The following is a 57,153-nucleotide window of genomic DNA, read 5'->3' as shown; positions in this document are numbered from 1 at the left end:
TGTGATCCGAAAGACACTCCCCGAGCCGTCGGCGGGGCCGTTCGCGGCTTCTCACCGTAATCTCATCGAAAAGGTCCGGAATTCGGGGTCCAGCTGATTTCGCGCTTATCCGGCTGCCTTTAGATTCTCTTTCGTGAGTGAGCAGATCCCCGCCGGGTGGTACCCGGACCCGAAGGACATCACCAGCGACCCGCGACCCCAGCGCTGGTGGGACGGCAAGGGCTGGACGGCCAGCACCCGGCCCGCACCCTCGGACGCGCCGCCGCCGGAGGCTCCGGCGGCGGGTGCTCCGGGGCCGGAGGAGACCGCCGAGACCCGCGTACTGGAGGGGGAGGTGCTGGAGAGCGGTCCGTCGGTCCGCCATCCGGAGCCGCCGCCGTTCGGCACCGCCTACGGTTCGCCGCCGCCCCCGAAGCCGCGGCGCAAGCTCAAGCCGTCCAGGACGGTGATCGCGGCCGCGGTGGCGGCCGTGCTGGGTCTGGGCCTCGGCTCGGGCATCACCTACCTGGCGATGGACGACCACGGCGACCGGCACCACAGCGCCCGCCCGGCCGTACCGCCCGGCGGCAATGGCAATGGCAACGGCGGTCCGTGGCGCGGTCTGCCGGACTTCGGCGACCCGGGCGGCAACGGCGGCAACGGTGGCGGCCAGGGCAACGGCAACGGCCAGGGCAACGGCAACGGCCAGGGCAACGGCGGCCGGGGCAACGGGAACGGCAACGGCGGTGGCGGCCAGGGCAATGGCGGTCAGGGCAACAACGGCGGCAACGGCGGCCAGGGCAACGGGAACGGCGGCCGGGGCAACGGTGCCAACAGCACCCAGGCCATCGACGCGGTGAACCGGCTGGTCCTGTCCGTCCCCTCCGGCTGGGAGGGCGGCACCACCCGCGACGGCTTCGCCCTGATCACCATCGGCTCCTACGACTGCGAGGGCGGCGGCACCTGCTCGCTGGGCGGCGCCAACACCGGCCGGATCGACGGCGGCGGCACCGACGTCCAGGCGGCGGCCAAGGCCGACATCGACAAGGCCGTCAAGGACTCCTACAACGAGGTCGTCTCGCACGAGGAGCTCAAGTCCGAGGCGGTCAAGGTGGACGGCCGGGACGGCTACCTGGTCCGCTGGAAGGTGGACGCGGCCAAGGGCAACGACGGCTACGTGCAGACGGTGGTCTTCCCGGCCGCCGACGGCAAGTCGCTGGTCTCGGTGCACTTCGGTTTCGACATCGCCGACAAGGCGCCGGACGTCGCGCTGATGGACACCATCCTCAAGGGCATCACCGACTACAGCGGCAAGCTGCCCGGGATCCCGGGCTTCCCCGGCGGCCAGGACGGCGGCGGTACCGGCACCTCGACCACCTGACCCGGGCGGTCGTCCCGGGGCCCCCGACGCGGGCCCCGGGACGCACCCGGCGCGGGGTTCGGCTCACGCACGGCGGCGGCCCGCCCGGAACACTCCGGGCGGGCCGCCGCCGTGGCACTGCGGGTGGATCGGCCGGGGCAGGCGCCGAACGGGGGCTGGGAGGACGGCGCCGCCCCGGCTTCCGGCGGTCAGCCGTCGTGTCGAACAGCCTCGACCCGACGGCGCCGGAGCACCATGGCGGCCCAGCCGAGGCCGATCGCGGCGGCGCCGGTGAGCAGCATCGGCCCGGTGGCGGACCCGCCGCCGACGGCCGCGCTGTCCGCCGCGACGACCTTGCCGGCCGGCTCGTCGGCGTTGCCGCCGTGTCCGTGGTGGGCCACGGTGGACTTGGACTGGCCGGCGGCGATCTGCGCCTCGCTCGGGGCGGCCGGGGCCTGGGCGGTGAGCGCGGAGACGGCCTCGGTGAGCGAGGCGCCCTTGCCGAAGTCGACGTCCGAGCAGCTGTAGAACGCCTCGGGGCTGTCGGTGCGCTGCCACACCATGTAGAGCAGCTGGCGGCCGGTGCGCTGCGGCAGGGTGCCGCTGTAGTTGTAGTAGCCGTTGTCGGAGGTGCGCAGGGTCGGCACCTGGGCGACCGGCACCGCGTCGAGGTCGGACCACTTCAGCGGCTGGGTGGGGTTCCAGCTCTGCTTGGTGATGTAGATGGTCTGGTTGCCCTGGTGCGGGGCGGTGACCCGGAACTTGAAGTCGATCTTGCCGGCGGTGACCGCGGTGGCCGGCCAGTCGGCCCGCGGCAGGTCCAGGGCCTTGTACTTGTCGCGGCCGGCGGAGCAGAGCTTGCCGTCCGGGATCAGCGCCTGGTGGTTGCCGGCGGCGTTGGCGAGGTTGACCTCGTTCCAGTCGTACAGCGGCTGGGTGCCGCTGAGCGCGACGAGGTCCTTGCAGATCTGGGACTTGGGGGTCTCGGGGCCCTCGGCGTAGCAGGCCGCGATCCGGCTGACCGGATTGGTCACGGTGCCGTGGGCGCCGGCGGTGCCGATGCCTGCGGCCGAGACGGAGAGGAACGCGGCGCCGATGACGCCGACGGACAGGGCGGTGCGCTTCATGGACATGGGGTGGGGACTCCTTGACCGTGTACCGGGCCGAGGTTGTGGGGGAGTGCCGGGCACGTCTGCCCGAGGGGCCGGCCGACCCGGCGCGCCGGTCCCTGGGCTGAGCGTATGATTGGACTAGACCAGCTGGCAATAGTGCGCTGTGGGCCACTTTTTGACGGAATGTAGCCCGGCGAGCAGCGCAAAGGCCCGCTGGGGCGCCGGAGTTAGGCATCCCATCGGGCCCATTTAAGGTGCGGCCAAGGTTCCGCCGCGCGCGTCCGGTCCCGCGGCCGGGGCCGGCGGTCCCGGCGCGGCGCCGGTTCTGCCCCCGTTCAGCCCTCGGCGCGCCCGATCCACTGGTTCTCGACCGGGCCGGACTGGATCAGGATCCCGCCGTTCATCGTGCCGCCGCTGAAGGTGTTGTGCACCGAGACGCCCGCCGGTCCGGGCGGCTCCGGCGAGAACTCGGCCAGGACCGAACGGAGTTCGGCGGCCGCCTCGGGGTGCTGGCGCAACAGCCGGCGGAGCCGGTTGCGCAGCTCGGCGGCCTGGTCGCCGACCAGTTCGGCGTCGCCGTCCGCCCGGACCACCTCGACCCGGATCTCCTCCAGCTCGGCCGACACCTCCTCGGCGTCCCGGCCACGTCCCAGCAGTCCCGCCAGCCGGGACCTCAGCTGCGTCCAGGCTTCGGTGGCCATCAGCCCGACCACCGTCGTGGCCCCCGTCGTCACCAGCTGCGCGATCTCGGCCTCCACGGCCCCTCCTCCGTCGGCGCGGTTCCCCCCCCACGGTAGTGGAGCGGGGGTCCGGCGGGAACGGTGCCGACGGAGGGCGGCGCGCCCGTCGGGGAAGCCGGAGGACGGCGCGCCCTCAGAGGAAGGTGTGCCCCTCGCCGCGGTAGGTGGGCGCGGCGCGGACCACCCGGTCGCCCTCCACCAGGTGCAACTCCGGGAACCGCTCGCAGAGTTCTCCCGCCTTGGCGTGCCGGAACCAGACCCGGTCGCCGATCAGCAGATCGTCCGCGGCCGCGCCGAGCAGCGGCGTCTGCACCTCGCCGGCCCCCTCCATCGGGTCGTAGCGCAGCCCGGTCGGCAGGTACGGCACGGGGGAGCGGTCCGGACCGGCCGCGCCGGACGCCGGGTAGCCGCCGCCCAGCACCGTCACCACGCCGAGGCCGGGCCGACGGACCACCGGCTGGCCGAACAGCGCGGCCGGGCGGCCCCGGAACGCGCGGTAGTTGTCGAACAGTCGCGGCTGGTACAGCCCGGAGCCGGCCGCCACCTCGGTCACCGCGCGCTCGGCCACCGTCGACTCGACGCTGCCGGTGCCGCCGCCGTTGACGAACTCCAGCTCGGCCACCCGCCGCACCAGCCGGACCGTCGCCGCCCGGCGCTCTGCCAGCTCGGTCCTGGCCCGGGCCTGCATCAGCCGGATCAGCCCGGAGCGCACGGGCCGCCCGGGCACCGCGTCGCCCACGCCGGCGACATGTCCCTCGTAGGCCATCAGCCCGACCACCCGGAAGCCCCGGCGGCGCTGCACCAGCTCGGCGAAGGCCGCCACGTCCTCGGGGGTGCGCAGCGGCGAGCGGCGGGCGCCGACCCGGACCCGGCCGCCGAGCAGGTGCAGCGCGGTGTCCAGTTCCAGGCAGACCCGCACCTCGGCGGAGCCGGCCCGGGCCGCGTCGACCAGGTCCAGCTGGGCCGGATCGTCCAGGACCACGGTGACGGCGGCGGCGAGCTCCGGGTCGGCGGTCAGCGCGGCGAAGCCGGTCCGGTCGCTGGAGGGGTAGGCCAGCAGGATGTCGCGCAGGCCGCCGCGGGCCAGCCAGAGCGACTCGGCGAGGGTGAAGGACATCACCCCGGCGAAGCCCTCCACGGCCAGCGCCCGTTCCAGCAGGGCGCGGCAGCGCACCGACTTGCTGGCCACCCGGACCGGCTTGCCCCCGGCCCGGCGCACCAGGTCGGCGGCGTTGGCGTCGAAGGCCGCCAGGTCGACGATCGCGACCGGGCCGTCCAGATGGGCGGTGGCCCGGTCGTACCGGGCGCGGTCGGCGGCGGGGGAGGGCGCCGGCGCGGGGGTGGTCGAGGGGGCGGACGCGGTGCGGGCTGCGGCTTCGGGCGTGGCCATGGGCGCAGACTGCCACACCGGCTCTACCGGCGGGTAGGGGGCGGGCGGGGGACCTGCCGGACGGGGGACAGCGGGCGGACTCCTCCGGACGGGGACCCGCCGGACCGGGACTTTCGGTCCGCGCGGGGCGGCCGGGCGGTGGCATAGGGTCGGGCGGGTGGACCGCAACGACTTCCCGAACCCGGCCTTCGTCGGCAAGAGCATCCCCGACCCCGGCTTCTCCGGCGACGACGGCACCGCGGACCCGGCGCTGACCGCCGCGCTCGCCCGCTGGTCGCGGGAGCCCGCCGCCGAGCCGCAGGTGCTGGCGGCGCTGACGCCCACCCGTCTGATGGTGCCGATCGTGGCGATCCTCGGCGAGGTCGAGGTGGACGAGCACGGGCACAAGCACGACAAGAGCAGCGACATGGCCGTCCCGCTGGTGGAGGCCGCCGACGGCCGGCGCGCGCTGCCGGCCTTCACCTCGCTGGAGTCGCTGGCCCGCTGGCGCGCCGACGCCCGCCCGGCGCCGGTGGCCGCCCCGCAGGCCGCCATGGTCGCCTTCTCCGAGCGGGCGGACACCCTGCTGGTGGACCCGGCCGGGCCGGTGCCGTTCCCGCTGGCCGGGGCCCGGCTGCGCGCGCTGGCGGAGAACCGGCCCTACCTGGCCCCGGCCGCCGACCCCGAGGTGCGGGAGGCGGTCCGGGCGGTGCTGGCCGCCGAGCCGCAGGTGGTGCTCGGGGTGCTGGCACCGGCCGAGGACTCGGACGGGGTGCTCGCGGTGGTGCTGGACCCGGCACTGGACCTGGCCGGGATGCAGGAGGCCGCGCAGCGGCTGGGCCGGGCGGTCGCCACCGATCCCGTGCTGCGGGTGCGGCTGGACCGGGGCGTGGACCTGGCGGTCCTCCCGGCGGGCGCGGAGCTGCCGGGCGAGCCGCTCCACCGGCGCTGACGAACGGCGGGGACCATCGTCACGTGACGATGGTCCCCGCCGTCCGTCGTCGCGGGTGTCAGGAGTAGACGGGCCCGGTGAACTTCTCGCCCGGGCCCGAGCCGGGGGCGTCCGGGACGAGCGAGGACTCGCGGAAGGCCAGCTGCAGCGAGCGCAGGCCGTCCCGCAGCGGCGCCGCGTGGAAGTTGCTGATCTCCGGGGCGCCGGCGGTGACCAGCCCGGCCAGCGCGGTGATGAGCTTGCGGGCCTCGTCGAGGTCCTTGTCCTTCTCGCCGCCCTCGGCGAGACCGCACTTGACGGCCGCGGCGCTCATCAGGTGCACCGCGACGGTGGTGATCACCTCGACGGCCGGGACCTCGGCGATGTCCCGGGTGAGGTCGTCGAAGCCGATCGCCTCGTCGTCGGCGGCGGGGTTCTGGGTGGGCTCGCTGCTCAAGGGTGGCTCGTTCCGTCGTGCCGGTGTCCGTACACAGGGAGCGTACAAGCCGGGCCGGGCCGGGGCGGAATGGCGTTCGACCCCCCGGAGCTGTATGCTTCGAGACTGACCGGCCGGGCGTCCTCACGGAAGCCTGGCCAGCAAGAGGAGGCTCCACCCAGGAGGCCCGAGAGGGCAACCGCGAAAGTCTCCCACCCGATCGGCTTCACGGTCGACGGGTCCGGTCCGCGACGGGCGCCCAGCGCCGACAGTCGCCGCAGCGCCCCTCACCGGGTGCCGCCCCCGGTTGTGTGGAGCCCCGCTTGTACCGAGCGGGGCTTTTTTCGTGTCGCGGTGTGGGCGCAGGGATCCACAGCGCAGCACGAATGAAGCCCCGCCCAGTGGTCGAGTCCACTACGTGCGACCGCCGCCCGACGGCCGCATCGCAGAAGGTGCAACCGAGGAGGCCCCATCAGCACCGAGCCCCGCATCAACGACCGGATTCGCGTCCCCGAGGTGCGACTCGTCGGTCCCAGCGGCGAGCAGGTCGGCATCGTGCCGCTTGCCAAGGCGCTGGAGCTCGCGCAGGAGTACGACCTCGACCTGGTCGAGGTCGCGGCGACCGCCCGGCCGCCGGTGTGCAAGCTCATGGACTACGGCAAGTTCAAGTACGAGTCGGCCATGAAGGCCCGTGAGGCGCGCAAGAACCAGGCGCACACGGTCATCAAGGAGATGAAGCTCCGGCCGAAGATCGACCCGCACGACTATGACACCAAGAAGGGTCACGTCGTTCGGTTCCTCAAGCAGGGCGACAAGGTCAAGATCACGATCATGTTCCGCGGTCGTGAGCAGTCCCGCCCCGAGCTGGGCTTCCGTCTGCTTCAGCGGCTCGCCGACGACGTCCAGGACCTGGGCTTCATCGAGTCCTCGCCGAAGCAGGACGGCCGCAACATGATCATGGTTCTGGGCCCGCACAAGAAGAAGACCGAGGCGATGGCCGAGGCCCGCGCCATTGCGGACGCCCGCAAGGCCGAGCGCCAGGGCCGGACCACCGGCCCCGACGCCGAGGCCGATGACGACGCCGTCGAGACCGACGACCTTGCGGTCGAGGCCGACGTCGACGTCGAGGCGGACGACGACGCCGAGCCCGCCGAGCTCGCCGAGGTCCAGGACGCCGCCGCCGAGACGGAGGCCCCCGAGGCCGCCGCTCCGGTCGAGCAGCCGGCCGAAGCCTCCCAGGGCGCCTGACCCTCCCCGGTCAGGGCGGTCCGGGAGATCGGCCACCAAGGTGACGGGGCGCCCCGCCCGGTCACCGCAGATTCATCCTTCACGCCCGCGCGGCGCACACCGCGCGGGCGTGGACGGACCGACGAGGAGATACGGCGACATGCCGAAGCAGAAGACGCACAGTGGCGCCAGCAAGCGCTTCAAGATCAGTGGCTCTGGCAAGGTGCTGCGCGAGCGCGCCGGCCGCCGCCACCTCCTGGAGCACAAGCCGTCGACGCTGACCCGCAAGCTGGCCGGTACGGTCGAGCTCGCCCCCGCCGACGCCAAGAAGATCAAGAAGCTTCTCGGCAAGTGATCGCCCTCCCGCCCGGCGCCAGCCGTGTGCGGGCCAGCTGATCCTTCCCGACCCATTCGATTGACGGACCACGTGAAGTAGTCCGTGGTCCAACCCAAGGAGTAATCAAGTGGCACGCGTCAAGCGGGCAGTGAACGCCCACAAGAAGCGCCGGGTCATCCTGGAGCGCGCCAGCGGCTACCGCGGCCAGCGCTCGCGCCTGTACCGCAAGGCCAAGGAGCAGGTCACCCACTCGCTGGTCTACAACTTCAACGACCGCAAGAAGCGCAAGGGCGACTTCCGTCAGCTGTGGATCCAGCGCATCAACGCTGCGGCCCGTGCCAACGGCATCACCTACAACCGCTTCGTGCAGGGCCTGAAGGCCGCCAGCGTCGAGATCGACCGCAAGATGCTGGCCGACCTGGCCGTCAACGACCCGGGTGCGTTCGCCACGCTCGTCGAGGTCGCGCAGAAGGCGCTTCCGGCCGACGTCAACGCCCCGAAGGCCGCCGCCGACGCCGCCTGATCCTCGGATCAGTTGTGTTCGGCCGACCGGACCCGCAGGCTCGATCCTGCGGGTCCGGTTTTGCGTTCCCGCACAGACGCCAGTACAGAGACGAGACCATGCCGAGCACCGACATCCCCCTGCTCACCTCCCTGCGCTCGCCGCGCGTCGTCGCCGCCCGGAGGCTCGCCAAGCGCAGCCAGCGCGGCAAGGAGCGCCGCTTCCTGGTCGAGGGCCCGCAGGCCGTCCGCGAGGCCGTCGCGTACGGGCGGCTGCCGGGTTCCGGCGAGCACGCCGTGGTCGAGGTGTACGCCACGGTCGAGGCCGCCGAACGGCACGCCGGGATCGTCGAGGCCGCCCTGGCCGAGGGGCTGCCGGTGCTCACCGCCACGGACGAGGTGATCGCCGGGATCTGCGACACCGTGACCCCGCAGGGCATCGTCGCCCTCTGCCGCTTCATCGACACCCCGTTCGCCGACGTGCTGGCCGCCCGGCCGAAGCTGGTCGCCGTGCTCGCCCACGTCCGCGACCCCGGGAACGCCGGCACCGTGCTGCGCACCGCCGACGCGGCCGGGGCGGACGCCGTGGTGCTCACCGACGCCTCCGTGGACCTCTACAACCCGAAGGCCGTCCGGGCCTCGGTCGGCAGCCTGTTCCACCTCCCGGTCGCCGTCGGCGTCCCGGTCGAGGAGGCGATCGGGCGGCTGCGCGAGGCCGGCGTGCGGGTACTGGCCGCCGACGGCGCGGGGGAGCGCGACCTCGACCGGGAGCTCGACGAGGGCACCCTGGGCGCGCCCGGCGCCTGGGTGTTCGGCAACGAGGCGTGGGGGCTTCCGGAGGAGACCCGCGCGCTCACCGACGAGGTCGTGCGCGTCCCGATCCACGGGCACGCCGAGAGCCTCAACCTGGCCACGGCCGCCGCGGTCTGCCTGTACGCCTCGGCCCGCGCCCAGCGCTCGCCCGGCGGGTGCCGCGCCGCCGACCGGTAGCGCCCCCCGGTCCTGCCGCCGGCGCTCCCCGCCCGGCCGGGCACCGCGTCCGCCCCGGCCGCCGCGGGGGCCGGTCCCCGCGGCGGCGGCCCGGGAGCGGGCCGCCCGGGCGCGCCGGGAACTCGTCGTGGGCCCTATTACCCGAGGCCGGGAGACGCTAGGGTCTGCCTCGGTGGGGGGAAAGACACGGTGGGTAATCGGGGAGGACACCCATGGTCGGCAGCGGGCCAGAGCTCGACCCGGACGACCTGCCGGACGGCCTGGTGGTCGCCGACGCGCTGGGCCGGGTGGTCTGCTTCAACCGCGCCGCCGCCCGGCTGACCGGGGTCGACCCGGGGGCCGCCCTCGGCAGCGAGCTGGAGGACGTCCTCCCGCTGGAGGACCTCGACGGCCGCCGCTGGTGGCAGCTGACCGACCCGTACGGCGGCCTCGCCGTCCGCACCAGCCAGCCGGAGCGCAACCTGCTGCTGCCGGGCGGCCGCGAGGTGCTGGTCTCCGCCCGGTACGTGCGCGTCCGCCCCAAGGGTCCGGTGGAGAAGCTGGTGATCGCCCTGCGCGGCACCGAGGCCCGCCGTCGTACCGAGCGCAGCCACGCCGAACTGATCGCCACCGTCGCGCACGAGCTGCGCTCGCCGCTCACCAGTGTCAAGGGCTTCACGGCGACCCTGCTCGCCAAGTGGGAGCGGTTCACCGACGGCCAGAAGCGGCTGATGCTGGAGACCGTCGACGCCGACGCCGACCGGGTCACCCGGCTGATCGCCGAACTGCTGGACATCTCCCGGATCGACGCGGGCCGGCTGGAACTGCGCAAGCAGGTGGTCGACCTGGCCGCCGCCGTCCGCCGGCACGTCGAGCGCAAGGTCGCCACCGGCATTCCCGAGGACCGCTTCGACATCCGGATCGGCGAGCCGCTGACGGTGCTGTGGGCGGACCCGGACAAGGTCGACCAGGTACTCGCCAACCTGCTGGAAAATGCGGTGCGCCACGGTGAGGGGACTGTCACCATCGAGGTGGCACCGGCCAAGGAGGTCGTCGAGGCCCCCGTCTGGGAGCGCCCCGGCACTCCGCCCCGCATCGTGGAAGGCACAGCGGTCACCGTGAGCGACGAAGGCAGCGGTATCCCCGAAGAGGCGGTCCCACGCGTCTTCACCCGCTTCTGGCGCGGCTCCAAGCGCGGTGGCACCGGCCTCGGCCTCTACATCGTCAAGGGCATCGTCGAGGCCCACGGCGGCTCGATCCGGGTGGACCGCGCGCCCGGCGGCGGCGCCCGCTTCCGATTCGTCCTGCCCGCCGGGATCCCCGACTTCATGCTCTGAACGAGCAGCGGTGCCCCGCCCCGCGGGGCGCGGTCGGTCCACGGGCGGGCTTGACGGCGGTCGCGCTACGCGCTGCGACTACACTCGACCTTTGGCGTTGTGGAACGCCCTGCGCGGCCGTGCCGCGGACATCCCACCTCCCCCGTTCGGAGACCGGCTGCCCGTGCCCCGGCCACGCCGGGCGTGACGCGGTGGCCCCCTCCTGCCCGTCGGCGGGCCCGGAGGGCGCACGAGCCCCCTTACCTGAGCACGGACGAGCAGGAGCACGGGAAGATAGAGATGTCGGCACCCAACAAGTCTTACGACCCGGTCGAGGTCGAGGCCCTCAAGCCCGAGGTGGTGGAGGCGGCCCGGGACGAGGCGCTCGCCGCGTTCGCCGCCGCCACCAGCCTCGACGAGCTGAAGCAGGCCAAGGTCGCCCACACCGGCGACCGCTCCGCGCTCTCCCTCGCCAACCGCGAGATCGGCGCCCTGCCCCCGCACGCCAAGGCCGCCGCCGGCAAGCTGATCGGCCAGGCCCGGGGCGCCGTCAACCAGGCCCTCGGCAAGCGGCAGGCCGAACTGGAGGCCGAGCGCGACGCCCGGGTGCTGGTCGAGGAGGCGGTGGACGTCACCCTGCCCTACGACCGCACCCCGCGCGGCGCCCGGCACCCGCTGACCACGCTGGCGGAGCGCATCGAGGACACCTTCGTCGCGATGGGCTACCAGGTCGCCGAGGGCCCCGAGGTCGAGGCGGAGTGGCTGAACTTCGACGCCCTCAACCTCGGCCCGGACCACCCGGCCCGCTCCATGCAGGACACGTTCTTCGTCCGGGCCCCGGACGGCTCCGCCGACTCCGGCGTGGTGCTGCGCACCCAGACCTCCCCGGTCCAGGCCCGCACCCTGCTCGACCGCGAGCCCCCCGTCTACGTGGTCTGCCCCGGCCGGGTCTACCGCACGGACGAGCTGGACGCCACCCACACCCCGGTCTTCCGGCAGGTCGAGGGCCTGGCCGTGGACGAGGGCATCACCTTCGCGGACCTCAAGGGCACCATCGAGCAGCTGGTCTCGACCCTGATCGGCGACGGCCTGGAGCTGCGCTGGCGGCCCTCGTACTTCCCGTTCACCGAGCCGAGCGCCGAGATCGACCTGCAGTGCTTCGTGTGCCGCGGCGAGTCGGTCGGCAACCCGGACCGGCCCTGCCGCACCTGCGGCTCCGAGGGCTGGATCGAGCTCGGCGGCTGCGGTGTCGTCAACCCGCGGGTGCTGGTCGCCTGCGGCGTCGACCCCGACCGCTACAGCGGCTTCGCGTTCGGCCTGGGCCTGGAGCGAATCCTGATGAACCGTCACAACGTCGCCGACATGCGCGACATGGTCGAGGGTGACGTGCGCTTCACCCTCCCGTTCGGGATGGAGATCTGATGCGCGTCCCGCTTTCCTGGCTGCGCGAGTACGTCGACCTGCCGGCCGGCGAGACCGGCCGCGAGGTGGCCGAGCGCCTGGTCCGGGCCGGCCTGGAGGTCGAGACCGTCGAGCGGATCGGCGGCGACCTCAAGGGCCCGCTGGTGGTCGGCGAGGTGCTCTCCATCGAGGAGCTGACCGGCTTCAAGAAGCCGATCCGGCACTGCTGGGTCAACGTCGGCGACGCCAACGGCACCGGCGACCCGCAGGAGATCGTCTGCGGCGCGACCAACTTCGCCGTCGGCGACAAGGTCGTCGTGGTCCTCCCGGGCGCCGTGCTGCCCGGCCCGTTCCCGATCGCCGCCCGGCAGACCTACGGCCACACCTCGGCCGGCATGATCTGCTCGGCCCGCGAGCTGGGCATGGGCGACGACCACGACGGCATCATCGTGCTGCCGCCGGAGTACGAGCCCGGCACCGACGCGATCGAGCTGCTCCAGCTGGTCGACGAGGTGCTGGACATCGCCGTCACCCCGGACCGCGGCTACTGCCTGTCCATGCGCGGCGTGGCCCGCGAGGCCGCCGCCGCGTACGGGCTGCCGCTGGCCGACCCGGCGCTGCTCGACGTGCCGCCGGCCAACTCCTTCGGCTACCTGGTGAAGGTCAACGACCCGGCCGGCTGCGACCGCTTCGTGGCCCGCACCGTGGTCGGCATCGACCCGGCCGCCAAGTCCCCGATCTGGCTCCAGCGCCGACTGCAGAAGGCGGGCGTCCGCCCGATCTCGCTCGCCGTCGACATCACCAACTACGTGATGCTGGAGGTCGGCCAGCCGCTGCACGCCTACGACAAGCAGCGCGTGGACGGCCCGATCACGGTCCGCCGGGCGGAGCCGGGCGAGAGCCTGACCACCCTCGACGGCGTCAAGCGCACGCTGTCCGCCGAGGACCTGCTGATCTGCGACAACAGCGGCCCGATCGGCCTGGCCGGCGTCATGGGCGGCGCCTCCACCGAGATCCTCGACCCGGCCGCCGGCCCGGGCACCACCGAGGTGATCATCGAGGCGGCGCACTTCGACCCGGTCGTCATCGCCCGCGGCGCCAAGCGGCACAAGCTGCCCTCCGAGGCGTCCAAGCGCTTCGAGCGCGGCGTCGACCCGGAGGCCACCCGCGCCGCCGCGCAGCGCGCCGTCGACCTGCTGGTGCTGATCGCCGGCGGCACCGCCGAGGCCGGTGTCACCGACATCGCCGCCCCGCACCCGGTGCGCACCATCACCATCGCCGCCGACCTGCCCGACCGGGTCGCCGGCACCGGGTACGGCCGCGAGACCGTCACCCGGCGTCTCCAGGAGATCGGCTGCTCGGTCTCCGGCGCCGACGTCCTGGAGGTCACCCCGCCGACCTGGCGCCCCGACCTCACCGACCCGTACGACCTCGCGGAGGAGGTCATCCGACTGGAGGGGTACGACAACGTCCCCGCCCGGATGCCCACCGTCCCGCCGGGCAAGGGTCTGACCGAGGCCCAGCGGACCCACCGCCGGGTCGGCGTGGCGCTGGCCGGCGCCGGTTTCGTCGAGGTCAACAACTACCCGTTCGTCGGCGAGGCGTCCTTCGACGCGCTCGGCCTGGAGCCGGAGGACCGCCGCCGCCGCACGGTGACGCTGGTCAACCCGCTCAACGACGAGGAGCCGGGGCTGCGCACCACGCTGCTGCCGGGCCTGCTCGGGGCGCTGCGCCGCAACGTCGGCCGCGGCAACACCGATCTGGCGATCTTCGAGACGGGTACCGTCTTCCTGCCGAAGGACGAGCTGTCGGTCGCCCCGCGTCCGGCCGTCGACCGCCGCCCGAGCGCCGAGGAGCTGGCCGCGCTGGACGCCGCGCTGCCGCACCAGCCGCGCCGGGTCGCGGTGGCGCTGGCCGGCGAGCGGCTGCCGTCCGGCTGGTGGGGCAAGGGCTCCGCGGCCGGCTGGGCCGACGCGATCGAGGCCGCCCGCACGGTGGCCCGCGCCGCCGGCGTCGAGCTGGACGTGCGCCGAGGGCAGCTGCTGCCCTGGCACCCGGGCCGCTGCGCCGAGCTGGTCGTGGCGGGCACCGACCGGGTGGTCGGCCACGCCGGCGAGCTGCACCCGCGCGCCGTCAAGGCGCTGGGCCTTCCCGAGCGCACCGCCGCGATGGAGCTGGACCTGGACCTGCTGTCGGCCGACGGCGCCGTGCGGGTCGACGGTCCGCCGGTCTCCGGCTTCCCGGTGGCGACCCAGGACGTGGCGCTGATCGTCGACGCGGCCGTGCCGGCCGCCGAGGTGGAGGCCGCGCTGCGGACCGGGGCCGGCGGGCTGCTGGAGGCGATCCGGCTGTTCGACGTCTTCACCGGCGAGCAGGTCGGCGAGGGGCGCAAGTCGCTGGCGTACGCGCTGCGGTTCCGCGCCGCGGACCGGACGCTGACCGCCGACGAGGCGAGCGCCGCCCGCGAGGCGGCCGTCGCCGAGGCCGTCGCCCGCACCGGCGCGGTGCTGCGCGGCGTCTGACGACGCGTCCGCCCAGCGGTACGAGGGGCCCCGACCGGAACTCCGGTCGGGGCCCCTCGCGTGTCCGCGTCGGCAAACATGGCGCCAGGGCCTTGCGCGGCGCGGGGCGTGAACGCTTCAATCTAGTTAGGAAACTTTCCTAACTCTCCTCGTGCGTCCGGAGACCCCCATGCCCCGGACCAGGGAAACGGAGCGCCCCATGCGTCTCAAGCACCCCACCGCCCGCCTCGCCCTCGCCGCCGTGCTGGTCGCCCTTCCGGCCAGTGTCGCCGCCGCGGGCACCGTGTACGCCGCCCCGGCCCCCGCGAGTGCCACCCGGCTCGCGGCCGTCGGCCTGGACGACCCGCACAAGAAGGACATCGCCATGCAGCTGGTGTCCAGCGCGGAGAACTCCTCCCTCGACTGGAAGTCCCAGTACAAGTACATCGAGGACATCAAGGACGGCCGCGGCTACACCGCCGGCATCATCGGCTTCTGTTCCGGCACCGGCGACATGCTCGACCTGGTCGAGCACTACACGGACCTCAAGCCGGGCAACATCCTCGCCAAGTACCTCCCGGCGCTGCGCAAGGTCAACGGCACCGAGTCGCACTCGGGCCTCGGCTCCGCCTTCGAGAAGGACTGGGCCACCGCCGCCAAGGACAGCGTCTTCCAGCAGGCCCAGAACGACGAGCGCGACCGCGTCTACTTCAACCCCGCGGTCAACCAGGCCAAGGCCGACGGCCTGCGCGCGCTCGGCCAGTTCGCCTACTACGACGCGATCGTCATGCACGGCCCCGGCGACAGCACGGACAGCTTCGGCGGCATCCGCAAGGCCGCGATGAAGAAGGCCAAGACCCCCGCCCAGGGCGGCGACGAGGCCACCTACCTCAAGGCGTTCCTGGCGGCCCGCAAGACCGTGATGCTGAAGGAGGAGGCCCACTCGGACACCAGCCGGGTGGACACCGAGCAGACGGTGTTCCTCAACGCCAAGAACTTCGACCTCAACCCGCCGCTGAAGTGGAAGGTCTACGGCGACAGCTACGCCATCAACAGCTGACGGACCGCCGGGTGGTGGCGGGAGGCGCGGCGCCGGCCGGGCCTCCCGCCACCGGTGCGCGGGGGCGGTCCCGGAGCGTCCGGCTAAATCGGATGACGCTCGAACGCGCGCGCTGGTAGCGTCCCCGACGTGGCAAAGCTGAACCAGATCATCGCTGTCGAAAAGGGCGTCAAGTCGAAGTCCTTCCAGGAGCTGACGCAGTCCCACCAGGACCTGCAGAAGCCCGCGCTGCTGGCCGGCATCTCCCGGTCCTACCAGCCCAAGGACGAGGAGGGCGAGCAGCTCCCCCCGGAGTCCACCCGGGTCCAGGTCAAGGCCGAGGACGTGCTGCGGACCACGGCCACCACCCTGACCAGGCTGTTCGACGTCGTCGCGACCAAGGACTGGGCCAACACCACCGCCCGCGCGGACGTGGTGGTGGACGGCCGGACCCTCGTCGCCGACGCCCCGGTCACCTACCTGCTCTTCCTGGAGAAGCAGCTCACCGACCTGCGGACCTTCCTCCGCAAGCTGCCGGTGCTGGACGCCGCCGAGGCGTGGAGCCACGACCCGTCCACCGACTCCTGGAAGACCGAGGCGGTGCGCACCAACCGGACCAGGAAGGTGCCGCGCAACCACGTCAAGGCCGAGGCGACCGAGAAGCACCCGGCCCAGGTCGAGGTGTACTACGAGGACATCGCGATCGGCTACTGGACGACCGTGAAGTTCTCCGGGGCGCTCCCGGCCCGACGGGTCAACGAGCTCGTCGAGCGGGTCGAGAAGCTCCAGCAGGCCGTCCAGTTCGCCCGTGAGGAGGCGAACGGCGCCGAGGTCGAGGACCGCAGGGTCGGCGACGCGGTGTTCGGCTACCTGTTCGGGTAGCCCCATGATCGCCCCCGGGTGAGACCGGGGGTGGCGCGAAGAGCGCAAGCTGATACTGAGGTTGAAGCTGAACACCGGGGAAATGGTGGGGGTTCGAGTCCCTCCTCCGGCACCACCTGCCGGAGTGGCCCAAATGGTAGAGGCGCCCCGTAAGACTCAGACTCTCGCTCAAGACTCAGCATTCGCCGCCGAGCGCCGGATCGACCGGGTGTGTGCTACAGCGTGGGTTGCGGGTTCGACTCCCGTCTGCGCCTCTCCGTGGCGCGGTAGCTTCAATGGCAGAGCAACGTTGTAAAACTGACCCACACCCTTAAACGTGCCGGCGCAGAGCAATTGGGTGGCACACCAGGGGCCCGGGAGCTGGATACCGCTCCCGGGCCCCGTCACGTCCGCGGCCGGCGGACCGACCGTCAGGCGGTCGCCGTGTAGTCGTAGAAGCCCCGGCCGGACTTGCGGCCGAGCAGGCCCGCGTCGACCATCCGGGACAGCAGCGGCGGAGCGGCGTACAGCGGCTCCTTGTACTCGTCGTACATCGACTCGGCGATGGAGACGATGGTGTCCAGGCCGATCAGGTCGCACAGCCGCAGCGGGCCCATCGGGTGGGCGCAGCCGGCCTCCATGCCCTTGTCGATGTCGGAGGCGGTGGCCACACCGGTCTCGAACATCCGCACCGCCGACAGCAGGTACGGCACCAGCAGCGCGTTGACGACGAAGCCGGCCCGGTCGCGGGCGCGGATCGGGGCCTTGTGCAGCACCTCGACGGCGAAGGTCTCGGCCCGCTCGGTGGTGGCCGCCGACGTGGTCAGGGTCGGGATCACCTCGACCAGCTTCTGCACCGGCGCCGGGTTGAAGAAGTGCAGGCCGATCACCTGCTCGGGGCGGGAGGTGGCGGCGGCCAGCTTCACGATCGGGATCGAGGAGGTGTTGGACGCGAGGATCGCGTCCCGGCGCTCGACCACGCGGTCCAGCGTCTCGAAGATCTTCACCTTGATGTCCTCGCGCTCGGCGACCGCCTCGACCACCAGGTCGCGGTCCGCGAAGTCCGCCAGGTCGACGGTGAAGGACAGCCGGGCGAGCGCCTCGTCCTTCGCCTCCTCCGCCAGCTTGCCGCGCTTCACGGCCGTCTCCAGTGAGTTGGTCAGCCGGGTGCGCCCGAACTCCAGCGCCTCCCCGCTGGCCTCGGCGACCAGGACGTCCAGCCCCGCCCGGGCGAACACCTCCGCGATGCCCGACCCCATCAGGCCGCAGCCGATCACTCCGACGCGCGCGATGTCACTCACTCAGTTGCCCTTCGGTGGTGCCGGGGGTCGCCCAGCGACAGTGGCCCAGCAGCTGCTGTTCGGCGGTTCGGGAGCACCGGTATGTGCGGACCGGTGCACCGTCCCGACGACGTTACTACTCCCTACCGGCGAGTAGGTCATCCCCTCCCAGGCGGAACGGCCGGTACCCGACCCCGGCCCAGGTCCGTCCCGGTCCCGCCCCGGGCCTGCGCCGAACGGGTGGGCCCGTCCGCGTCGCGCGCCCCCTCGGGCGCCGCCCCCGCCCGCCGGGGGACAGAATGCGGGCCGGACGACGGGTGGCCGGGAACGGGCGAAGGAGCAGGGGCATGCCGACGGGATCGCTCATGGGACAGGTCGCCCTGGTCACCGGCGCCGGCCGCGGCATCGGCCGGGAGATCGCCATCGGCCTCGCCGCCGAGGGCATGGCCGTCGGCCTGGTCGGCCGCACCCACGAGACCCTCACCGACACCCTCAAGGACTGCGTCCGGCACGGCTCGCGCGGCGTCGCCGTCACCGCCGACGTCACCCGCCCCGGCTCGGTCCGCGAGGCCGTCCGCCTGGTCGAACGCGACCTCGGCCCGATCGACCTGCTGGTCAACAACGCCGGCCGGACCGACCCGGTCGAGGCCCCGCTCTGGGAGACCGACGTCAACCAGTGGTGGCAGGTGGTCGAGGTCAACCTGCGCGGCCCCTACAACCTGCTGCGCTGCGTCCTGCCCGGCATGGTCGGCCGCCGCCGCGGCCGGGTCGTCAACCTCAACTCCGGCTTCGCGCTGCGCCCCGAGGGCCGGTACACCGCGTACGCCACCTCCAAGGCCGCGCTGCTCCGGCTCTCCGACAACCTCGCCGACTCGCTCGCCGAGCACGAGGTCGTCGTGCTCGACATCAGCCCCGGGGCCGTCGCCACCGACATGACCGCCGGGATGCCGATGTTCCAGGACATGAAGGAGTGGGGCTCCGTCCCGTACATGGTCGCCGTCACCGTGGACGCCGCGCGCGGGCGCTTCGACGCGCTGCACGGGCGGTTCATCCACGCCGGGCGGGACAACCTGGAGGAACTCGTCCGGCGGGCGGAGGAGATCCGCGCGGCGGACGCCCGGACGCTCCGGCTGCGCGCCTACGGGCCGGACGACCCGATGGGCTGACCGGAGCGGGCCGGCGAGTGCGCGCCGACCGGCGCGTGCCGTACGGCTGGGGCGCAGGCCGGGCGGCGGCGCGCCGGGGCGCTCAGACTCCGGCGAGCGCCGCCAGCGCGTCCAGCTCGGCCGGCGTGAGCGAACCCGGTGCCCGCCCGGTCCGCGCGAACTCCCCGGCCAGCCGCTGCAGCGCCTCGTTGAGCGGCGCCGCCGCCCCGTGCAGCCGCGCCAGCAGGACGATCTCCCCGTTCAGATGGTCCGCCTCGATCGAACCCGTCCCGCGCGCCAGGCTCTGCCAGGACGAGGACCCGGTCCGCTGCTCGCCCTCCACCGGCTCCAGCCGCAGCGTCTTCCCGCAGACGCGCGCCAGCTCGTCCGGGTCGCCGTGGGGGATCCCGGCGGCGGCCAGCACGGCCGCGCCCTCGGCGCCCACCCGCCGGTACAGCGCCTCCAGCCGGCCGTCCGCCGACCCCCGGCCGTACGGTCCCCGCCCGGCCACCGCGTCCAGCGCGTTGCCGAGGTTGCCGAGCAGCTTGGTGTACTTCCAGCGCGCCACGTCCGCGTCCACCGGCGCGCTGAAGCCCGACCCGTCGAGGTCGGCGGCGATCGCGGCGGCCCGCTCGCCCCCGCCGCCGGACGGGTACCCGCCGAGCCGCAGGATCCCGCTCACCGGGGTGCCGTTGGCACTCACCCGGCCCGGCGCCACATGGGTGGACGGCATCCACACGAACACCGCCAGCACCTCGCGGAACAGCCGCAGCGCGAGCCGCTCGTTCTCCACGCCGTTCTGCGCGCACACCAGCGGCAGCCGCTCGGCGGCCGTCCCGCCGCCCGCCACCGGGCGCGGCGCCCACGCCGCCAGCACGGCGGCGGTGTCCTGCGACTTCACGGCGAGCACGAGCACGTCGTCCGGCCGCAGCGTCAGCTCCTCCGGCCCTCCGGCCGCCGGGATCCGCAGCGTCCGGGTGCCCTCCGGCGTCCCGAACCACAGTCCGTCCGCGCGCAGCGCCTCCAGGTGCGCGCCGCGCGCCACCAGGACCACCTCGTGTCCACCCTCGTGCAGCCGGGCACCGATCGTGCCGCCCACCGCACCCGCCCCGATGATGATGTAGCGCATGCGCGAAGCATCCCACGCGCCCGCAAGCCCCCCGCCGGGGCCGGACGGGCCGCCGGGGCGGGGACCGCGGGGAGGTCAGGCGCAGAGGCGGCTGGCGGTGACGGGGGTCAGACCGGCCTTCGCGAGGCCGTCGAGGATGCCGGGCAGGGCGTCGACCGTGCAGCGGTGCCCCATGTGCAGGGCGACCACCGAGCCGCCGCGCACCGAGCCGAGCACCCGGCGCTGCAGTTCGGCGGCGGTCGGGTCGGCGTAGTCGCGCGGGTCCACGTCGAAGGCCAGCACGTGCTCGTAGCCGACCGCCCTGGCCTGCTCGCGCACCATCGGTGTCGCGTACTGGGCGGCGGACGGGCGGAACCAGCGGCCGATCGAACCGGTCAGCCGCTGCAGCCGCTCCGCGCACTGGGCGATCTCGGCGCGCGCCTGGTCCGGGGTCATCGCCGAGATGTTCTGGTGGTTCTGGGTGTGGTTGCCCAGCTCGTGGCCGCCGTCCAGGATCCGCCGGGCCATCTGCGGCTGCTGGTCCAGCCAGCTGCCGACGACCATCACGGTGAGGCCGACGCCGCGCTGCTCGGCGGTCTCCAGCAGGGCGGTGGCCAGGGCCGGATCGCCGCTGCCGTGGAAGGTCAGCGCGATGTTGCGGCCGGCGCGCGGCCCGTACGCCACCTCGACGGGCGTGCCGGGCGCCAGCGGCGGCAGCACCGGCGCGACGGGCGGGGCGCTGGCGGCGGCCCGGGCCGCCGCGCCGCCGTCCGGCACGGCCCCGTCGGCCGGTGAGGCGGCCGGCGGAGCGGACGGTGAGGCGGCCGGGACGGACGCGGTGGGCGAGGCCGGCCCCTCGCCGGCGGGCCAGGCCGGATCCACGGTGCCCGAGGGGTCGATCGGGCCGGGGCGCACGGCGAACGCCCCCGGATCGGCCCGGCGGCGGCCGGTGTCGCCGCAGGCGGTGAGCAGCCCGCCGGCCGAGGCGAGAGCGGCCAGTTTGACGGTGGTGCGCAGAACGGTGCGCCGGTCGACAGTCATCGGCAGCCAGCATAGAGACGGCGCCCCCCGGCGGCGAACGCCCGACGCGCCCGGCGCGGACCGGCGGCCGCCCGCCCGCGCGGCATCGTTCGGACGCTGCGGAAACCCGAACTACCGCTGTTTCGGGGGCGGGTCGTCGGTTACGATCGCGGCGCACCGTGCGGTGGGGGCCGCGCGGCGGCCTCCGTCGGCCGCACGGCTCGACGGGGACCCGACACGTCCGGCAGCGGACCCGCCGGACGCACAGCACGCGGCGGACACGCGGCGGACACCAGGGGGCGGAAGATGACCGAGGACACGAGCACGACGGCCGGCGTCCTGGGCGGATGGGACTGGGGGCGCGCCGACGACTGGCGGCCGCCGACGGAACTCGACACCGGAGTCCCGCACACCGCCCGGATGTACGACTACTACCTCGGCGGCAAGGACAACTTCGAGGCCGACCGCAAGGCCGCCGAGGCCGCCATCGCCGCCTACCCGGCGCTTCCGCTGCTGGCCCGCACCAACCGCGAGTTCCTCGGCCGGGCCGTGGAGTTCGCGGCCGGCCGGGGGATCCGGCAGTTCGTCGACATCGGCACCGGCATCCCGGCCGTCGGCTCCACCAGCGAGGTCGCCCAGCGGGTCGCGCCCCGGGCCCGGGTCGTCTACGTCGACAACGACCCGATCGTGGCCACCCACGCCCGCGCCCTGCTGGCCGGCCACCCGGACGGCCACACCTCCGTCATCGAGGCGGACCTGCGCGATCCCGGCGCGATCCTGGACCACCCCGCCCTGCGCGCCGCCGTCGACCTCGGCGAACCGGTCGCCCTGATGCTGGTCGCCGTCCTGCACTTCATCCGCGACGAGGACGGCGCCGAACGGATCGTCCGCACCCTGCGCGACGCGCTCGCCCCCGGCAGCGCGCTGATCCTGTCCCACGGCAGCCCCGACTTCGCCTCCCGCGAGAGCGCCGCCGAGGGCACCCGGATCTACCGCAGCGCCAGCGCCCCGCTGGTGCTGCGCCCGCGCGCGGACGTCGAACCCTTCTTCGGCGACTTCGAGTTCGTCGGCCCGGGCCTGGTGCAGCTCCCGCTCTGGCGCCCCGTAGCCGGCCACGTCCCCACCACCGACCTCCCGGCCGGCTGGCAGGACGTCTCCGCCTACGCGGGTGTCGCCCTCAAGAACTGACACCGCGTCCGCGCGCGAGCGCGGCGGCCCGGGGGCGGGCGGACCGCCCGCCCCCGGAGCCGTCAGCGGCCGCGCAGCCCGTCCATCTCGCGGCGGTCGCGCTTGGTGGGGCGCCCGGCGCCGCGGTCGCGCAGGCCCGGGGCCGCGACGAACTCCCGGGCCGGGCGCGGCGGGCTGTTGTCCACCAGGCAGTCGGCCGCGGCCTCGGCCCCGACCCGCTTGCGGATGAGCCTGCGCACCTCGACCACCCGCTCCCACCCCTCCTGGCGCACCCGGACCTCGTCGCCCGGCTTCAGCGCCTGCGCCGGCTTGGCCCGTTCACCGTTCACCTTGACGTGCCCGGCCTTGCAGGCCGCCGCGGCGGCCGACCGCGTCTTCGCCAGCCGCACCGACCAGATCCAGCTGTCCACCCGGACGCTTCCCTCGTTCTCGACCATCCTTCGAGCTTAGGGCGCCGGGGCTCAGCGGCGGCCGGGGGCCTCCTGGACGGCCCAGCCGTTGCCGTCCGGGTCGTTGAAGAAGACGAAGGAGTTCCAGCCCTCGCCGCGGCCGTCGACCCGGCTCCCGTCCTCGAAGTGCTGCACCGGGCTCACCTCGACGCCGCGGGCCAGCAACTCCTGGTGGGCGCGGTCGATGTCCGGCACCACGAGCTGGAGCCCCTTCACCGAGCCGGCCGGGGCGTCGGTCAGGCCGCTTCCCAGCACGATCGAGCAGGCGGAGCCCGGTGGTGTCAGCTGCACCACCCGCAGGCCGTCCCGGATCCGGGTGTCGTGGTCGACGGTGAAACCGGCCTGTTCCTCGTAGAAGAGCTTGGCCCGGTCGACGTCCGCCACCGGGACCACCACCACTTCCAGCTTCCAGTCCATGGCCTCGTGCCTTCCCTCGGGCTTCCCGGGTCCTTCCAGTATCGGCCGGGGCCCGGGCCCACGCCCGGTACGGGCGGTCCGGCGGTCGGCTAGCCTGGGCGACGATGAACCGCCTCGCCGAACCGGCCTCCCAGACCCCTTTCCCGACTCCCTGGGGCGACCTCGTCCTCACCCGTTTCCCGGAGGATCCGCGCGAGCAGCTGCGCGCCTGGGACGCCGCCGACGACTACCTGCTGCGGTACCTGGCGGGGGAGGCCGACTTCGCCGAGGGGCGGGCCACCGCGCTGGCGGGCCGCGCCGTGACCGTCCTCGGCGACCGCTGGGGCGCGCTCACCACCGCGCTCACGACCGCGGCCGCCGCCGAATCCGGCACGGCGCCCGCCGTCACCCAGATCAGCGACTCGCACCTGGCCCAGCGCGCCACCCTGGCCAACCTCGCCCGGGCCGGTGCCGACCCCGCCGCCGCCCGGCTGCTGACCACCCGCGACACCCCGCCCGACCGGATCGACGTCCTGCTGGTGCGGGTGCCGAGGAGTCTCGGCCTGCTGGAGGACCAGCTGCACCGGCTCGCCCCGGCCCTCCACCCGGACACGGTGGTGCTCGGCACCGGCATGGTCACCGACATCCACACCTCCACCCTGCGGCTCTTCGAGCGGATCCTCGGCCCGACCCGCACCTCGCTCGCGGTCCGCAAGGCCCGGCTGATCCGCTGCACGCCGGACCGGGCGCTCGACCCCGGCCCCAATCCGTGGCCGCTCCGCTACGACCTGCCCGGCGACATCGGCCAGGTCTCGGGCCGCACCGTGGTCAACCACGCCGGCACCTTCTGCGCCGACCGTCTGGACATCGGCACCCGCTTCCTGCTCGCCCACCTGCCGACCCCCGCCCCGGGCGCCCGGGTGGTGGACCTGGGCTGCGGCAACGGCGTGGTGGGCACCGCCGCCGCGCTGGCCGCCCCCGGGGCCGAGCTGCTCTTCGTCGACGAGTCGCACCAGGCGGTGGCGTCCGCCGAGGAGACCTTCCGCGCCAACCTCGGCCCGGATGCCCGGGCGGAGTTCCGCACCGCCGACGCGCTCGCCGACGCGGACGTGCCGGACGGCTCGGTGGACCTCGTCCTCAACAACCCGCCGTTCCACTCCCACCAGGCCACCACCGACGCCACCGCCTGGCGGATGTTCACCGGCGCCCGCCGCGCCCTGCGCCAGGGCGGCGAGCTCTGGGTGGTCGGCAACCGCAATCTCGACTACCACGTCAAGCTCCGCCGGCTGTTCGGCAACTGCCGGACGGTCGCGGGCAATCCGAAGTTCGTGGTGCTGAAGGCCGTCAAGCGCTGACGGCGGTCGGCCGCCCGGTGCCGCCGGGCGCCGGGCCACCGGGGGTCGGGCCCGTCGGCGGTCGGCCGCCCGGTGGCCCCGAGGGCGGCTCCGAGGGCCGCTCCGGGGCGGTCTTCCGCAACTCCTTGCATGAATGTTCCGTGCTGCGTATATTCATGCCTCGACAAAGGAGGAACGCCATGGCATTGCGAGTCGCCGTCGCCGGCGCGAGCGGATACGCGGGCGGCGAGGTGCTGCGCCTGCTGCTCGGCCACCCGGAGGTCGAGATCGGGGCGCTGACCGGCGGCTCCAACGCGGGCACCGCGCTGGGACTGCTCCAGCCGCACCTGCCGGCGCTGGCCGGCCGGATCCTGGAGCCCACCACCCCCGAGGTGCTGGCCGACCACGACGTGGTCTTCCTGGCGCTGCCGCACGGGCAGTCCGCCGCCGTGGCCGAGGCGCTCGGCGAGAACGTCCTGGTCGTCGACTGCGGCGCCGACTTCCGGCTCCGGGCCGCCTCCGACTGGGAGCAGTTCTACGGCTCGGCGCACGCCGGCACCTGGCCCTACGGTCTGCCCGAACTGCCCGGCCACCGTGACGCGCTCAAGGGCGTCAACCGGATCGCCGTCCCCGGCTGCTACCCGACGGCCGTCTCGCTCGCGCTCTTCCCCGCCTACGCGGCCGGCCTGGCCGAGCCCGAGGCGGTGGTGGTCGCCGCCTCCGGCACCTCCGGCGCCGGCAAGGCCGCCAAGACCCACCTGCTCGGCAGCGAGGTGATGGGCAGCGTCAGCGCCTACGGCGTCGGCGGCGTCCACCGGCACACCCCGGAGATGGCCCAGAACCTCACCCCGCTCGCGGGCGAGCCGGTCAGCGTCTCCTTCACCCCGACCCTGGTCCCGATGCCGCGCGGCATCCTCGCCACCTGCTCCGCCAAGGCCCGGCCGGGCGTGGGCGCCGAGGAACTGCGCGCCGCCTACGCCGCGGCGTACGCGGACGAGCCGTTCGTCCACCTGCTCCCCGCCGGGCAGTGGCCGCAGACCAGCAGCGTCTACGGCGCCAACACCGCGCTGGTGCAGGTCGCCCTGGACGGGGCCGCCGGGCGGATCGTGGCGATCAGCGCGATCGACAACCTGGTCAAGGGCACCGCCGGTGGCGCGGTGCAGAGCATGAACATCGCTCTCGGCCTGCCCGAGGAGCTCGGCCTTCCCGTGAACGGAGTCGCACCGTGACCGACCACCAGAACGTGGGCGTGACCGCCGCCCGGGGCTTCCGGGCCGCGGGCGTCACCGCTGGGATCAAGGCGTCCGGCACCCCGGACCTCGCCCTGGTCGTCAACGACGGCCCCTCGCTCGCCGCGGCCGGGGTCTTCACCTCCAACCGGGTCAAGGCCGCCCCCGTGCTCTGGTCCGAGCAGGTCCTCAAGGGCGGCACGGTCTCCGCCGTCGTCCTCAACTCCGGCGGCGCCAACGCCTGCACCGGCCCGCTGGGCTTCCAGGACACCCACGCCACCGCCGAGAAGGTCGCCGAGGAGCTGGAGCTGAGCGCCGGCGAGGTCGCCGTCGCCTCCACCGGTCTGATCGGCGTCCGGCTGCCGATGGACCTCCTGCTGCCCGGTGTCGCCACCGCCGCCGCCGCGCTCGACGCCGCCGGCGGCGAGGCGGCCGCGATCGCCATCAAGACCACCGACACCGTCCACAAGACCGCGCAGGTCACCAGCCCGGCCGGCTGGACGGTCGGCGGCATGGCCAAGGGCGCCGGCATGCTCGCCCCGGGCCTCGCCACCATGCTGGTCGTGCTCACCACCGACGCGGACGCCGACGCGGCCGCCCTGGACACCGCGCTGCGCGGCGCCACCCGCACCACCTTCGACCGGATCGACTCCGACGGCTGCATGTCGACCAACGACACCGTGCTGCTGCTCGCCTCCGGCGCCAGCGGCACCGCCCCGGAGCCGGCCGAGTTCGACGAGGCGGTGCGCGCGGTCTGCGCCGATCTCGCCCGGCAGCTGATCGGCGACGCCGAGGGCGCGAGCAAGGACATCCGGATCGACGTCACCGGAGCCGCCACCGAGGACGAGGCGGTCGGCGTCGCCCGGGTGATCGGCCGCAACAACCTGCTCAAGTGCGCCATCCACGGCGAGGACCCCAACTGGGGCCGGGTGCTGGCCGCCATCGGCACCACCGACGCCGCGTTCGACCCGGACCGGCTCGATGTCGCGATCAACGGCGTCTGGGTGTGCCGCGACGGCAGCGTGGGGGAGGACCGGGACCTGGTCGACATGACCGGGCGCGAGGTCGTGATCACCGCGAACCTCAACGCCGGCGGGGCCGCCGCCACCCTGTGGACCAACGACCTCACCGCCGACTACGTGCACGAGAACAGCGCCTATTCCACCTGACCGTCGCCCACCCGATCGTCGACACCCGTACCACCACCACCTGACCGTCGACACCCGAACCGCCGCCACCCGGACCGTCGCTCCCCGACCGCCGGGTGGCGCCGGCCGTCGTCACCTGAGCCGGGGGACCAGAACCGTGAAGATCGCACCCAAGGGCGAACAGGCCCGGAACAACACCGCGTTGCCCAAGGCGATGACGCTGATCGAGGCCCTGCCGTGGCTGGAGCGCTTCCACGGCAAGACCGTCGTGATCAAGTTCGGCGGCAACGCCATGGTCGACGACGAGCTCAAGGCGGCCTTCGCCGCGGACGTCGTCTTCCTGCGCTTCGCCGGCCTCCACCCCGTCGTCGTGCACGGCGGCGGCCCGCAGATCAGCGCCCAGCTCGACCGGCTCGGCCTGGAGTCCTCCTTCACCAACGGCCTGCGGGTCACCACCCCGGAGACCATGGACGTGGTCCGGATGGTGCTCGCCGGCCAGGTGCAGCGGGAACTGGTCGGCCTGCTCAACGAGCACGGCCCGTTCGCGGTCGGCATGACCGGCGAGGACGCCCACACCATGACCGCGGTCAAGCGGTACGCGGTCGTCGACGGCGAGTCGGTCGACATCGGTCTGGTCGGCGACATCGTCAACATCGAGTCCGGCGCGGTGAAGGCGCTGATCGCGGACGGCCGGATCCCGGTGATCTCCTCCATCGCCCGCGGCACCGACGGCCACGTCTACAACATCAACGCCGACACCGCCGCGTCCGCGCTCGCGGTCGCCCTCGGCGCCGAGATGCTCGTCGTGCTGACCGACGTCGAGGGCCTCTACAAGGACTGGCCGGAGTCGGACGACGTGATCAGCCAGCTCGACGCCACCGAGCTGGAGGAACTGCTGCCGGGCCTCGCCTCCGGCATGGTGCCCAAGATGGAGGGCTGTCTGAACGCCGTCCGCTCGGGCGTCGGCACCGCCCGGGTGCTGGACGGCCGGGTGCCGCACAGCCTGCTGCTGGAGATCTTCACCGACGAGGGCATCGGCACCATGGTCGTGCCCGACCACGAACCGACTGTGACCGGGGGACTCGCATGACTTCCAACGACCGACTGACCGAGCGGTGGCAGCACGCCTTCACCGACAACTACGGCACCCCGCGGATCCCGCTGGTCCGCGGCGAGGGCAGCACGCTCTGGGACGCCGACGGCAAGGCGTACACGGACCTGCTCGGCGGCATCGCGGTCAATGCCCTCGGCACCGCCCACCCGGCCGTGGTCGAGGCCGTGAGCCGGCAGATCGCCACCCTCGGCCACATCTCCAACCTGTTCCTGGCCGAGCCCACCGTGGCCCTCGCCGAGCGGCTGCTGGAGCTCGACGGGCGCCCCGGACGGGTGTTCTTCTGCAACTCCGGCGCCGAGGCCAACGAGGCTGCCTTCAAGATCTCCCGCCGGACCGGGCGCACCCACCTGGTCGCGCTGGAGGGCGCCTTCCACGGCCGCACCATGGGCGCCCTCGCGCTCACCGGCCAGCCCGCCAAGCAGGAGCCGTTCCGCCCGCTGCCCGGCGATGTCACCCACGTCCCGTTCGGCGACGTGGAGGCGCTGCGCGCGGCCGTCACCACCGACACGGCCGCCGTCTTCCTGGAGCCGGTCCAGGGCGAGAACGGCGCCGTCCCGCTGCCCGACGGCTATCTGCGGGCCGCCCGCGAGATCACCCGCGCCACCGGCACCCTGCTCGTCCTCGACGAGATCCAGACCGGCGTCGGCCGTACCGGCCACTGGTTCGCCCACCAGGCGTTCGAGGGGGTCGAGCCGGACGTCGTCACGCTCGCCAAGGCACTCGGCGGCGGACTGCCGATCGGGGCCGTGCTCGCCTTCGGCGAGGCCGCCGACCTGCTCACCCCGGGCCAGCACGGCACCACCTTCGGGGGCAACCCGGTGGTCGCGGCGGCCGCGCTCGCGGTGCTGGACACCATCGCCGCCGACGGCCTGCTGGACCACGCCCGCAAGATCGGGGAGCGGCTGCGGCACGGAGTCGAGGCGATCGGCGACCCGCTGGTCTCGCACGTGCGCGGGGCCGGGCTGCTGCTCGGCATCGTGCTCACCGCCCCGGTGTCCGCGAAGGTGCAGGCGGGTCTCCAGGAGGCGGGCTTCCTGGTGAACGCCGCGGTGCCGGAGGCGGTCCGACTGGCGCCCCCGCTGGTGCTCACCGAGCAGGAGGCGGACGCCTTCCTCGCCGCGCTGCCGGCCGTCCTGCGGTCGGCCCGCGCGGACGCCCCGGGCGATGCGGACCGAGCGTAGTCCGGGAGAATCATCACATGACCGTTCCCCACTCCGGCCAGCCCGCCGCCGGCCCGTCGCCGCAGGTCCCGCAGACCCGCACCGCGCGCCACCGGCGGATCGTGGACCTGCTCACCCGCCAGCCCGTGCGCTCGCAGAGCCAGCTCGCCAAGCTGCTCGCCGACGACGGACTCGTGGTCACCCAGGCCACCCTCTCCCGGGACCTGGATGAGCTGGGCGCGGTGAAGATCCGCAACCGGGACGGCGCGCTCATCTACGCCGTCCCGGCCGAGGGCGGCGACCGCACCCCGCGGGCGCCGATGGGGGAGTCCGCCACCGAGGGCCGGATGGCCCGGCTGGCCGGCGAGCTCATGGTCTCCGCGACCGCCTCCGGCAACCTGGTGGTGCTGCGCACCCCGCCCGGCGCGGCGCAGTTCCTGGCCTCGGCGATCGACCAGGCCGAGGTGTTCGAGATCATCGGCACCATCGCCGGGGACGACACCGTGCTGCTGATCAGCCGCGACCCGGCCGGTGGCCAGGCCCTGGCCGACCACCTGATGCAGCTCGCCCAGGCGAAGGCGCAGTAGCCTCCGCGCGGCGGCTCCCGCGCGCCGCCCCGCACGACCCGCACCGCCCCGTGGGCCCGGTTCCGGCCGGGCCCACGGGCGTGTCCGGGACCGGCCCGGCCACGGGTTTTGAATTTCATACGGAGTAGTGCATACTTATGCCTATCGCCGTAAGCCTGTTCGCACAGTTGTGAAGGAGAAAGCCGTGACCGAGCGCGTCGTACTCGCCTACTCGGGCGGTCTGGACACGTCCGTCTGCATCGGCTGGATCGCCGAGGAGACGGGCGCCGAGGTCATCGCCGTCGCCGTCGACGTCGGCCAGGGCGGCGAGGACCTGGACGTCATCCGCCAGCGGGCGCTGGACTGCGGTGCCGTCGAGGCCGAGGTCGCCGACGCCCGCGACGAGTTCGCCGACGAGTACTGCCTCCCGGCCGTCAAGGCCAACGCCCTCTACCAGGGCCAGTACCCGCTGGTGTCCGCCCTCTCCCGGCCGGTCATCGTCAAGCACCTGGTGGCCGCCGCCCAGAAGCACGGCGCCACCACCGTCGCCCACGGCTGCACCGGCAAGGGCAACGACCAGGTCCGCTTCGAGGTCGGCATCAACTCGCTGGCCCCGGGCCTCAAGTGCATCGCCCCGGTCCGCGACTACGCGATGACCCGGGACAAGGCCATCGCCTTCGCCGAGGCCAAGGGCCTGCCGATCGCCACCACCAAGAAGTCCCCGTACTCGATCGACCAGAACGTCTTCGGCCGGGCCGTCGAGACCGGTTTCCTCGAAGACATCTGGAACGCCCCGATCGAGGACGTCTACGAGTACACCCAGAACCCCGCCACCCCGCGCGAGGCCGACGAGGTGGTCATCACCTTCGACGCCGGCGTCCCGGTCGCGATCGACGGCCGCAAGGTCACCGTGCTGCAGGCGATCGAGGAGCTCAACAAGCGCGCCGGCGCCCAGGGCGTCGGCCGGCTCGACATGGTCGAGGACCGCCTCGTCGGCATCAAGTCCCGGGAGATCTACGAGGCCCCCGGCGCGATCGCCCTGATCACCGCCCACCAGGCGCTGGAGAACGTCACCGTCGAGCGCGAACTCGCCCGCTACAAGCGGCAGGTCGAGCAGCGCTGGGCCGAGCTCGTCTACGACGGCCTGTGGTTCTCCCCGCTCAAGCGCGCCCTCGACGGCTTCGTGAACGAGGCCAACCAGCACGTCTCCGGCGACATCCGGATCGTCCTGCACGGCGGCCGGGCCGTCGTCAACGGCCGCAAGTCCGACCAGTCGCTGTACGACTTCAACCTCGCCACCTACGACACCGGCGACACCTTCGACCAGTCGATGTCCAAGGGCTTCATCGAGATCTTCGGTCTCTCCTCGAAGATCGCCGCCCGCCGCGACGTGGGCTGAGCCACCCCCGGTTCCCGGCCGCGCCCCGTTCCCGCGGGCCGGCCGGGGTCCACCCCCCCCAACCCCCCTTTCCCGCACGTCCGTAAGGAGCCAGCGATGTCCGCCGACCAGACCGCCACCGGTGGCGACGTCCGCCTCTGGGGCGCCCGCTTCGCCGACGGCCCCTCCGAGGCCCTGGCCCGGCTCTCCGCCTCGGTGCACTTCGACTGGCGCCTCGCCCCCTACGACATCGCCGGCTCCAAGGCCCACGCCCGCGCCCTGCACAAGGCCGGCCTGCTCACCGCCGACGAACTCGCCGCCATGCACGACGGGCTCGACCGGCTGCTCGCCGACGTCGAGGCCGGCACCTTCACCGGCACCGTCGCCGACGAGGACGTCCACACCGCCCTGGAACGCGGCCTGCTGGAGCGCCTCGGCCCCGACCTCGGCGGCAAGCTGCGGGCCGGACGCTCCCGCAACGACCAGATCGCCACCCTCTTCCGGATGTACCTGCGGGACCACGCGAAGACCATCGGCGGCCTGCTGCTCGACCTCCAGCACGCCCTGGTCGGCCTCGCCGAGGCCCACCCGGACACCGCGATGCCGGGCCGCACCCACCTCCAGCACGCCCAGCCCGTGCTCTTCGCCCACCACGTCCTCGCGCACGTGCAGGCCCTCGGCCGGGACGCCGAACGGCTGCGCCAGTGGGACGCCCGCACCGCCGTCTCCCCCTACGGCTCCGGGGCCCTGGCCGGCTCCTCCCTCGGCCTCGACCCGGAGGCCGTCGCCGCCGAGCTCGGCTTCGAGGGCGGCTCGGTCGGCAACTCCGTCGACGGCACCGCCTCGCGCGACTTCGTCGCCGAATTCGCCTTCGTCACCGCGATGATCGGGATCAACCTGTCCCGGATCGCGGAGGAGGTGATCATCTGGAACACCAAGGAGTTCGGCTTCATCACGCTGCACGACGCCTTCTCCACCGGCTCGTCGATCATGCCGCAGAAGAAGAACCCCGACATCGCCGAACTCGCCCGCGGCAAGTCGGGCCGGCTCATCGGCAACCTCACCGGCCTGCTCGCCACCCTCAAGGCCCTCCCGCTCGCCTACAACCGGGACCTCCAGGAGGACAAGGAGCCGGTCTTCGACTCCTGCGACACCCTCGAAGTCCTGCTCCCCGCCTTCACCGGCATGATGGCCACCCTCACGGTCCACCGCGAGCGGCTGGAGGAGCTCGCCCCGGCCGGCTTCTCCCTCGCCACCGACATCGCCGAATGGCTCGTCAAGCAGGGCGTGCCGTTCCGGGTCGCGCACGAGGTCGCCGGCGCCTGCGTCAAGGAGTGCGAGGTCCACGGCATCGAACTCGCCGACCTGACGGACGAGCAGTTCGCCGCCATCTCCGAGCACCTCGCCCCCGAGGTCCGGTCGGTCCTCGACGTCCACGGGGCGATCGCCTCCCGCAACGGCCGCGGCGGCACCGCGCCCGAGGCCGTCGCCGTCCAGCTCGGCGAGGTCAAGGCCGATCTCGCCGCCCAGCAGGAGTGGGTGACGGGCTGACCGGCCCCCATCGCCCACCACGGGGGAGGGGCGCGGCGGGTCCTCCGTCGCGCCCCTCCCCTCCGTATGCGACCGGCCGCCCGTAACCGCGACGGCCCCCATCCGGTCAAGCACGGTATGTGCACCGCCCTTCCCTCCGTCCCCTCCGCCGAGGACGAGGTCCTCGCCGAGCTGCGCCGCCGCCGCGTCCGCGAGGCCGTCGCGGCCCTGCCCGGACGCTGCCCGCAACTGGTCGCCGCCCTCGCCGAGGACCCGCCGCCGACGTACCGCGAGCTCTCCCACCGCCTGGACATGCCGCGCGGCTCCATCGGCCCCACCCGCGCCCGCTGCCTGGCCTGTTTGCGCGTGCTGCTGCACGCCGAGCGCTACGCCTGAGCCGCGGCCGTGCGCCACCCGGCCCGCGCCCCGCCGTGTCCCGTCCCCGCCGCGCCCCGTCCCGTCCCGCCCGGGCGTGACCCTCGCCACGTCCGGCGGCCGCGAGGTTGAGACCAGCTGACACCCGGGTAAGGCGCTGGCGAACGCGGCTCTTGACGGTGGCGCGCCGGCTCGGATACTGACCGTGAGCGCGCCGTCGCCGACACGGCCCCACCAGGGCCGTGCGGGCTGGTACGTTCGTGCGCCACCCCCGGTCTGGGCGGATCCCCGGCCGGGACACCTCCGGCAGCCAACCGGTGCGACACCCTCACCTCTCGCGCGCCGGGCACAACGATGGGGAGGCCCCCGCACATGGGCATGAGCGTGATCATTTCGACCGCCGGGACGGACGACGCGGAGCAGATCCTCAAGCTCCAGTACCTCGGCTACCAGAGCGAGGCCGAGCTCTACGGGGACTGGGCGATCGAGCCGCTGACCCAGTCCCTGGAGAGCCTGCGCGCCGAGCTGACCGAGCGGCACGTGCTCGTCGCCCGCCTCGGCGACGAGATCGTCGGCACCGTCCGCGGCCACCTCGGCCCCGACGGCGTCGGCCGGATAGGGCGTCTGGTCGTCCACCCCCGGATGCAGCGCCACGGCCTGGGCGGCCGACTGCTGGAGGCGCTGGAGCTCCGCCTCGCCGCGGACGGCGCGGTCAGCTCCTACCGCCTCTTCACCGGCCACCGCAGCCTCGGCAACCTGCGCCTCTACGCCCGCCAGGGCTACCGCCAGACCACCGTCGAACAGATCAGCGGCCGGATCACCCTGGTGCACCTGGAGAAGTCCGCCGCCGCCCCGCTCGCCGCCACCGCCTGAGCCCCGGCCCGCCCCGTGCGGGCCCCGCCGAACCGGCGCCGCCATCATTCGGACTCCCGAAGGCGGCGCCGGTCGCCGTTCGCGCAGCTCACCGCCACCGGTGTCCGCATTGCGGACGCGGGTGCGAAATAATTGGGACCTCCTCGAACCATCTGATTTACTGGCTCACATGACTGCGACGACGAAATGGACCCCCACCGGCACCCTGCCGGCAGGTGAGAGCGCCATGTGCCGTCGAATGTGTCACCGCTGAGGGCCACCGCCCCCGGCACCCGCTGAGAGTGCCTCCTCCTCGCGCCCCGAAGCGAGAACCCCGGCGTCGTTCCCGTCCGTGCGGACGCGCCCACCCTGCCGCACCCCCTCCTCCGGCCTGCCCGCACACCCGCGGACGGTCCGCTGACTCGTAAGGGCCACGCCGTCGCGCGGCCCGGCCGCCCAGCGGCGACGATCAAGAGGTGGCAGGTCCGGATCCCCCCGGCGCGACGCCGTTCCCGTCGCCGACCGCACGGCGGTGCGGCCTCCGCACGCCGCCCGCCCCCGACCCACGGAAGCAGCTGTGATCACCACCACGGACCTCACCAAGGTCTACCGATCCCGCGGCCGCGAGGTGACCGCCCTCGCCGGCGTCGACCTCCACGTCCGCCCCGGCGAGGTCTACGGAGTCGTCGGCACCAGCGGCGCCGGCAAGTCCACCCTCATCCGCTGCGTCAACATGCTGGAGCGCCCCAGCTCCGGCACCGTCACCGTGGACGGCGTCGAACTCACCGCCCTCACCGGCGGCGAGAACCGCGCCGGCAAGGACCTCCGCGAAGCCCGCCGCCGCATCGGCATGGTCTTCCAGCACTTCAACCTGCTGTCCTCCCGCACCGTCCAGCAGAACGTCGAACTCCCGCTGGAGATCATCGGACTGGACCGCGCCCAGCGCCGCCGCAAGGCCGCCGAACTGCTCGACCTCGTCGGCCTCACCGACAAGGCCCGCAGCTACCCCGGCCAGCTCTCCGGCGGCCAGAAGCAGCGCGTCGGCATCGCCCGCGCCCTCGCCGGCGACCCCAAGGTGCTGCTCTCCGACGAAGCCACCTCCGCGCTCGACCCCGAGACCACGCGCTCCATCCTCAAGCTGCTGCGCGACCTCAACGAGCAGCTCGGCCTCACCGTCCTGCTCATCACCCACGAGATGGACGTCATCAAGTCCGTCTGCGACTCCGCCGCCCTGATGCGCGGCGGCCGGGTGGTCGAGTCCGGCGCGCTCACCGACCTGCTCGCCCGGCCCGGGTCCGAACTCGCCCGAGAACTCTTCCCGCTCAGCGAATTCGGCACCGGCCACCCCGGCGCCACCGTGCTGGAGATCACCTTCCAGGGCGACGCCCCCGCCCAGCCCTTCGTCTCCCAGCTCGCCCGCACCTACCAGATCGACATCAACATCCTCGGCGCCGCCGTCGAGACCATCGCCGGCCGCATGGTCGGCCGGATGCGCGTCGAACTGCCCGGAACCCGGCACGACAACGTCGTGCCCATCGGCTTCCTGCGCGAACAGGGCCTCCAGGTGGACGTGATCGAAACGGCGAACGGAGCGGTGGCATGACCTGGGACCAGATGCAGGAACTGATGTGGCCCGCCACCTGGGAGACCCTCCAGATGGTCGGAGTGTCGACCGTCTGCACCGTCGTCCTCGGACTCCCGCTCGGCGTGCTGCTCGTCCTCACCGCCAAGGGCGGCGCCCTCCAGAACCAGCCCGTGAACAAGGTGCTCGGCGCGGTCGTGAACCTCGCCCGCTCGCTGCCGTTCATCATCCTGATGATCGCCCTGTTCTCCTTCACCCGCTGGCTCGTCGGCAACTCCCTCGGCTGGCAGGCCGCCACCGTGCCGCTCACCGTCGGCGCCATCCCCTTCTTCGCGCGCCTGGTGGAGACCAACGTCCGCGAGGTCGACCGCGGCCTCGTCGAAGCCGTCCAGGCCATGGGCGGCAGCACCTGGACCCTGGTCCGCAAGACGCTCGTGCCCGAAGCCCTCCCCGGCATCGTCGCCTCCGTCACCACCACCGTCATCGCGCTCATCGGCTACTCCGCGATGGCCGGCACCGTCGGCGGCGGCGGCCTCGGCGACCTCGCCTACCGCTACGGCTACCTCCGCTTCGAGACCGCCTTCATGTGGGTCATCGTCGCCGAGATCGCGATCATCGTCACCGTGATCCAGCTGGCCGGCGACTACGCCGTGCGACGACTCGCCAACCGCGGCCGCGGCGGCGGCCGCACCCGGCTGCTGCGCCCCCGCGCCGACACCGACCTCGTCGCCTCCTAGACCTCCCCGTCCGATCCTCGGACGCGGCTCCCGCAATACGCAGAAAGGCACTTTTCGTGCGCAACGCCCTGAAGTTCACCAGCGTCCTCGCCACCGCCGGCATCGCCCTCTCCCTCGCCGCCTGCGGCAGCAACGGCGACTCGGCGTCCTCGGACCCGAACGCGCCGCTCACCGTCGTCGCCAGCCCCACCCCGCACGGCCAGATCCTCAAGTACATCAAGGACAACCTCGCGGACAAGGCCGGCCTCAAGCTCAACGTCAAGGAGGTCACCGACTACGTGACCCCCAACACGGCGGTGCAGGACGGCTCGGCCGACGCCAACTACTTCCAGCACGTGCCGTACCTGGAGGACTTCAACAAGAAGCGCGGCACCGACATCGTCTCCGTCGAGGCCGTGCACCTGGAGCCGCTGGGCGTCTACTCCAAGAAGGTCAAGGCGATCGCCGAACTGCCGGACGGTGCCACCATCGGCCTGCCCAACGACGCCACCAACGAGGGCCGCGCGCTCAAGCTGCTCGCCGACAACAAGCTCATCACCCTCAAGGACGGCGCCGGCACCGCCGCCACCCCCGCCGACGTCACCGGCAACCCGAAGAACTTCAAGTGGAAGGAGCTGGAGGCCGCCCAGCTGCCCCGCTCCATCGCCGACGTCGACGCCGCCGTCATCAACGGCAACTACGCCCTCGACTCCGGCCTCAAGCCCGCCACCGACGCCCTGGTGCTGGAGAAGGCCGAGGGCAACCCCTACGCCAACATCCTCGCCGTCAAGAAGGGCAAGGAGAACGACCCGCGGGTCAAGAAGCTCGCCGAGCTGCTGCACTCCGCCGAGGTCAAGAAGTTCATCGACGACACCTTCCAGGGCTCCGTCATCCCGGCGTTCTGATCCCCGGGGCCGACCGCTCCCGACCCGTCCCGCCGGACCACCGACCGGGCCCCCGCCGCAACCAGGTGGGGGCCCGGTCGGGCAGTATGCACCAGTGACGGTCCGACAGACGCACTTCTGACGTACCGTCGTCCGGTCCGAGCACCGCGTGACCACCCGGCACCGGCGAGGCGTACGGTGTGTCCACGACCCGGCGAGGAGAGACGGCATGGCAGCGAGCTTCCCCGAGACCGCCATCAGCACCGAACGGCTGCTGCTGCGCCCGCTTGCGGAGGACGACGCCCCCGGCCTGGCCGCCATGATGGCCGACGAACTCGTCCTGGCCTGGACCGACCAGCCGCACCCCTTCACCGAGGCCCACGCCCTCGACCTGGCCCGCACCCTCGCGCCCGCCCACCGCGCCACCGGCCGGGGCATCGTCCTCGCCGTCACCGAACACCTCACCCAGCGCCTGGTCGGCCTGGTCGAACTCCGCCACACCGACTGGCGGCTGCGCTCCACCGAGATCTCCTTCGTCACCGCCGCCTGGGCCCGGGGCGAGGGCTACGCGCCCGAGGCGGTCCTCGGCGTCGCCCAGTGGCTCTTCGAGGACCGCGGCTTCCTGCGCCTCGAACTGCGCACCGCCGCCGGCAACACCGCCGCCCAGCAGGTCGCCCAGAAGATCGGCGGCATCAGCGAGGGTGTCCTGCGCAGTGCCTGGATAGTGCGCGGTGAGTCCGGTGAGTCCGGTGATTCGGTTCCCGGTGCGGCGGGGGAACGCCCGGACCACGAGCCCTCGGGCCACGACCGCCGGGGCCACGGCTTCTCCGGCCACGACCCCTCGGGATACGACCCCTCGGGTTACTACCGCCCGGGCCACGACCGTCCGGCCGTCGGCGAGAGCCGCAGCGACCTCATCCTGTGGAGCCTGCTCCCCGAGGACCTGGAGACCCCCGAGGCCGCCGCCCCCGCCTGGGCCGGCGGCCACCGCTACGTCCTGCGCGACTGAGCCGGGCGGCCCGTACCACCGGCCGGTCAGGTCCGCGCCGGTCGGCCCGTGCTGTCGGCCCGTACGGCCGGCCCGCGCGAACGGTCCGCCGTTCGCCGAACCGTTCGCCGGACCGCCCTTCGGACCGACCGGCGCGGACGGGTGTGCGAGATGTCCGCGCCGAGGGGATCACACCCGGTAGCCTCTCCACCGGCGCCGCACACCGGCGCCGCCTGTCGGTGCACGGATGGCGAGGGAGAACAGCCACAGATGGCTGACCGGATCACGGTCATCGGGTGGGACGGCACACCGCTCACCGAGGCCGCCGCCGCGGCCCTCGCCGCAGCCACCCTGGTGGCCGGCGCCCCGTACCAGCTCAAGGCCCTCCCGGTGCCGCCCGCCGCCGAACGCATCGCCCTCGGCAGCATCCAGCTCGCCGCCCGCCGGATCGCCGAACACCGCGGCGCCGCCGTCGTCATCGCCGAGGGCGACCCCGGCTTCTTCGGCGTCGTCCGCACCCTGCGCCGCCCCGAGTACGGCCTCGAACTCGAAGTCCTCCCCGCCGTCTCCTCCGTGGCCGCCGCCTTCGCCCGCGCCGGCATGCCCTGGGAGGACGCCCAGGTCGCCAGCGCCCACGGCGGCCGCCTGCGCCGCGCCGCCAACCTCTGCCGCGCCCACCCCAAGGTCGCCGTCCTCACCGCACCCGGCGCCGGCCCCGCCGAACTCGCCCTCATGCTCCGCGGCGTCCATCGCACCTTCGTCGTCTGCGAGGCCCTAGGCACCCCCGACGAGGACGTCACCGTCCTCACCTCCGACCGGGTCGCCGACCACATCTGGCGCGACCCCAACGTCGTCCTCGTCATCGGTGGCAGCAGCGCCGGCGGCCCCGGCGGCGGACCCGCGAACGGCGCCGCCGCCGAGGCCGCCGGCTGGCTCGCCGGACGCCCCGTCGGCTACCCCGGACCGGACCGGGGCTGGGCCCTGCCCACCGACACCTACACCGGCACCGGCCGCACACCCGCCCCGCCGGGCGCCCCCGCGGACCCCGGCGCACCCGGCGCGACCGACACGCTCCCGGCGCACGTCCGCGCGCTCGTGCTCGCCCGCTTGGGTGCCCGCCCCGGTGACCTCGTCTGGACCGTCGGCGCCGGCAGCGGCGCACTCGCCGTCGACGCCGCCCGCTTCGGCGCCGCCGTCGTCGCCGTCGAGGCCGACCGCTCCGCCTGCGCCCGGCTCGCCGTCAACGCCCGCCGCTACGGCGTCGAGGTCGAGATCGTCCACGGCCGGGGCCCCGACGTCCTCGGCGAACTCCCCGAACCCGACGCGGCGGTCGTCGAGACCGGCGGCCCGGAAGCCGTGCGCGCCGTGCTCTCCCGCCGCCCCGAACGGATCGTCGCCGTCGCCCGCACCCTCGCCGAGGCCGAGGAGGTCCGCCGCGCCATCGCCACCGCCGGCTACCGCGCCGACGGCGCCCTGCTCCAGTCCGCGCCGCTGCTCCCGCCGACCGGGGCCGCCGCCGACGGACCCGGCCTGCGTCTCGGCATGGGCGACCCGGGCACCTTCCTGCTCTGGGGTGCGCAGAAACCGTGAAGGCCCCGGTGGTGCCGGGTGGTGGTCCCGGTGGGAGCCGGTGCCGATCCGTCCGGCACCGGACCCGCTCCCCGCGTCGCCCTCCGCGTCCCGCGGTCCGCCCCGCGTCCGGTCCGTCCCCTTCCGTCCCCTTTGTTGACTCCTGACCGATCGGTTCGGAATCAGGACCCGGAACCGGCGCCCGGCCCGGCCGGACGGTGATCCAGGTCGCATCCGGACACCTATTCGGGAGGCGGCGCTGCCGGGCCGGTAGTGTGGCGTCCGGGACGCCTGCGGTGTCCGACAGCCTGCCCGATCCGGTCGGGTCCGGTGCCTTTCTGACATGGCGCAGACCGACGAGGCTCGGAGTGTGGGCAATTCGACGGGCCGCCCGCCGGACCTGGAGAATGCCGTAGGGTCCGGTGCGGTCGTGCCGGTTGCCCCGGCTTGTCGTTGTCTCAGATGACGCGCCGCCCCACCCGGGTGGCGCGCGGGCCGGGGTGCCGCAGCGCGCCGGAAGGATGTCGGCCGCAGCGCCTCGGCGCGGCGGCCGTGTGTGATTGAGGGGCGGGCCGGTGCAGGCCCGACCCGTGCGGATGGGCGCTGCGGTCGGTGATCGTGTCGCCGAGGGCGCGGCAGCGGCCTGGAAGGAGCTTTGACATGACCGATGGCGGCCACGTCCCGAATGAGGGACTGCCGGAGCACCTGCTCGCCGGGCCCGACGCGCTCGGCGGCCCGGAGGGCGTCGCGGCTGTCGCACCCGTGCAGGGCGTCGCGCCGGACGGCACTCTCCCCGGCGTGCCCGGGACCGGTGTTCCCGGCGCGGTCCCGCCCGGCGCCGCCGTCCTCCCGCCGCAGGGCGTGCCCGCCCACGGTGCGCCTGTCCACGGTGCGCCCGCGCCGGGCGCCCCGCTCGGCGCGCCGGGATTCGCGGCGCCCGGATTCGCCGCCCCCGGGACACCCGGTGTTCCCGGTGACGCCTGGGCCGCCGGTCCGCGCCCGACCTTCCACTTCGTCGACCAGCCGGACGGCCTCGACGACGAGGACGACGTCCTGCTGATGCCCGGTCCGCAGGGCTCCTGGGGCGAGCCGACGGCGTCCGCCGTCGACCCCGCCGACCCGCAGACCCCGCCCGGCACCCCCGTCGAGCCGTCCTGGCCGCCGCTGGAGCCGCCCGCGCTCGGTGCCGCCGACACGGCCGACGCCCCGCACGGCTTCGCGCCGCAGGCCGTCCAGGCCGCCCCCGGCATCCAGACCGTGCCGGCCCAGCAGCAGGGCCCCGAGCCGGTGACGGCCGTTCAGTCGCCGCGCCGGCCGCTGCACGCGGGGCCGCCGATCCCGGACCCGTCCCTGATGACCGGCCAGGTTCCGGTCCGCTCGTTGGCCGACCGCGGTCCCTCGACCGGCGCCACGCCCGCGCACGGCATCCCGGTGATGCCGGCGGCCGTCCAGCCCGAGCCGTCGGTCGTGCCCGCGTCCGTCGCCGTCCAGTCCGCGCCGGTGCCGCAGCAGCCGGTGGAGGCCGCCGTCCAGCAGCCTGCCGCGGTGCTGCCCGTGGTCGTTCCCGTCGAGGCGCCGGTCGTGGCCGAGGCTGTCGCCGAGGCGTCGGTCGAGGCCGCCGCCGAGGTCGTGGCCGAGGCCGTCGAGGCGCCCGGGAGCACCGATCCGGCCACCGTTGTGCCGGTCGTCGATCCGGTCACCGAGCCGGTTGCCGTCCAGGCCCCGGCCGAGGGTCCCGCCGCCGCCCAGTTCGGGGTTGCCGCCGGGGTCGCCGCCGAGGCGCAGACCGGGGGCGGTCAGCCGCGCCGGATCTCCGCCTTCCTGGCCGCGCCGCCGCCGCAGGGCCTTCCGCCGCACGGCCTCCCGGTCGAGCCGGTCGCCGGGTCCGTGGCCGCGCCGCTGGTCGAGCAGCCCGTCCCGGCCGTCGGGACGGAGGCGGAGCAGTCCGCCCCCATAGCGCCCGTCGCCGACGCGGCCGCAGCCACGGTTCCCGTCGAGCCGGGCGCCGGCGAGGCGGTCGTCGCCGAGTCCGTTGTCGCCGAGCCCGTGGCCGTCGAGCCGATCGCCGCCCAGCCGATCGTCGCTGAGTCCGTCGCCGCCGAGCACCTCGCCGCCGAGCCGGTTCCGGCCGAGCAGCCCGAGCAGTCGGTGGAGGCCGCCCCGACCGAGGGCGGGACGCCGGTCGAGCCGGTCAGCGTCGAGCCCGGCGACGCCCCGGCCACCGCCGGGACCGCCCCGACCGGTGAGCAGCCCGCCGCCGACGCCCCCGCCGAGGTCCCGGCGGAGACCCGGGCCCCGGAGGCCGCCGCCGAGACCGCCGCGGGCACCGGCGAGATGCCCTCCGGCCAGCCCGTCGCCGTCCCGACGGACGTCCCGGCCGAGTCTGCTCCCGCCGAGTCGGCCGACGCCCCCGCCGACGAGCGGCCCGCCGTGCCGACGGACGCCGTGCCCGTCGACGCGCCGCAGGCCGAGGCCACCGCCGAACCGCCCGTGACCGAGGCCGCCGAGGCCGCCCCGGCCCCGCAGGCCGAGGACGGCACCCCGGCCGAGCCGGCCGCCGTCGCCGACTCCCCGGAGACCGTCGAGCCGGTCGCGGCCGGCGTGCCCGCCGAGGCGGCCGCGACCCCCGAGGCCCCGGCCGGACCCGCCGAAGGGGTCGAGCCCGCCGCCGAGGCCCCCGCCGAGCTCCCCCTCGACGCGGAGCAGTCCGTCGACGCCGAGGAGGCCGCCGAGCCCGAGGAGCCCGCCGAGCCGCGCGGCCCCGCCGCTCCCGGCTACGACGAGGTCGGCCGCGAGGCCGTCCACCAGGTCATCCGTGAGCGCCGCGACATCCGCAACGGCTTCCGCCCCGACGCGATCCCGCACGAGGTGCTGATCCGCGTCCTGGAGGCCGCCCACACCGCCCCCAGCGTCGGCTACTCGCAGCCCTGGGACTTCGTGGTCATCCGCTCCGCCAAGACCCGCCGCAAGATGCACGAACTGGCCGAGCGCCAGCGCGAGGCGTACGCCGACTCGCTCCCCAAGGGCCGCGCGAAGCAGTTCAAGGAAATCAAGATCGAGGCGATCCTCGAAACGCCGGTCAACATCGTCGTCACCGCCGACCGCACCCGCGGCGGCCGGCACACCCTGGGCCGTCACACCCAGCCGCAGATGGCCCCGTACTCGGCGGCCCTCGCGGTCGAGAACCTCTGGCTGGCCGCCCGCGCCGAGGGCCTCGGCGTCGGCTGGGTGAGCTTCTTCGACGAGGAGGAGCTGGTCCGCGAGCTCGGACTGCCCGAGCACCTGGAGGTCGTCGCCTACCTGTGCGTCGGCTTCGTCGACGCCTTCCCGGACGAGCCCGAGCTCCAGCAGCAGGGCTGGGCCAAGAAGCGCCCGCTGTCCTGGGTGGTCCACGAGGAGCAGTACGGCAACCGCGCCCTGCCCGGCGAGGAGCCGCGCAGCGTGCTCTCCGAGACCCTGCGCGGCATCCGCCCGCTGGACGCCAAGGCGCTCGGCGAGGCGTGGGACCGGCAGAAGCGGATGACCAAGCCGGCCGGCTCGCTCGGCATGCTGGAGATCATCTCCGCGCAGCTCTCCGGCCTGTCCCGCAAGTGCCCGCCGCCGATCCCGGAGCCCGCCTGCGTCGCGGTCTTCGCCGCCGACCACGGCGTGCACGCCCAGGGCGTCACCCCCTGGCCGCAGGAGGTCACCGCCCAGATGGTGGGCAACTTCCTGGCGGGGGGAGCGGTGGTCAACGCCTTCGCCAAGCAGATCGGCACCGAGGTCTGCGTCGTCGACGTCGGCGTGGCCACCGAACTGCCGGAAGCGATCCAGCAGGGCCGCACCACCGGCCTGCTGCCGCGCAAGGTCAAGCCCGGCACCGACGACATGACCCAGGGCCCCGCGATGACCCGCGAGGAGGCCCTCAAGGCCATCGAGGTCGGCATCGAGACCGCCCGCGACCTCGTCGCGGCCGGGAACAAGGCTCTGATCACCGGCGACATGGGCATCGCCAACACCACCGCCTCCGCCGCCCTGATCTCGGTCTTCACCGGGCTGGACCCGGCCGAGGTCACCGGTCGCGGCACCGGCATCGACGACGCCACCCACGCCCGCAAGATCGAGGTCGTCCGCGCCGCGCTGGCCCTGCACCAGCCCGACCCGGCCGACCCGATCGGCGTCCTGGCCGCGGTCGGCGGTCTGGAGCACGCCGCCCTCGCCGGCTTCCTGCTCGGCGCGGCCAGCCTGCGCACCCCGGTGATCCTGGACGGCGTGATCGCGGGTTCGGCCGCGCTCGCCGCCAAGGCCATCGCGCCCGAGGTGCTGGCCGCCTGCATCGCCGGCCACCGCTCGGCCGAGCCAGGCCACCAGGCCGCCCTGGCCAAGCTGGGGCTGCGTCCGCTGATCGACCTCGACCTGCGGCTCGGCGAGGGCACCGGCGCCCTGCTGGCCCTGCCGCTGGTGCAGAGTGCGGCCCGCGCGATGCACGATGTAGCCACCTTCGACTCCGCCGGGGTCACCGAGAAGGGCTGACGCCCCTCCGAACCGCTCCGCACACCGGCCCGAGGGCGCGCCGGTGTGCGGAGCGGCGCCGTACCCCAGCACCCTCACCCGATCCAGGAGCACCGCCGATGACCGCGCCCACCCCGCCCTCCTCGCCCGCCGACGGGCAGGAGGGGCCCGACCCCAGCACCGAGGGCCGTGCTCGCACCCCGTACCCGGTCGGCCTGCTGCTGGCCGGCCGCCGCGTCGTGGTGGTCGGCGGCGGACACGTCGCCCAGCGGCGGCTGCCCGCGCTGCTGGCCACCGGCGCCGAGGTCCATCTGATATCGCCGGTCACGACCCCGGCCGTGCAGGCCATGGCCGACGCCGGTGAGCTGACCTGGCACGAGCGCCGCTACCGGGAGGGCGACCTCGCCGACACCTGGTACGCGCTGGTCGCCACCGACGACCCGGCGGTGAACTCCGCCGTCAGCGCCGAGGCGGAGCGCGAGCGGGTGTTCTGCGCCCGCAGCGACGACGCCTCCGCCGCCACCGCGTGGACGCCGGCCAGCGGGCGTGACGCCGGGGCGACCGTCGCCGTCCTCACCGGGGACCCGCGCCACTCGGCCGCGCTGCGCGACTCGATCGTGGAGGGGCTGCGGGACGGTTCGCTCGCCGCCCGCCAGTACCGGGCCCGGGGAGCGGGAGTGGCGCTGGTCGGCGGCGGCCCGGGCGACCCGGACCTCATCACGGTGCGCGGCCGTCGGCTGCTCGCCGACGCGGACGTGGTGGTGGCCGACCGGCTGGCACCGCGCGAGCTGCTCGCCGAGCTGCCGGAGCACGTCGAGGTCATCGACGCGTCGAAGATCCCGTACGGGCGCTTCATGGCGCAGGAGGCGATCAACCGGACGCTGGTCGAGCACGCCAGGGCCGGCAAGTTCGTGGTGCGGCTCAAGGGCGGCGACCCGTACGTGTTCGGGCGCGGTGGTGAGGAACTGCTGGCGTGCGTGGAGGCCGGGCTGCCGGTCACGGTGGTGCCGGGCATCTCCAGCTCGATCAGCGTGCCGGCGGCGGTCGGGGTGCCGGTCACCCATCGGGGGATGACCCACGAGTTCACCGTGGTCTCGGGCCACGTGGGGCCGGACGACGAGCGATCGCTGACCAACTGGGAGGCGCTCGCCGGGATGACCGGCACCCTGGTGCTGCTGATGGCGGTCGACAAGATCGGCGCCATCGCGGCCCGGCTGATCCGGGACGGGCGGGCCGCCGACACTCCGGTCGCCGTCGTCCAGGAGGGCACCACCGCCGCCCAGCGCCGGGTCGACGCCACCCTGGCGACCGTCGCCGCCACCGTCGAGGCCGAGCAGATCAAGCCCCCGGCCGTCATCGTCATCGGCGACGTCGTCAACGTCCTCGCCACCCCGACGCAGGCGTAGGCGGAGGCGGAGGGGGCCCGGGCGTACGCCAGGTGCCTGCGCCAGGTGCCCGCGCGCAGGCCCGGACCCTGGCGCAGGCACCGGCCCAGCCCTGGTCCGGTCGAGCCCCCGGTCCGGCCCAGCCCGAGGCTGGGCCGGACCCGACCTGACCTGGCCAGGGCGACAGGCCGCCACCAGCCAGCATTTTGCAAACACCACTTTGCAAACAGAAGCTGTTTGCAAAGTGGTGTTTGCAAAACAACGATGGCCTGTCACTCGCTCGGCACCGTAGGAGCCACCTTTTCCGGCATTTTGCAAAGTGTGACTTTGCAAAATGCTCCGAAGAACACTGAACCCCCGCACCCCGAGCCGCCGAACCCACCCCCCACTCACTCCAACGGCTGCTCCGTCCAGATCACCTTCCCGGTGGCGGTGTACCGCGTCCCCCACCGGTCGGCGAACTGTGCGACCAGGAAGAGCCCGCGCCCGCCCTCGTCGGTGGTGGCCGCGTACCGCAGGTGCGGCGACGTACTGCTCCCGTCCGACACCTCGCAGATCAGCGACCGGTCGAGGAGCAACCGCACCCGGATCGGCCCGGTGCCGTACCGGATCGCATTGGTCACCAGCTCGCTCAGGATCAGCTCGGTGACGAACGCCGCCTCGTCCAGCCCCCACCGCTCCAGCCGCTCCGCCACGGCCGCCCGCACCCCGGACACCGCCGCCGGGTCCGCCGGCACCTCCCACTGCGCCACCCGGTCCGCCGGCAGCACCCTGGTCCGCGCCACCAGCAGCGCGATGTCGTCCTGCGGCCGCGTCGGCAGCAGCGCGCCCAGCACGTCCGCACAGGTCTGCTCCGGACTGCGCGGCGGCCCGCTCAGCGCCGCCCGCAGCAGTTCGAGCCCCTCGTCGATGTCCCGCTGCCGGTCCTCGACCAGCCCGTCCGTGTACAGCACCAGCCGACTGCCCTCCTCGACCTCCAGCTCCACCGTCTCGAACGGCAGCACCGCGAGCCCCAGCGGCGGCCCGGTCGGCAGCTCCGGGAACACGACCGTCCCGTCCGGCCGCACCAGCGCCGGCGGCGGATGCCCGGCACTGGCCAGCGTGCACCGCCGCGACACCGGGTCGTAGATCAGATACAGACAGGTCGCACCCGTCACGGCCGCCGCCCCGCCGGTCGCCGACTCCTCCTGGTCGATCCGGTTCACCAGCTCGTCCAGGTGTCCCAGCAGCTCGTCCGGCGGCAGGTCCAGGGTCGAGAAGTTGTGGATCGCCGTCCGCAGCCGTCCCATCGTCGCCGCCGCGTGCAGCCCGTGCCCCACCACGTCCCCGACCACCATCGCCACCCGCGCGCCCGGCAGCGGGATCACGTCGAACCAGTCGCCGCCGACCCCCGCCTGCGCCGGCAGGTACCGGTGCGCCACCTCCAGCGCGTTCTGCGCCGGCAGGGTGCGCGGCAGCAGACTGTGCTGCAGGGTCACCGCCATCGCGTGCTCCCGGGTGTACCGGCGCGCGTTGTCGATGCAGACGGCGGCGTGCGAGACCAGCTCCTCCGCCAGCGCGAGGTCCTCCTCCTCGAACGGCTCCTCCCGCTCCGAGCGCCAGAACCGCACCACCCCGAGCAGCACACCGCGCGCCTTCAACGGCACCCGCACCAGCGAGTGCACCCCGTGGTCGAGCACCCGCGCCGCGCCCTCGGGATCCTGCTCCCGCCACGCCCGCGCCTCCGCCAGCCGCGGCTCGATCCCGGGCAGCCCGCTGCTCAGCGTGCCCGCGAGCGGTGTCGACGGTACGACCTCGACCACCGTGCCCACCGGGTGGAACGGCGGCTCGCCGCGCGCGGCCGACAGCGCGGCCCGTCGCATCCGCAGCGGCGCCGCGCCGGTCGGCGGCTCGTCGCCCTCCAGCACCTGCTCGGCGAGGTCGACGGTGACGACGTCGGCGAACCGGCCCACCGTCACCTGGGCCAACTCCTCCGCCGTCCGGGTCACGTCGAGGGTGCTGCCCACCGTGACCCCGGCGTCGTAGAGCAGCCGCAGCCGCCGCTGCGCCACCTCGGCCCGCCCGGTCAGCGCCAGCAGCTCGGTTGAGTCCCGCAGCGTCGCCACCGAACCGGGCGGCCCGCCGTCCCGGTCCGTCGGCCGCACGTTCACCGCCAGCAGCCGTTCCCCGGCCATCACCACCTCGTCGGTGACCGCCCGTCCGGCCGCCAGCAGCTCCAGCGGAGCCGGCTCCAGGCCCAGCTCGGTGAGCGGACGACCCTCGGCGTCGGGCGGCAGGTCGAGCAGTCGCCGCGCCTCGTCGTTGCAGAGCAGCAGCCGTCCGTCACCGCCGAGGATCAGCACGCCCTCGCGCACCGCGTGCAGCACCGCCGCGTGGTGCTCGTACATGCGGGTCATCTCGGTCGGCCCCAGCCCGTGGGTCTGGCGCTTCAGCCGACGGCTGATCAGCGCCGTCCCGCCGGTCGCCAGCCCGAGCCCGAACGCGGCGGCCCCGAGCACCACCGGCAGCTGCCGCTCGCTGGCACTGCTCACATTGGCGATGGTGATGCCCGCCGACACCATCCCGACGATCTGCCCGTCCGGCGCCCGCACCGGCACGATCGCCTGCACCAGCGGTCCGATGGTGCCGGTGACCTCCTCGGTCACCACCTGTCCGGCGAGTGCGGGCGTGTAGTCGCCGACGAACTTCTGGCCGATCCGGTCCGGGTTCGGGTGGGTGTAGCGGATGCCGTCGTCGTTGAGGACGACGATGAAGTCCACGCCCGCGTTGATCCGTGCCGCCTGGGCCGAGGGCTGGAGGACCGCGCTCGGGTCGGGGGAGCGCAGGGCCTCGACGATGCCGGGCGAGTTGGCGTAGGTCTGGGCGACCGCGACCGACCGGGTGGTCGCCTCCTGCCGGGCGTCGTTGCGGGACTGCACCACCAGGGCGACCACGGCGGCCACCACCAGCAACAGCACCACCACGACCTGCAACGCGAAGACCTGTCCGGCCACCGACCGCCCCCGGACCGGCTTGGGCCGGGCCGCGCGGGCGTGCTGGTGCCGACCGTGTGGGCGCCCACCGGGGGAGCCGGCGGCGGTACCGGTGGATCGGGAGGTGGAGCCGGAACCGGTCGCACCAGGGTCCGAAGGAGCCCAGGATCGGCCCGAAAAACGGGCCATACGTCATATTTGCACTCCGCGAGCCGACGGGCCAAGGCCACCCGTGACGAGCGTTGGGCCGGTTGGCCTTCCCCGGCCCGACTTGGCAGGATCACAGGGTGTCCGAACCCAGCACCGTCACCGACCCCGCCGACCCCCGTCTCGCCGACTACACCGGCCTGACCGACGTCGAACTCCGCCGCCGCCGCGAACCCGCCGAGGGCCTGTTCATCGCGGAGGGCGAGAAGGTCGTCCGCCGCGCCCTCGCGGCCGGCTACCGGATGCGGTCGATGCTGCTGACCCCGAAGTGGCTGGACGTGATGGCGGACGTCATCGCCGAGGCGGACGCCCCGGTGCACGTCGTCGATCCGGACCTGGCCGAGGCCGTCACCGGCTACCACGTCCACCGCGGCGCGCTCGCCTCGATGGAGCGGCAGCCACTGCCGGACGCCGCCGACCTGCTCGCGGGCGCCCGTCGGGTGGCCGTCCTGGAGGGCCTGGTCGACCACACCAACCTCGGCGCGATCTTCCGCAGCGCGGCCGCTCTCGGCATGGACGCCGTGCTGCTCTCGCCCGACTGCGCCGACCCGCTGTACCGGCGCGCGGTCAAGGTCTCGATGGGCGCGGTCTTCGCCGTCCCGTACGCGCGGCTGGAGCCCTGGCCGGCCGCCCTGGACACGGTGCGCGCCGCCGGCTTCGACCTGCTCGCGCTCACCCCCGCCGAGACCGCCGTGGACCTCGCCTCGGTGGTCACCGACGGTCGGTCCGGGACGGCGCTGATGCTCGGCGCCGAGGGCGACGGCCTCACCCGCCAGGCCCTGGCCGCCGCCGACCACGCCGTCCGCATCCCGATGGCCCACGGCATCGACTCCCTCAACGTCGGCGCCGCCGCCGCCGTCGCCTTCTACGCCGTCACCGCCGGCCGCTGACCCCACCCCTGCGAACCCTCGGGCAGGCCGCCGTACGGGAAGTCGGTCCGGCCGACCTCCCGTACGAAGCGGGTCCGCGGCCCGGTGGCCGGGTACGCCCGCACGGGCCCCGCACCGGCCCGCACCGCCGACGGGAGGGGAGATCGGCGGGTCCGACCTCCCACGCGTCGGCGGCAGGCACCCCGGGGTGCGGTACGGCTGCCCGGGAAGTCGGTCCGGCCGACTTCCCACGCCGGGCAGCGACGTCGGGCGCGCGCCGATCCGGTGGCCGGCGGTTCCCGTGGGCCGCTGCGAGCGTCGGGGAGATCGACCTGCTCGACCTTCCGGGCCGCGGAGCGACGCCCGGCGTGGCCCCCGATCCGGACCGGACCACGCCGCTCCGGTCCGGTGACCGGAGCGGCGTGGTCGAGGGGGAAGTCGACCAGGCCGACTTCCCACAGCACGCGGGATCGGCCCGGCGGGCGCGGGCGGCCTCCCGTCGGCGGGTGTCAGCCGGTCGGGGCCGGGACCGGGGCGGTGGGGGGTGCCGGGGCGGCGGCCGGGGGTGGGGTGATCGCCGGGGGAGTGGTGGCCGAACCGGGCCAGGACTCGTCCAGGGTGCCGTCGGCCCGCAGGGCGTAGCGGGTGGAGGTGGTGGCCCCGGTCTGGGTGACCCGCTCCTCGCGAACGAGGGCGCCGTTGTCCAGCCGCCAGGTCGCGACCGCCTGCGGGTCCGCCGCCGAGGAGCGCGAGGTCAGGACCACCGGGGTGTCCCCGGTGAACGAGAAGAGCTGCACCAGGTCGACCGGCACCGACCCCTCCGAGCGCCGCAGGACGACCAGCACCGCCGGCCCGCCCTTGTACCGCGCGGGGAGTACGGCGCTGAGCACGACCTGCGGTCCTGGGCCCGCCGAGCGGCCGTCCCGCAGGGTGATCGCCGGACCGCCGGCCGGATCGGCGTAGGAGCGGTTCGGCCAGTCGACGGTGGGCCCGAGGCCCTGCGCGGGTGCCAGCGCGGCGTCCCCGGCCGCCGGGGCACCGTGGGCCGCGGCCGCCAGCGGGCTGGTGGACGGCGCGATGCCGTCCGCCGAGAGTCCGGCCCCGGCGGTCGGCGTCGCGCCGTGCGCCTGGTCCCCCGCGCCGGTGGCAGCAGGGGCGCCTGCCGGGCCCTGCGCGACGGAGGAGGTCACGGACGGCCGCTGGCCCTGGTTGTCGCGGTTCTCGCACCCCTGGGCCGCCGCGATGGCCAGCGCCACCCCGACCGTCACGGTCACGAAGACCACGAGCCGCTGCCGCAGCAGCCGCTGCCGTGCCGTCCCCGGCCGTCCGCCGGGCACCGGGGTGTGCTGCCGGTCGCGCGGGCGGCCCGGCCGCTGGGCCCGGTCGCGTCCGGGCGGCGGCGTCGCCTGCCGCTCGCGCATCGGCCGGGTGGCCTGGGCCGCCTCGGGCCGGGGGAGCGGGGCGGTGACCGCCTGGCTGCTGTCGTACCCGGCGCCGGGGGCCCGTCGGGGCGCGCCACCGGGCGCTCCGCCGGCCCGGCCGACCGCGCCGGCCCGGGCCCGGGCCGCCGCCGGGTCGGGTGTCCGACCGGGGGCCGGGACGCCGCGCGGCGCGCCGGCGGGCGCTCCCGCCGGTGCCCCGGGGGTCGGGCGCGCGGGGGCGCCGGACCGGTCCGGGCCACCGGCCCCGGGCCGTCCCTCGGCTCCCCGGCCGGCTCCCGGGCGGCCGTCGGCGGCCGCGGTCGGCGCTCCGGGCGCGGCCGCGGCCCGCCCGGCCGGATCGTCCCGTCCGGTCGTGTCGCCGCGAGCCCCGCGCCCCCGGCCGAAGGGCCCGCCGCCCGCGCCGCCGCCGGTACCGCCCCGTACGGCGAGTTCGCTCAGCCGCTCGTGCAGCGCGGCCGCGCCGGGCCGTTCGGCGGGTTCCTTGGCCAGGCAGGCCCGGATCAGCGGCGCCAGCTGCGGCGGTACCGCGCCGAGGTCGGGCTCCTCGTGCACGACGCGGTAGAGCATCACCTCCGAGGAGGCGCCGGAGCCGAACGGCGTGTCCCCGGTGAGCGCGTAGGCGAGCGTCGCGCCGAAGGCGAAGACGTCGGTCGCGGGCGTGACGGCGACCCCCCGGACCTGCTCGGGGGCGAGGAAGCCGGGGGAGCCGACGGCGGTGCCGACGTGGGTGAGGGTGCTGGCCCCGCGCGACCAGGCGATGCCGAAGTCGATGATCCGGGGTCCGCGCGGCGACAGCAGGATGTTGGAGGGCTTGAGGTCCCGGTGGACGACGCCGGCCTCGTGCACCTTGACCAGTCCGTCGGCCAGCGCGGCCCCGATCCGGGCGACCTCGGGCCAGCCCAGCGCCCCTTCGTCGCCGACCCGCTTGTACAACGAGGGCCCGGGGACGTAGGCGGTGGCCAGCCAGGGCCGGTCGGCCTCGATGTCGGAGCCCATGACGCGGGCGGTGCAGCCGCCCCGGATCCTGGACGCGGCGGCGATCTCGCGGGCGAAGCGGGTGCGGAACTCGATGTCCTCGGCCAGTTCGGCCCGGATCAGCTTGAGCGCGACCCGCTGGCCCCTGCGGTCGGAGCCGAGGTAGACCACGCCCATGCCGCCGGCCCCGAGTCGGCGGTGCAGTCGGTACGGCCCGACGATGCGGGGGTCCTCACGCCTCAGCCGCATCATCGTCATTCCCGTGTCCCCGTCAGACTGTCGGTGAGGCCCCGTCGGGTGGGGCGTCGTCAGTTCCTGTCCGGCACAGCTTACGGACTGCCCGCTGCGGTGTGCTGATACGCAACACCTCAAGCCACCGTCCGATTGTCGGATCTTGGACCGGCCGTCGCCGGGGCGGTGCCGAATCGTTTCTCGGGGTCCCCTCTCAGGGTTCCCCCGGGGGCGCCGCCGCGGGCGTCTCCGCCTGCGGTAGTAGGCCCCAGGTCCGGGCGTCATCCTCCGGGAGGCCCGGAAGACAGTACGACGGCATGACGTCCACCAACCCCCTCGCGCCATACCGTTGTTCTCAGCGGTGGACGGGGAGCTCGTCCCCCGAGGTAAGCCGTCCACCGCGTCCTCTTGCACCACTGTTCCGCCTTCCACCACCGGGCCGAGTTCACGAATCAGGAGTCAGGGCATGGCAGCGCAGCACACGGGATCCACCTCCCGCCGCCGTCGGCCGGCCTTCACTCAGCCGCAGGCCGCGGAGCCCACCAGGCACCCGGCGGTGGCGGTGGCCATGGCACTGCCCTGCGCGGTGCTGCTGGCCGTCCTGTTCGGAGGCTGGGAGCAGATGGCGAACCAGGCGCAGGCGGTGGCCGATCTGATCGGCCACTGACCCGCTTCACAAGCTGGCACTGATCCCCTGGGGACGGGGAGCCGGTGCCGCCGGGGAGGCCGCCGCCGCGACAACTCGCGGACGGGCGAGTGCGGCGCGCAGTGCGCCCCGGCAGGCGGAGACGCCGCGTACGGACGTCGGTGAGGGCGACCGTACGCGGCTTCTTCCCGTCCAGGGCCCGCACCGGGACCCGGAACAGCCGCAGTACCCCGCAGAGCCCGAAGAACCCGCAGAACCCCACCGAACGACCCCGGGACGGAACGCCGAAAACGGCCGGGGCCGCGACTCGTTCGAGTCGCGGCCCCGGCCGTCACTGTGCGCGATACTGGGATTGAACCAGTGACCCCTACCGTGTCAAGGTAGTGCTCTCCCGCTGAGCTAATCGCGCCTGGTAAGGCGTTCCTGCAACAGACCCCGGAGGGCCTGACGTGCGCGATACTGGGATTGAACCAGTGACCCCTACCGTGTCAAGGTAGTGCTCTCCCGCTGAGCTAATCGCGCGGGTGCGGTGCTTCCGCAGCGGATCCCGAAGGGTCCGACGTGCGCGATACTGGGATTGAACCAGTGACCCCCACCGTGTCAAGGTGGTGCTCTCCCGCTGAGCTAATCGCGCGGGGCTGATGCCTCGGTGGAACCGGGCGTGGTGCGCGATACTGGGATTGAACCAGTGACCCCTACCGTGTCAAGGTAGTGCTCTCCCGCTGAGCTAATCGCGCGGGGAGGGGAACCCGGAGAACCGGGCGCTCCTCTTGGAGGTGGAGACGGGATTTGAACCCGTGTACACGGCTTTGCAGGCCGTTGCCTCGCCTCTCGGCCACTCCACCAGGCAACACTCGAAGGACGATCTTACACTGTCCTTCGTCGAGCGGACGACGAGATTCGAACTCGCGACCCTCACCTTGGCAAGGTGATGCTCTACCAACTGAGCCACGTCCGCCTGTCTCCCGGGGTCTTCACCGGTTTTCCCGGCTGCGCTCCCTGGCGACGTGTTGAACTCTAGCGGATTCCCGGGCCAGCTAAAAATCCGTTCCCGCAGCGTGCCCCCGGGGTCCCCGCCCGACGGCCCCGGCCGCCCCGGGTCCGACCGCCCCGGACGGACCCACCGGGGGCGGCGGAGCACCGTGAGTGACACCCGCAGGTCATCCCGCGTACGCCCGCGCGACGCCCGCGTCTGCTCACGCCCCCCGACCTACACTTCAGACACCGCAACCTCGCAAAGCCCTGTGCAGGAGAACCGTGTCCGGCCACCCCGCCCCTCAGCAGCCCCTCGCCCGCTTCGGCGGCCGCGTCGCCACCGGGCTGCGCGACGTCACCTCGGACCCGGCCGCGCTGGACTCCGCCGGTTGGTGGGCGGTGGCCCACGACTTCGAGGGCCGGCTCACCTGCGCCCGCTTCGACGACGTCCGCCCGGCTCCGGCCGCGCCCTCGGGAGCGGGCTGGCTCGGCCCGGCCGCCGGGAGCTGGCGCAGCTCGCTCGACCGCGCCGCCTACACCGAGGGCGTGCGCCGGATCCGCGAGCACATCGCCGCCGGTGAGGTCTACCAGGCCAACCTCTGCCGGGTGCTCGCCGCCCCGCTGCCCGATCCGGACCGCTCCGACATCGACGCCCTCGCCGGCCTGCTCGCGCACGGCAACCCGGCCCCCTACGCCGGCACGGTCCGGCTGCCCGGCCACGGGGTCGAGATCGCCACCGCCTCGCCCGAGCTCTATCTGCGCCGCACCGGCCGCACCGTCGCCTCCGGCCCGATCAAGGGCACCGGCCGCACCGAGCACGACCTGCTCGACAAGGACCACGCCGAGAACGTGATGATCGTCGACCTGGTCCGCAACGACCTCGGCCGGGTCTGCGCCACCGGCACCGTCACCGTGCCGGACCTGTGCGCGGTCGAGAAGCACCCCGGCCTGGTCCACCTGGTCTCCACCGTCGAGGGCACCCTGCGCGAGGACGTCGGCTGGCCCGGGCTGTTCACCGCCACCTTCCCGCCCGGATCCGTCACCGGCGCCCCCAAGTCCAGCGCCCTGCGGATCATCGAAGCCCTGGAGACCGCGCCGCGCGGCCCCTACTGCGGCGCCGTCGGCTGGGTCGACGCCGATCGGGGCGAGGCCGAACTCGCGGTCGGCATCCGCACGTTCTGGATCGACCGGACCGACCCGGCGGCACCCGAACTGCGCTTCGGCACCGGCGCCGGCATCACCTGGGACTCCGACCCCGACCGGGAATGGGCGGAAACCGAACTGAAGGCGGCCCGCCTGGTCGCGATAGCGTCGGGTGCCGAGACGTACTCCGACACCGACTGAACCCGGCACGGACCCGGCCGGCCGCCACCCGGACCCGGCCGACCCGTGCCCGTCCCGCGAGGAGCCCCCCGCGATGCAGCACTCCACCACCAGCTGGGTCAACGGCACCCTCGTCGACTCCGCGGACCCGGCCCTGTCCGTCCTCGACCACGGACTCACCACCGGCGACGGCGTGTTCGAGACCATGAAGGCCGTCGACGGCAGGCCCTTCGCCATCACCCGCCACCTCGACCGGCTCACCCGCTCCGCCCGCGGCCTCGGACTGCCCGACCCCGACCACGACCTGGTCCGGGAAGCGGCCGCCGCCGTCCTCGCCGCCAACCCGATGCCGCTCGGCCGGCTGCGCCTCACCTACACCGGCGGCACCGCGCCGCTCGGCTCCGAACGCGGCGACGGCGGCCCCACCCTGGTGGTCTCCCTTGGCACCGCCGCCCGCCGTCCCGACACCACGGCCGTCGCGGTCGTCCCCTGGCGCCGCAACGAACACAGCGCCGTCGCCGGCCTCAAGACCACCTCCTACGCCGAGAACGTCGTCGCCCTCGCCGCCGCCCACCGGGTCGGCGCCTCCGAGGCGCTGCTCGCCAACACCGCCGGCCGGCTCTGCGAGGGCACCGGCTCCAATGTCTTCGTCGTCCTGGACGGCCGGCTGCTCACGCCGCCGCTCGCCTCCGGCTGCCTGGCCGGCATCACCCGGCAGCTCGTCGTCGACTGGTGCGGCGCCGAGGAGGCCGACCTGCCGCTGGACGCCCTCCAGGAGGCCGAGGAGGTCTTCCTCACCTCGTCCCTGCGCGACGTCCAGGCCGTCACCCGGATCGACGACCGCGAGCTCTCCGGACCCGGCCCGGTCACCCTGAGGGCGATGACGGCCTTCGACCGGCGCAGCGGCGACGACCTCGACCCCTGACAGCTCCGGGGGCACCGGGCACGTCCGCGCGGCCCCGGCCGGTAGAACAGCCGGACGGCGGGGAAGGGAGCGGGACATGACCATCACGCTGCGCCCCGAGAGCCAGGAGACCCCCACCCCCGCGGGCGGCCGGACCAGACGCTGGCAGATCTGCGTCAACGGCCGCCCGGTCGGCGGGCTGCGCACCACGGCCGTCCCCCGGGGTGACCGACTCTGGGGCGAGATAGCCGAGTTGGAGGTGCGCAGCGGGCGCGGCCGGGGCCGGGGGACGATCGCCGCGCTGGCCGCCGAGGAGGTGCTGCGCGGCTGGGGCTGCGTCCGGGTGGACGCGGACATCCCGGAGACCGCGCGGATCGCCCGCTCGCTGGCGGTGACCCTCGGGTACACCGAGCGGATGCGGAACATGGTCAAGCGGCTGGACGGGCCGCCCGCGCTGCCGGAGGGCGTCGCGGCCCGCCCGATCGACGACGCCGCGTTCCCGGACTGGTTGGCGGAGGCCAAGGCGGGCTATCTCCGTGACCTGCTGGCCTCCGGGCTGGCCGAGGAGCAGGCCCGCGCCAAGGCCGAGGCCGACCATCGGACGCTGCTGCCGCAGGGGGCCGGCACCCCGGGGGTCGCGCTGCGCCGGCTGCACGGGGCGGGGGAGGAGCCGTTGGGCTCGCTCTGGCTGGCGCTGCGGGTCCGGGAGCTGTCCGACGGCGCGCCGCTCGGCTGGGTGATGGTGGTGGAGGTGGCCGACGCCCACCGGGGGCGCGGGCACGGGCGGACGCTGATGCGGCTCGCGGAGCGCGAGTGCCTGGCGGCCGGGGTCCGCGACCTCGGGCTGAACGTCTTCAGCGGCAACGAGGTCGCGGTCCGGCTGTACGAGTCGCTCGGCTACCGGGTGACGAACCGGGTCTACGGCAAGGAGCTGCTGTGAGCCACCGACCCGCGCCGGGCGGTGCGGCTCAGGCGGTGCGGGCGGCCCCGGCGGCCTCGACGGCGGCGACGAGGCGCTCCAGCAGGCCGTCCTGGCTCTGCCCGCCGTCGAACCGCTGCCCGGCGACGACGTAGGTCGGCGTGCCCTTCACCCCGATCGCCCGGCCCTCCGCCTGGTCGGCGTCGACGGTGAGCATGTGCCGGCCGTCCACCAGCGCGGTGTCCACCTCCTCGGGGTCGACCCCGACCTCCCGGGCGACCTCCAGCAGCACCTCGGTGCCGCGCGCGGAGAGGTCCTCGACCCGGGCCAGCAGCGCTTCTACGAAGGGCCAGCCCAGTCCCTGGGCGAACGCCTCCTCGGCGGCCTCGGCGGCGGCGTAGGCGTACTTGTGCTTCTCCAGCGGGAAGTGCCGCAGCTCGATCGGCAGCGCGTCGCCGAAGCGGGCGCGCAGCTCGCGGACGTCGTCCAGGGCGGTGCGGCAGTCCGGGCACTGGAGTTCGCACCAGAACTCCAGACGGGGGAGGGAACCTTCGATCATGCCTTCAGTGTTCCACCTGTGGGGCCCGCGCCGGGACAGTCGGCGACCGGGCCCGGCCACACCGGGAGCGACGGGAGGTCCGACGGGATGACGACTCCGACCGACGGGGCGGCGGTGACAGCCGTGGCGGCCCCGACCATGACTACGGCCCCGGGGGCCGAGGGC

At 74.2% G+C, this 57,153-nt stretch carries 48 protein-coding genes and 6 tRNA genes (1 of these 54 running past the window's edge); 36 read left to right on the top strand and 18 right to left on the bottom strand.

Annotated features, from left to right (window positions below):
• Together ACIQ9P_RS34685 and ACIQ9P_RS34680 are read left to right on the top strand one after the other, a co-directional pair.
• Positions 1-5: the 3' portion of a 3-oxoacyl-ACP reductase gene (locus tag ACIQ9P_RS34685; protein WP_402365348.1), read on the top strand. 838 nt of this gene lie to the left of the window's left edge; the window shows 5 of its 843 coding nt (coding positions 839-843); its start codon lies off the left edge, out of view; it ends in the stop codon at positions 3-5.
• 128 nt (positions 6-133) lie between these two features.
• Entirely contained in the window at positions 134-1,360 is a 1,227-nt protein-coding gene (locus tag ACIQ9P_RS34680; RefSeq protein WP_402365347.1) for a DUF2510 domain-containing protein, read from the top strand.
• 188 nt (positions 1,361-1,548) lie between these two features.
• Here the strand turns inward: ACIQ9P_RS34680 and ACIQ9P_RS34675 are convergent, their stop codons facing one another.
• The 3 genes from ACIQ9P_RS34675 to ACIQ9P_RS34665 all read right to left on the bottom strand — a co-directional run bounded on the left by ACIQ9P_RS34675 (position 1,549) and on the right by ACIQ9P_RS34665 (position 4,581).
• Positions 1,549-2,472 (bottom strand): lytic polysaccharide monooxygenase, encoded by a 924-nt coding sequence (locus tag ACIQ9P_RS34675; RefSeq protein ID WP_402365345.1) that lies wholly within the window; start codon positions 2,470-2,472, stop codon positions 1,549-1,551.
• A gap of 314 nt (positions 2,473-2,786) precedes the next feature.
• Positions 2,787-3,209, bottom strand: coding sequence for a hypothetical protein (locus tag ACIQ9P_RS34670; RefSeq protein WP_402365343.1), 423 nt, complete (start codon positions 3,207-3,209; stop codon positions 2,787-2,789).
• 115 nt (positions 3,210-3,324) lie between these two features.
• Entirely contained in the window at positions 3,325-4,581 is a 1,257-nt protein-coding gene (locus ACIQ9P_RS34665) for an amino acid deaminase/aldolase (protein ID WP_402365341.1), read from the bottom strand.
• 157 nt (positions 4,582-4,738) lie between these two features.
• Between ACIQ9P_RS34665 and ACIQ9P_RS34660 the strand changes: the two genes are divergently transcribed.
• On the top strand, positions 4,739-5,512 hold the full coding sequence (locus ACIQ9P_RS34660; RefSeq protein WP_402365339.1) for an SseB family protein: 774 nt from the start codon (positions 4,739-4,741) through the stop codon (positions 5,510-5,512).
• 58 nt (positions 5,513-5,570) lie between these two features.
• On the opposite strand, the gene ACIQ9P_RS34655 is transcribed toward ACIQ9P_RS34660, so the two are convergent.
• A complete protein-coding gene (locus tag ACIQ9P_RS34655; protein ID WP_402365337.1) occupies positions 5,571-5,948 on the bottom strand; it encodes a DUF1844 domain-containing protein in 378 nt (125 codons plus the stop codon).
• 450 nt (positions 5,949-6,398) lie between these two features.
• On the opposite strand from ACIQ9P_RS34655, the gene infC reads away from it, so the two are divergent.
• The 9 genes from infC (at position 6,399) to ACIQ9P_RS34610 (ending at position 16,100) form a co-directional block, all read left to right on the top strand.
• Positions 6,399-7,175 carry a translation initiation factor IF-3 gene (infC, locus tag ACIQ9P_RS34650; RefSeq protein WP_402365371.1) on the top strand — a complete coding sequence of 259 codons (777 nt, stop codon included), beginning with the start codon at positions 6,399-6,401 and terminating at the stop codon, positions 7,173-7,175.
• 139 nt (positions 7,176-7,314) lie between these two features.
• The gene (gene rpmI / locus ACIQ9P_RS34645) at positions 7,315-7,509 is read left to right on the top strand and encodes a 50S ribosomal protein L35 (RefSeq protein ID WP_030055648.1); all 195 of its coding nucleotides are present in this window, start codon (positions 7,315-7,317) and stop codon (positions 7,507-7,509) included.
• 109 nt (positions 7,510-7,618) lie between these two features.
• Positions 7,619-8,014, top strand: a complete 396-nt coding sequence (rplT, locus tag ACIQ9P_RS34640; RefSeq protein ID WP_327675850.1) for a 50S ribosomal protein L20 — start codon at positions 7,619-7,621, stop codon at positions 8,012-8,014.
• Positions 8,015-8,112: 98 nt separating this feature from the next.
• Entirely contained in the window at positions 8,113-8,982 is an 870-nt protein-coding gene (locus ACIQ9P_RS34635) for a TrmH family RNA methyltransferase (protein WP_402365334.1), read from the top strand.
• 212 nt (positions 8,983-9,194) lie between these two features.
• Positions 9,195-10,298, top strand: a complete 1,104-nt coding sequence (locus tag ACIQ9P_RS34630) for an ATP-binding protein (RefSeq protein ID WP_402365332.1) — start codon at positions 9,195-9,197, stop codon at positions 10,296-10,298.
• Positions 10,299-10,577: 279 nt separating this feature from the next.
• Positions 10,578-11,699, top strand: coding sequence for a phenylalanine--tRNA ligase subunit alpha (pheS, locus tag ACIQ9P_RS34625; RefSeq protein ID WP_402365330.1), 1,122 nt, complete (start codon positions 10,578-10,580; stop codon positions 11,697-11,699).
• Complete coding sequence (pheT, locus tag ACIQ9P_RS34620) at positions 11,699-14,200, top strand: phenylalanine--tRNA ligase subunit beta (protein WP_402365328.1); 2,502 nt, start codon at positions 11,699-11,701, stop codon at positions 14,198-14,200. The genes pheS and pheT overlap by 1 nt, the downstream gene beginning before the upstream one ends.
• Before the next feature lie 199 nt (positions 14,201-14,399).
• Positions 14,400-15,239 carry a chitosanase gene (locus tag ACIQ9P_RS34615; protein WP_402365326.1) on the top strand — a complete coding sequence of 280 codons (840 nt, stop codon included), beginning with the start codon at positions 14,400-14,402 and terminating at the stop codon, positions 15,237-15,239.
• Between the two features lie 129 nt (positions 15,240-15,368).
• Positions 15,369-16,100 (top strand): hypothetical protein, encoded by a 732-nt coding sequence (locus ACIQ9P_RS34610; protein WP_402365324.1) that lies wholly within the window; start codon positions 15,369-15,371, stop codon positions 16,098-16,100.
• 410 nt (positions 16,101-16,510) lie between these two features.
• Here ACIQ9P_RS34610 and ACIQ9P_RS34605 read toward each other — a convergent pair whose 3' ends face one another.
• The gene (locus ACIQ9P_RS34605; RefSeq protein WP_402365323.1) at positions 16,511-17,380 is read right to left on the bottom strand and encodes a 3-hydroxybutyryl-CoA dehydrogenase; all 870 of its coding nucleotides are present in this window, start codon (positions 17,378-17,380) and stop codon (positions 16,511-16,513) included.
• Between the two features lie 326 nt (positions 17,381-17,706).
• Here ACIQ9P_RS34605 and ACIQ9P_RS34600 point away from each other — a divergent pair, with 326 nt between their 5' ends.
• A complete protein-coding gene (locus ACIQ9P_RS34600) occupies positions 17,707-18,525 on the top strand; it encodes an SDR family NAD(P)-dependent oxidoreductase (RefSeq protein WP_402365321.1) in 819 nt (272 codons plus the stop codon).
• A gap of 82 nt (positions 18,526-18,607) precedes the next feature.
• Here ACIQ9P_RS34600 and ACIQ9P_RS34595 read toward each other — a convergent pair whose 3' ends face one another.
• Both ACIQ9P_RS34595 and ACIQ9P_RS34590 read right to left on the bottom strand, forming a co-directional pair.
• Positions 18,608-19,633, bottom strand: coding sequence for a ketopantoate reductase family protein (locus ACIQ9P_RS34595; RefSeq protein ID WP_402365319.1), 1,026 nt, complete (start codon positions 19,631-19,633; stop codon positions 18,608-18,610).
• A 75-nt stretch (positions 19,634-19,708) separates the two neighbouring features.
• Entirely contained in the window at positions 19,709-20,653 is a 945-nt protein-coding gene (locus ACIQ9P_RS34590) for a polysaccharide deacetylase family protein (protein ID WP_402365317.1), read from the bottom strand.
• Positions 20,654-20,938: 285 nt separating this feature from the next.
• Between ACIQ9P_RS34590 and ACIQ9P_RS34585 the strand changes: the two genes are divergently transcribed.
• On the top strand, positions 20,939-21,820 hold the full coding sequence (locus ACIQ9P_RS34585; protein WP_402365315.1) for an SAM-dependent methyltransferase: 882 nt from the start codon (positions 20,939-20,941) through the stop codon (positions 21,818-21,820).
• Positions 21,821-21,882: 62 nt separating this feature from the next.
• Here ACIQ9P_RS34585 and ACIQ9P_RS34580 read toward each other — a convergent pair whose 3' ends face one another.
• Complete coding sequence (locus ACIQ9P_RS34580; protein WP_402365313.1) at positions 21,883-22,257, bottom strand: RNA-binding S4 domain-containing protein; 375 nt, start codon at positions 22,255-22,257, stop codon at positions 21,883-21,885.
• Between the two features lie 24 nt (positions 22,258-22,281).
• On the bottom strand, positions 22,282-22,686 hold the full coding sequence (locus tag ACIQ9P_RS34575; RefSeq protein ID WP_402365311.1) for a VOC family protein: 405 nt from the start codon (positions 22,684-22,686) through the stop codon (positions 22,282-22,284).
• Between the two features lie 104 nt (positions 22,687-22,790).
• On the opposite strand from ACIQ9P_RS34575, the gene ACIQ9P_RS34570 reads away from it, so the two are divergent.
• From ACIQ9P_RS34570 to cobA, 17 genes are all read left to right on the top strand, one after another.
• Positions 22,791-24,020, top strand: coding sequence for a methyltransferase (locus ACIQ9P_RS34570; protein ID WP_402365309.1), 1,230 nt, complete (start codon positions 22,791-22,793; stop codon positions 24,018-24,020).
• Between the two features lie 179 nt (positions 24,021-24,199).
• Entirely contained in the window at positions 24,200-25,228 is a 1,029-nt protein-coding gene (gene argC, locus ACIQ9P_RS34565) for an N-acetyl-gamma-glutamyl-phosphate reductase (protein ID WP_402365307.1), read from the top strand.
• Positions 25,229-25,242: 14 nt separating this feature from the next.
• Entirely contained in the window at positions 25,243-26,397 is a 1,155-nt protein-coding gene (gene argJ, locus ACIQ9P_RS34560) for a bifunctional glutamate N-acetyltransferase/amino-acid acetyltransferase ArgJ (protein ID WP_402365369.1), read from the top strand.
• Positions 26,398-26,590: 193 nt separating this feature from the next.
• Positions 26,591-27,466, top strand: a complete 876-nt coding sequence (gene argB / locus ACIQ9P_RS34555) for an acetylglutamate kinase (RefSeq protein WP_402365367.1) — start codon at positions 26,591-26,593, stop codon at positions 27,464-27,466.
• On the top strand, positions 27,463-28,671 hold the full coding sequence (locus tag ACIQ9P_RS34550; RefSeq protein WP_402365305.1) for an acetylornithine transaminase: 1,209 nt from the start codon (positions 27,463-27,465) through the stop codon (positions 28,669-28,671). Before argB ends, ACIQ9P_RS34550 begins: the two co-directional genes overlap by 4 nt.
• A gap of 17 nt (positions 28,672-28,688) precedes the next feature.
• Positions 28,689-29,237, top strand: a complete 549-nt coding sequence (locus tag ACIQ9P_RS34545) for an arginine repressor (protein WP_402365303.1) — start codon at positions 28,689-28,691, stop codon at positions 29,235-29,237.
• A gap of 184 nt (positions 29,238-29,421) precedes the next feature.
• Positions 29,422-30,615 (top strand): argininosuccinate synthase, encoded by a 1,194-nt coding sequence (locus tag ACIQ9P_RS34540; RefSeq protein WP_402365301.1) that lies wholly within the window; start codon positions 29,422-29,424, stop codon positions 30,613-30,615.
• Positions 30,616-30,711: 96 nt separating this feature from the next.
• On the top strand, positions 30,712-32,145 hold the full coding sequence (argH, locus tag ACIQ9P_RS34535; protein ID WP_402365299.1) for an argininosuccinate lyase: 1,434 nt from the start codon (positions 30,712-30,714) through the stop codon (positions 32,143-32,145).
• 117 nt (positions 32,146-32,262) lie between these two features.
• On the top strand, positions 32,263-32,520 hold the full coding sequence (locus ACIQ9P_RS34530; RefSeq protein ID WP_402365297.1) for a hypothetical protein: 258 nt from the start codon (positions 32,263-32,265) through the stop codon (positions 32,518-32,520).
• A 351-nt stretch (positions 32,521-32,871) separates the two neighbouring features.
• Positions 32,872-33,372, top strand: a complete 501-nt coding sequence (locus ACIQ9P_RS34525; protein ID WP_402365295.1) for a GNAT family N-acetyltransferase — start codon at positions 32,872-32,874, stop codon at positions 33,370-33,372.
• Between the two features lie 556 nt (positions 33,373-33,928).
• Complete coding sequence (locus tag ACIQ9P_RS34520) at positions 33,929-34,954, top strand: methionine ABC transporter ATP-binding protein (protein WP_402365293.1); 1,026 nt, start codon at positions 33,929-33,931, stop codon at positions 34,952-34,954.
• On the top strand, positions 34,951-35,670 hold the full coding sequence (locus ACIQ9P_RS34515) for a methionine ABC transporter permease (RefSeq protein WP_402365291.1): 720 nt from the start codon (positions 34,951-34,953) through the stop codon (positions 35,668-35,670). The genes ACIQ9P_RS34520 and ACIQ9P_RS34515 overlap by 4 nt, the downstream gene beginning before the upstream one ends.
• Positions 35,671-35,726: 56 nt before the next feature.
• Positions 35,727-36,554, top strand: coding sequence for a MetQ/NlpA family ABC transporter substrate-binding protein (locus tag ACIQ9P_RS34510; RefSeq protein ID WP_402365289.1), 828 nt, complete (start codon positions 35,727-35,729; stop codon positions 36,552-36,554).
• A 208-nt stretch (positions 36,555-36,762) separates the two neighbouring features.
• Positions 36,763-37,542, top strand: coding sequence for a GNAT family N-acetyltransferase (locus ACIQ9P_RS34505; protein WP_402365287.1), 780 nt, complete (start codon positions 36,763-36,765; stop codon positions 37,540-37,542).
• A 249-nt stretch (positions 37,543-37,791) separates the two neighbouring features.
• Positions 37,792-39,111, top strand: a complete 1,320-nt coding sequence (cbiE, locus tag ACIQ9P_RS34500; RefSeq protein ID WP_402365285.1) for a precorrin-6y C5,15-methyltransferase (decarboxylating) subunit CbiE — start codon at positions 37,792-37,794, stop codon at positions 39,109-39,111.
• A 639-nt stretch (positions 39,112-39,750) separates the two neighbouring features.
• Positions 39,751-43,602, top strand: coding sequence for a nicotinate-nucleotide--dimethylbenzimidazole phosphoribosyltransferase (gene cobT / locus ACIQ9P_RS34495; protein WP_402365283.1), 3,852 nt, complete (start codon positions 39,751-39,753; stop codon positions 43,600-43,602).
• A 98-nt stretch (positions 43,603-43,700) separates the two neighbouring features.
• On the top strand, positions 43,701-44,987 hold the full coding sequence (gene cobA / locus ACIQ9P_RS34490) for a uroporphyrinogen-III C-methyltransferase (protein WP_402365281.1): 1,287 nt from the start codon (positions 43,701-43,703) through the stop codon (positions 44,985-44,987).
• A gap of 368 nt (positions 44,988-45,355) precedes the next feature.
• Here cobA and ACIQ9P_RS34485 read toward each other — a convergent pair whose 3' ends face one another.
• Positions 45,356-48,127, bottom strand: coding sequence for a SpoIIE family protein phosphatase (locus ACIQ9P_RS34485; RefSeq protein ID WP_402365279.1), 2,772 nt, complete (start codon positions 48,125-48,127; stop codon positions 45,356-45,358).
• A 98-nt stretch (positions 48,128-48,225) separates the two neighbouring features.
• Between ACIQ9P_RS34485 and ACIQ9P_RS34480 the strand changes: the two genes are divergently transcribed.
• Entirely contained in the window at positions 48,226-49,035 is an 810-nt protein-coding gene (locus tag ACIQ9P_RS34480; RefSeq protein WP_402365277.1) for a TrmH family RNA methyltransferase, read from the top strand.
• 488 nt (positions 49,036-49,523) lie between these two features.
• Here ACIQ9P_RS34480 and ACIQ9P_RS34475 read toward each other — a convergent pair whose 3' ends face one another.
• On the bottom strand, positions 49,524-51,689 hold the full coding sequence (locus tag ACIQ9P_RS34475) for a serine/threonine-protein kinase (protein WP_402365275.1): 2,166 nt from the start codon (positions 51,687-51,689) through the stop codon (positions 49,524-49,526).
• 439 nt (positions 51,690-52,128) lie between these two features.
• Here ACIQ9P_RS34475 and ACIQ9P_RS34470 point away from each other — a divergent pair, with 439 nt between their 5' ends.
• Entirely contained in the window at positions 52,129-52,329 is a 201-nt protein-coding gene (locus ACIQ9P_RS34470) for a hypothetical protein (protein ID WP_266310372.1), read from the top strand.
• 316 nt (positions 52,330-52,645) lie between these two features.
• Here the strand turns inward: ACIQ9P_RS34470 and ACIQ9P_RS34465 are convergent.
• From ACIQ9P_RS34465 to ACIQ9P_RS34440, 6 genes are all read right to left on the bottom strand, one after another.
• Positions 52,646-52,717, bottom strand: a tRNA-Val gene (locus ACIQ9P_RS34465).
• A gap of 41 nt (positions 52,718-52,758) precedes the next feature.
• Positions 52,759-52,830: transfer RNA gene (locus ACIQ9P_RS34460), tRNA-Val, on the bottom strand.
• 40 nt (positions 52,831-52,870) lie between these two features.
• Positions 52,871-52,942 (bottom strand) — tRNA-Val (locus tag ACIQ9P_RS34455).
• 28 nt (positions 52,943-52,970) lie between these two features.
• Positions 52,971-53,045: transfer RNA gene (locus tag ACIQ9P_RS34450), tRNA-Val, on the bottom strand.
• A 34-nt stretch (positions 53,046-53,079) separates the two neighbouring features.
• A tRNA-Cys gene (locus ACIQ9P_RS34445) sits at positions 53,080-53,153 on the bottom strand.
• A gap of 40 nt (positions 53,154-53,193) precedes the next feature.
• Positions 53,194-53,266: transfer RNA gene (locus tag ACIQ9P_RS34440), tRNA-Gly, on the bottom strand.
• A gap of 299 nt (positions 53,267-53,565) precedes the next feature.
• Here ACIQ9P_RS34440 and ACIQ9P_RS34435 point away from each other — a divergent pair.
• From ACIQ9P_RS34435 to ACIQ9P_RS34425, 3 genes are all read left to right on the top strand, one after another.
• Complete coding sequence (locus ACIQ9P_RS34435) at positions 53,566-54,627, top strand: chorismate-binding protein (RefSeq protein ID WP_402365273.1); 1,062 nt, start codon at positions 53,566-53,568, stop codon at positions 54,625-54,627.
• A 73-nt stretch (positions 54,628-54,700) separates the two neighbouring features.
• Positions 54,701-55,531 (top strand): aminotransferase class IV, encoded by an 831-nt coding sequence (locus tag ACIQ9P_RS34430; RefSeq protein WP_402365271.1) that lies wholly within the window; start codon positions 54,701-54,703, stop codon positions 55,529-55,531.
• Positions 55,532-55,607: 76 nt separating this feature from the next.
• Positions 55,608-56,450: a GNAT family N-acetyltransferase gene (locus ACIQ9P_RS34425; RefSeq protein WP_402365269.1), complete on the top strand. Its 843-nt coding sequence runs from the start codon at positions 55,608-55,610 to the stop codon at positions 56,448-56,450.
• 28 nt (positions 56,451-56,478) lie between these two features.
• On the opposite strand, the gene ACIQ9P_RS34420 is transcribed toward ACIQ9P_RS34425, so the two are convergent.
• The gene (locus tag ACIQ9P_RS34420; RefSeq protein ID WP_402365267.1) at positions 56,479-56,988 is read right to left on the bottom strand and encodes a DsbA family protein; all 510 of its coding nucleotides are present in this window, start codon (positions 56,986-56,988) and stop codon (positions 56,479-56,481) included.
• Positions 56,989-57,153 lie beyond the last annotated feature (165 nt).

Origin of the sequence: Kitasatospora sp. NPDC094019 (genome assembly GCF_044764505.1) — a bacterium.
In the GTDB taxonomy this organism is placed as follows: domain Bacteria; phylum Actinomycetota; class Actinomycetes; order Streptomycetales; family Streptomycetaceae; genus Kitasatospora.
The sequence above is the reverse complement of the archived record's forward strand: the minus strand, read 5'-3'. Positions and strand labels throughout refer to the sequence as shown.

Coding starts and splice junctions, on each gene's coding strand:
- ACIQ9P_RS34675 (WP_402365345.1), bottom strand. CDS start 2,472: ATGTCCATGAAGCGCACCGCCCTGTCCGTCGGCGTCATCGGCGCCGCG.
- ACIQ9P_RS34665 (WP_402365341.1), bottom strand. CDS start 4,581: ATGGCCACGCCCGAAGCCGCAGCCCGCACCGCGTCCGCCCCCTCGACC.
- rpmI (WP_030055648.1), top strand. CDS start 7,315: ATGCCGAAGCAGAAGACGCACAGTGGCGCCAGCAAGCGCTTCAAGATC.
- ACIQ9P_RS34635 (WP_402365334.1), top strand. CDS start 8,113: ATGCCGAGCACCGACATCCCCCTGCTCACCTCCCTGCGCTCGCCGCGC.
- ACIQ9P_RS34630 (WP_402365332.1), top strand. CDS start 9,195: ATGGTCGGCAGCGGGCCAGAGCTCGACCCGGACGACCTGCCGGACGGC.
- pheS (WP_402365330.1), top strand. CDS start 10,578: ATGTCGGCACCCAACAAGTCTTACGACCCGGTCGAGGTCGAGGCCCTC.
- pheT (WP_402365328.1), top strand. CDS start 11,699: ATGCGCGTCCCGCTTTCCTGGCTGCGCGAGTACGTCGACCTGCCGGCC.
- ACIQ9P_RS34615 (WP_402365326.1), top strand. CDS start 14,400: ATGCGTCTCAAGCACCCCACCGCCCGCCTCGCCCTCGCCGCCGTGCTG.
- ACIQ9P_RS34600 (WP_402365321.1), top strand. CDS start 17,707: ATGCCGACGGGATCGCTCATGGGACAGGTCGCCCTGGTCACCGGCGCC.
- ACIQ9P_RS34595 (WP_402365319.1), bottom strand. CDS start 19,633: ATGCGCTACATCATCATCGGGGCGGGTGCGGTGGGCGGCACGATCGGT.
- ACIQ9P_RS34590 (WP_402365317.1), bottom strand. CDS start 20,653: ATGACTGTCGACCGGCGCACCGTTCTGCGCACCACCGTCAAACTGGCC.
- ACIQ9P_RS34585 (WP_402365315.1), top strand. CDS start 20,939: ATGACCGAGGACACGAGCACGACGGCCGGCGTCCTGGGCGGATGGGAC.
- ACIQ9P_RS34580 (WP_402365313.1), bottom strand. CDS start 22,257: ATGGTCGAGAACGAGGGAAGCGTCCGGGTGGACAGCTGGATCTGGTCG.
- ACIQ9P_RS34575 (WP_402365311.1), bottom strand. CDS start 22,686: ATGGACTGGAAGCTGGAAGTGGTGGTGGTCCCGGTGGCGGACGTCGAC.
- ACIQ9P_RS34570 (WP_402365309.1), top strand. CDS start 22,791: ATGAACCGCCTCGCCGAACCGGCCTCCCAGACCCCTTTCCCGACTCCC.
- argC (WP_402365307.1), top strand. CDS start 24,200: ATGGCATTGCGAGTCGCCGTCGCCGGCGCGAGCGGATACGCGGGCGGC.
- argB (WP_402365367.1), top strand. CDS start 26,591: ATGACGCTGATCGAGGCCCTGCCGTGGCTGGAGCGCTTCCACGGCAAG.
- ACIQ9P_RS34550 (WP_402365305.1), top strand. CDS start 27,463: ATGACTTCCAACGACCGACTGACCGAGCGGTGGCAGCACGCCTTCACC.
- ACIQ9P_RS34545 (WP_402365303.1), top strand. CDS start 28,689: ATGACCGTTCCCCACTCCGGCCAGCCCGCCGCCGGCCCGTCGCCGCAG.
- argH (WP_402365299.1), top strand. CDS start 30,712: ATGTCCGCCGACCAGACCGCCACCGGTGGCGACGTCCGCCTCTGGGGC.
- ACIQ9P_RS34530 (WP_402365297.1), top strand. CDS start 32,263: ATGTGCACCGCCCTTCCCTCCGTCCCCTCCGCCGAGGACGAGGTCCTC.
- ACIQ9P_RS34525 (WP_402365295.1), top strand. CDS start 32,872: ATGGGCATGAGCGTGATCATTTCGACCGCCGGGACGGACGACGCGGAG.
- ACIQ9P_RS34515 (WP_402365291.1), top strand. CDS start 34,951: ATGACCTGGGACCAGATGCAGGAACTGATGTGGCCCGCCACCTGGGAG.
- ACIQ9P_RS34505 (WP_402365287.1), top strand. CDS start 36,763: ATGGCAGCGAGCTTCCCCGAGACCGCCATCAGCACCGAACGGCTGCTG.
- cbiE (WP_402365285.1), top strand. CDS start 37,792: ATGGCTGACCGGATCACGGTCATCGGGTGGGACGGCACACCGCTCACC.
- cobT (WP_402365283.1), top strand. CDS start 39,751: ATGACCGATGGCGGCCACGTCCCGAATGAGGGACTGCCGGAGCACCTG.
- cobA (WP_402365281.1), top strand. CDS start 43,701: ATGACCGCGCCCACCCCGCCCTCCTCGCCCGCCGACGGGCAGGAGGGG.
- ACIQ9P_RS34485 (WP_402365279.1), bottom strand. CDS start 48,127: ATGGCCCGTTTTTCGGGCCGATCCTGGGCTCCTTCGGACCCTGGTGCG.
- ACIQ9P_RS34475 (WP_402365275.1), bottom strand. CDS start 51,689: ATGACGATGATGCGGCTGAGGCGTGAGGACCCCCGCATCGTCGGGCCG.
- ACIQ9P_RS34470 (WP_266310372.1), top strand. CDS start 52,129: ATGGCAGCGCAGCACACGGGATCCACCTCCCGCCGCCGTCGGCCGGCC.
- ACIQ9P_RS34430 (WP_402365271.1), top strand. CDS start 54,701: ATGCAGCACTCCACCACCAGCTGGGTCAACGGCACCCTCGTCGACTCC.
- ACIQ9P_RS34425 (WP_402365269.1), top strand. CDS start 55,608: ATGACCATCACGCTGCGCCCCGAGAGCCAGGAGACCCCCACCCCCGCG.
- ACIQ9P_RS34420 (WP_402365267.1), bottom strand. CDS start 56,988: ATGATCGAAGGTTCCCTCCCCCGTCTGGAGTTCTGGTGCGAACTCCAG.